The sequence below is a fragment of the Sulfitobacter sp. M39 genome (genome assembly GCF_021735935.1).
In the GTDB taxonomy this organism is placed as follows: Bacteria; Pseudomonadota; Alphaproteobacteria; order Rhodobacterales; family Rhodobacteraceae; genus Sulfitobacter.
On record NZ_WMDZ01000001.1, the window covers coordinates 2947346 to 3002470 of the forward strand.

The 55125-nt window shown below is 57.8% G+C and carries 67 protein-coding genes and 1 tRNA gene (2 of these 68 only partly in view); 15 read left to right on the forward strand and 53 right to left on the reverse strand.

The features are described 5' to 3' along the window. The 4 genes from cydB to GLP43_RS14300 form a co-directional block, all read right to left on the reverse strand. Positions 1-37, reverse strand: partial view of a cytochrome d ubiquinol oxidase subunit II gene (gene cydB, locus GLP43_RS14285; protein ID WP_237279819.1) — the start only. The gene continues 971 nt to the left of window position 1, outside the view; 37 of the gene's 1008 nt are visible here — the first part of the coding sequence; its start codon is at positions 35-37; its stop codon lies off the left edge, out of view. 10 nt (positions 38-47) lie between these two features. Then, complete coding sequence (locus GLP43_RS14290) at positions 48-1463, reverse strand: cytochrome ubiquinol oxidase subunit I (protein ID WP_005849714.1); 1416 nt, start codon at positions 1461-1463, stop codon at positions 48-50. Positions 1464-1574: 111 nt separating this feature from the next. Further along, positions 1575-2918, reverse strand: a complete 1344-nt coding sequence (locus GLP43_RS14295) for a sensor histidine kinase (protein ID WP_237279820.1) — start codon at positions 2916-2918, stop codon at positions 1575-1577. After that, the gene (locus tag GLP43_RS14300; RefSeq protein ID WP_237279821.1) at positions 2915-3586 is read right to left on the reverse strand and encodes a winged helix-turn-helix domain-containing protein; all 672 of its coding nucleotides are present in this window, start codon (positions 3584-3586) and stop codon (positions 2915-2917) included. Before GLP43_RS14300 ends, GLP43_RS14295 begins: the two co-directional genes overlap by 4 nt. Before the next feature lie 157 nt (positions 3587-3743). Between GLP43_RS14300 and GLP43_RS14305 the strand changes: the two genes are divergently transcribed. Further along, positions 3744-4862: a Do family serine endopeptidase gene (locus GLP43_RS14305; RefSeq protein WP_237279822.1), complete on the forward strand. Its 1119-nt coding sequence runs from the start codon at positions 3744-3746 to the stop codon at positions 4860-4862. 152 nt (positions 4863-5014) lie between these two features. On the opposite strand, the gene GLP43_RS14310 is transcribed toward GLP43_RS14305, so the two are convergent. The 7 genes from GLP43_RS14310 to GLP43_RS14340 form a co-directional block, all read right to left on the reverse strand. Continuing rightward, the gene (locus GLP43_RS14310) at positions 5015-6160 is read right to left on the reverse strand and encodes an iron-containing alcohol dehydrogenase (protein WP_237279823.1); all 1146 of its coding nucleotides are present in this window, start codon (positions 6158-6160) and stop codon (positions 5015-5017) included. Between the two features lie 5 nt (positions 6161-6165). Continuing rightward, positions 6166-7542 carry an aldehyde dehydrogenase family protein gene (locus GLP43_RS14315; RefSeq protein ID WP_237279824.1) on the reverse strand — a complete coding sequence of 459 codons (1377 nt, stop codon included), beginning with the start codon at positions 7540-7542 and terminating at the stop codon, positions 6166-6168. Between the two features lie 3 nt (positions 7543-7545). After that, positions 7546-8907, reverse strand: coding sequence for a glutamine synthetase family protein (locus GLP43_RS14320; RefSeq protein WP_237279825.1), 1362 nt, complete (start codon positions 8905-8907; stop codon positions 7546-7548). Between the two features lie 73 nt (positions 8908-8980). Further along, entirely contained in the window at positions 8981-10018 is a 1038-nt protein-coding gene (locus GLP43_RS14325; protein ID WP_005849726.1) for a TRAP transporter substrate-binding protein, read from the reverse strand. 67 nt (positions 10019-10085) lie between these two features. Beyond that, complete coding sequence (locus tag GLP43_RS14330; protein WP_237279826.1) at positions 10086-11411, reverse strand: TRAP transporter large permease; 1326 nt, start codon at positions 11409-11411, stop codon at positions 10086-10088. Further along, positions 11401-11922: a TRAP transporter small permease subunit gene (locus GLP43_RS14335; RefSeq protein ID WP_237279827.1), complete on the reverse strand. Its 522-nt coding sequence runs from the start codon at positions 11920-11922 to the stop codon at positions 11401-11403. Before GLP43_RS14335 ends, GLP43_RS14330 begins: the two co-directional genes overlap by 11 nt. Next, positions 11919-12686, reverse strand: a complete 768-nt coding sequence (locus GLP43_RS14340) for an N-formylglutamate amidohydrolase (RefSeq protein WP_237279828.1) — start codon at positions 12684-12686, stop codon at positions 11919-11921. Before GLP43_RS14340 ends, GLP43_RS14335 begins: the two co-directional genes overlap by 4 nt. A 114-nt stretch (positions 12687-12800) precedes the next feature. Between GLP43_RS14340 and GLP43_RS14345 the strand changes: the two genes are divergently transcribed. The 3 genes from GLP43_RS14345 to GLP43_RS14355 all read left to right on the forward strand — a co-directional run bounded on the left by GLP43_RS14345 (position 12801) and on the right by GLP43_RS14355 (position 16161). Continuing rightward, positions 12801-13661 carry a MurR/RpiR family transcriptional regulator gene (locus GLP43_RS14345; RefSeq protein WP_237279829.1) on the forward strand — a complete coding sequence of 287 codons (861 nt, stop codon included), beginning with the start codon at positions 12801-12803 and terminating at the stop codon, positions 13659-13661. A 127-nt stretch (positions 13662-13788) separates the two neighbouring features. Next, complete coding sequence (locus GLP43_RS14350) at positions 13789-14883, forward strand: carboxynorspermidine decarboxylase (protein WP_237279830.1); 1095 nt, start codon at positions 13789-13791, stop codon at positions 14881-14883. Positions 14884-14913: 30 nt separating this feature from the next. After that, complete coding sequence (locus GLP43_RS14355) at positions 14914-16161, forward strand: saccharopine dehydrogenase family protein (RefSeq protein ID WP_237279831.1); 1248 nt, start codon at positions 14914-14916, stop codon at positions 16159-16161. A gap of 207 nt (positions 16162-16368) precedes the next feature. On the opposite strand, the gene GLP43_RS14360 is transcribed toward GLP43_RS14355, so the two are convergent. From GLP43_RS14360 to GLP43_RS14375, 4 genes are all read right to left on the reverse strand, one after another. Further along, positions 16369-16445 (reverse strand) — tRNA-Arg (locus GLP43_RS14360). 77 nt (positions 16446-16522) lie between these two features. Then, positions 16523-17908 (reverse strand): sensor histidine kinase, encoded by a 1386-nt coding sequence (locus GLP43_RS14365; RefSeq protein ID WP_237279832.1) that lies wholly within the window; start codon positions 17906-17908, stop codon positions 16523-16525. Between the two features lie 11 nt (positions 17909-17919). Beyond that, complete coding sequence (locus GLP43_RS14370; RefSeq protein WP_237279833.1) at positions 17920-19338, reverse strand: dihydrolipoyl dehydrogenase family protein; 1419 nt, start codon at positions 19336-19338, stop codon at positions 17920-17922. Then, positions 19335-20069, reverse strand: coding sequence for a TVP38/TMEM64 family protein (locus GLP43_RS14375; RefSeq protein ID WP_064215823.1), 735 nt, complete (start codon positions 20067-20069; stop codon positions 19335-19337). The genes GLP43_RS14370 and GLP43_RS14375 overlap by 4 nt, the downstream gene beginning before the upstream one ends. A 298-nt stretch (positions 20070-20367) precedes the next feature. On the opposite strand from GLP43_RS14375, the gene rpmH reads away from it, so the two are divergent. The 9 genes from rpmH (at position 20368) to GLP43_RS14425 (ending at position 27773) form a co-directional block, all read left to right on the forward strand. Beyond that, positions 20368-20502, forward strand: a complete 135-nt coding sequence (rpmH, locus tag GLP43_RS14380; protein ID WP_005849748.1) for a 50S ribosomal protein L34 — start codon at positions 20368-20370, stop codon at positions 20500-20502. Positions 20503-20548: 46 nt separating this feature from the next. Next, positions 20549-20959, forward strand: coding sequence for a ribonuclease P protein component (rnpA, locus tag GLP43_RS14385; RefSeq protein ID WP_005849750.1), 411 nt, complete (start codon positions 20549-20551; stop codon positions 20957-20959). Then, positions 20956-21177: a membrane protein insertion efficiency factor YidD gene (yidD, locus tag GLP43_RS14390; RefSeq protein ID WP_152540662.1), complete on the forward strand. Its 222-nt coding sequence runs from the start codon at positions 20956-20958 to the stop codon at positions 21175-21177. Before rnpA ends, yidD begins: the two co-directional genes overlap by 4 nt. A gap of 95 nt (positions 21178-21272) precedes the next feature. After that, positions 21273-22100: a tRNA 2-thiocytidine(32) synthetase TtcA gene (gene ttcA / locus GLP43_RS14395; protein ID WP_237279834.1), complete on the forward strand. Its 828-nt coding sequence runs from the start codon at positions 21273-21275 to the stop codon at positions 22098-22100. 319 nt (positions 22101-22419) lie between these two features. Beyond that, entirely contained in the window at positions 22420-23259 is an 840-nt protein-coding gene (locus GLP43_RS14400) for an EAL domain-containing protein (protein ID WP_237279835.1), read from the forward strand. Between the two features lie 115 nt (positions 23260-23374). After that, positions 23375-25189: a membrane protein insertase YidC gene (gene yidC, locus GLP43_RS14405; protein ID WP_237279836.1), complete on the forward strand. Its 1815-nt coding sequence runs from the start codon at positions 23375-23377 to the stop codon at positions 25187-25189. Positions 25190-25637: 448 nt separating this feature from the next. After that, positions 25638-26288, forward strand: a complete 651-nt coding sequence (yihA, locus tag GLP43_RS14415; RefSeq protein ID WP_237279837.1) for a ribosome biogenesis GTP-binding protein YihA/YsxC — start codon at positions 25638-25640, stop codon at positions 26286-26288. Positions 26289-26317: 29 nt separating this feature from the next. Further along, positions 26318-27181, forward strand: coding sequence for an acetylglutamate kinase (argB, locus tag GLP43_RS14420; RefSeq protein WP_174226614.1), 864 nt, complete (start codon positions 26318-26320; stop codon positions 27179-27181). 94 nt (positions 27182-27275) lie between these two features. Then, positions 27276-27773, forward strand: a complete 498-nt coding sequence (locus GLP43_RS14425) for a SixA phosphatase family protein (RefSeq protein ID WP_237279838.1) — start codon at positions 27276-27278, stop codon at positions 27771-27773. Positions 27774-27804: 31 nt separating this feature from the next. Here GLP43_RS14425 and GLP43_RS14430 read toward each other — a convergent pair whose 3' ends face one another. From GLP43_RS14430 to rpmC, 27 genes are all read right to left on the reverse strand, one after another. After that, positions 27805-28575, reverse strand: a complete 771-nt coding sequence (locus tag GLP43_RS14430) for an amino acid ABC transporter ATP-binding protein (protein ID WP_005849767.1) — start codon at positions 28573-28575, stop codon at positions 27805-27807. A gap of 15 nt (positions 28576-28590) precedes the next feature. Further along, positions 28591-29886: an amino acid ABC transporter permease gene (locus tag GLP43_RS14435; RefSeq protein WP_237279839.1), complete on the reverse strand. Its 1296-nt coding sequence runs from the start codon at positions 29884-29886 to the stop codon at positions 28591-28593. Position 29887: 1 nt separating this feature from the next. Then, positions 29888-31102 carry an amino acid ABC transporter permease gene (locus tag GLP43_RS14440; RefSeq protein ID WP_237279840.1) on the reverse strand — a complete coding sequence of 405 codons (1215 nt, stop codon included), beginning with the start codon at positions 31100-31102 and terminating at the stop codon, positions 29888-29890. A gap of 124 nt (positions 31103-31226) precedes the next feature. Beyond that, positions 31227-32243 carry an amino acid ABC transporter substrate-binding protein gene (locus GLP43_RS14445; RefSeq protein ID WP_237279841.1) on the reverse strand — a complete coding sequence of 339 codons (1017 nt, stop codon included), beginning with the start codon at positions 32241-32243 and terminating at the stop codon, positions 31227-31229. A gap of 185 nt (positions 32244-32428) precedes the next feature. Continuing rightward, on the reverse strand, positions 32429-33142 hold the full coding sequence (locus tag GLP43_RS14450) for an ATP12 family chaperone protein (RefSeq protein WP_237279842.1): 714 nt from the start codon (positions 33140-33142) through the stop codon (positions 32429-32431). Next, complete coding sequence (locus GLP43_RS14455) at positions 33139-34188, reverse strand: RluA family pseudouridine synthase (RefSeq protein WP_237279843.1); 1050 nt, start codon at positions 34186-34188, stop codon at positions 33139-33141. Before GLP43_RS14455 ends, GLP43_RS14450 begins: the two co-directional genes overlap by 4 nt. Beyond that, entirely contained in the window at positions 34185-34565 is a 381-nt protein-coding gene (crcB, locus tag GLP43_RS14460; protein ID WP_237279844.1) for a fluoride efflux transporter CrcB, read from the reverse strand. Before crcB ends, GLP43_RS14455 begins: the two co-directional genes overlap by 4 nt. A 31-nt stretch (positions 34566-34596) precedes the next feature. Beyond that, positions 34597-35904 carry a replication-associated recombination protein A gene (locus tag GLP43_RS14465; RefSeq protein WP_237279845.1) on the reverse strand — a complete coding sequence of 436 codons (1308 nt, stop codon included), beginning with the start codon at positions 35902-35904 and terminating at the stop codon, positions 34597-34599. Between the two features lie 4 nt (positions 35905-35908). Then, positions 35909-37279 carry a trypsin-like peptidase domain-containing protein gene (locus GLP43_RS14470; protein WP_237279846.1) on the reverse strand — a complete coding sequence of 457 codons (1371 nt, stop codon included), beginning with the start codon at positions 37277-37279 and terminating at the stop codon, positions 35909-35911. Positions 37280-37417: 138 nt separating this feature from the next. Then, entirely contained in the window at positions 37418-37837 is a 420-nt protein-coding gene (gene rplQ / locus GLP43_RS14475) for a 50S ribosomal protein L17 (RefSeq protein WP_005849785.1), read from the reverse strand. Positions 37838-37968: 131 nt separating this feature from the next. Beyond that, on the reverse strand, positions 37969-38985 hold the full coding sequence (locus tag GLP43_RS14480; protein WP_005849787.1) for a DNA-directed RNA polymerase subunit alpha: 1017 nt from the start codon (positions 38983-38985) through the stop codon (positions 37969-37971). 116 nt (positions 38986-39101) lie between these two features. Then, the gene (rpsK, locus tag GLP43_RS14485) at positions 39102-39491 is read right to left on the reverse strand and encodes a 30S ribosomal protein S11 (protein WP_005849789.1); all 390 of its coding nucleotides are present in this window, start codon (positions 39489-39491) and stop codon (positions 39102-39104) included. A 15-nt stretch (positions 39492-39506) separates the two neighbouring features. Further along, on the reverse strand, positions 39507-39875 hold the full coding sequence (rpsM, locus tag GLP43_RS14490) for a 30S ribosomal protein S13 (RefSeq protein ID WP_005849790.1): 369 nt from the start codon (positions 39873-39875) through the stop codon (positions 39507-39509). Positions 39876-40186: 311 nt separating this feature from the next. Continuing rightward, entirely contained in the window at positions 40187-40834 is a 648-nt protein-coding gene (locus GLP43_RS14495) for an adenylate kinase (RefSeq protein WP_037944866.1), read from the reverse strand. Further along, positions 40831-42195, reverse strand: a complete 1365-nt coding sequence (secY, locus tag GLP43_RS14500; RefSeq protein WP_037945112.1) for a preprotein translocase subunit SecY — start codon at positions 42193-42195, stop codon at positions 40831-40833. The genes GLP43_RS14495 and secY overlap by 4 nt, the downstream gene beginning before the upstream one ends. Before the next feature lie 120 nt (positions 42196-42315). Then, on the reverse strand, positions 42316-42798 hold the full coding sequence (rplO, locus tag GLP43_RS14505) for a 50S ribosomal protein L15 (protein ID WP_005849796.1): 483 nt from the start codon (positions 42796-42798) through the stop codon (positions 42316-42318). 240 nt (positions 42799-43038) lie between these two features. Further along, positions 43039-43227, reverse strand: a complete 189-nt coding sequence (gene rpmD, locus GLP43_RS14510; RefSeq protein ID WP_005849797.1) for a 50S ribosomal protein L30 — start codon at positions 43225-43227, stop codon at positions 43039-43041. 2 nt (positions 43228-43229) lie between these two features. Beyond that, positions 43230-43811 carry a 30S ribosomal protein S5 gene (gene rpsE / locus GLP43_RS14515; protein ID WP_005849799.1) on the reverse strand — a complete coding sequence of 194 codons (582 nt, stop codon included), beginning with the start codon at positions 43809-43811 and terminating at the stop codon, positions 43230-43232. A gap of 109 nt (positions 43812-43920) precedes the next feature. Continuing rightward, a complete protein-coding gene (rplR, locus tag GLP43_RS14520; RefSeq protein ID WP_237279847.1) occupies positions 43921-44280 on the reverse strand; it encodes a 50S ribosomal protein L18 in 360 nt (119 codons plus the stop codon). An 11-nt stretch (positions 44281-44291) separates the two neighbouring features. Next, complete coding sequence (rplF, locus tag GLP43_RS14525; protein WP_005849804.1) at positions 44292-44825, reverse strand: 50S ribosomal protein L6; 534 nt, start codon at positions 44823-44825, stop codon at positions 44292-44294. A 10-nt stretch (positions 44826-44835) separates the two neighbouring features. After that, positions 44836-45228: a 30S ribosomal protein S8 gene (gene rpsH, locus GLP43_RS14530; RefSeq protein ID WP_237279848.1), complete on the reverse strand. Its 393-nt coding sequence runs from the start codon at positions 45226-45228 to the stop codon at positions 44836-44838. Between the two features lie 12 nt (positions 45229-45240). Beyond that, positions 45241-45546: a 30S ribosomal protein S14 gene (gene rpsN, locus GLP43_RS14535; RefSeq protein ID WP_005849808.1), complete on the reverse strand. Its 306-nt coding sequence runs from the start codon at positions 45544-45546 to the stop codon at positions 45241-45243. A gap of 19 nt (positions 45547-45565) precedes the next feature. Beyond that, positions 45566-46129 carry a 50S ribosomal protein L5 gene (gene rplE, locus GLP43_RS14540; RefSeq protein ID WP_005849810.1) on the reverse strand — a complete coding sequence of 188 codons (564 nt, stop codon included), beginning with the start codon at positions 46127-46129 and terminating at the stop codon, positions 45566-45568. Further along, the gene (rplX, locus tag GLP43_RS14545; RefSeq protein WP_237279849.1) at positions 46122-46433 is read right to left on the reverse strand and encodes a 50S ribosomal protein L24; all 312 of its coding nucleotides are present in this window, start codon (positions 46431-46433) and stop codon (positions 46122-46124) included. Before rplX ends, rplE begins: the two co-directional genes overlap by 8 nt. Continuing rightward, complete coding sequence (gene rplN, locus GLP43_RS14550; protein WP_005849814.1) at positions 46433-46801, reverse strand: 50S ribosomal protein L14; 369 nt, start codon at positions 46799-46801, stop codon at positions 46433-46435. The genes rplX and rplN overlap by 1 nt, the downstream gene beginning before the upstream one ends. A gap of 157 nt (positions 46802-46958) precedes the next feature. Then, entirely contained in the window at positions 46959-47198 is a 240-nt protein-coding gene (gene rpsQ / locus GLP43_RS14555) for a 30S ribosomal protein S17 (RefSeq protein WP_005849816.1), read from the reverse strand. Between the two features lie 15 nt (positions 47199-47213). Further along, complete coding sequence (gene rpmC / locus GLP43_RS14560; RefSeq protein WP_237279850.1) at positions 47214-47420, reverse strand: 50S ribosomal protein L29; 207 nt, start codon at positions 47418-47420, stop codon at positions 47214-47216. Positions 47421-47581: 161 nt separating this feature from the next. Here rpmC and GLP43_RS14565 point away from each other — a divergent pair, with 161 nt between their 5' ends. Next, positions 47582-48202 (forward strand): TIGR02466 family protein, encoded by a 621-nt coding sequence (locus GLP43_RS14565; RefSeq protein WP_009825297.1) that lies wholly within the window; start codon positions 47582-47584, stop codon positions 48200-48202. Here GLP43_RS14565 and GLP43_RS14570 read toward each other — a convergent pair. Further along, entirely contained in the window at positions 48199-48411 is a 213-nt protein-coding gene (locus tag GLP43_RS14570; RefSeq protein ID WP_237279851.1) for a hypothetical protein, read from the reverse strand. The two genes, GLP43_RS14565 and GLP43_RS14570, sit on opposite strands and share 4 nt — an antisense overlap. A 213-nt stretch (positions 48412-48624) precedes the next feature. Between GLP43_RS14570 and GLP43_RS14575 the strand changes: the two genes are divergently transcribed. Further along, positions 48625-49089, forward strand: coding sequence for a DUF1440 domain-containing protein (locus GLP43_RS14575; RefSeq protein WP_237279852.1), 465 nt, complete (start codon positions 48625-48627; stop codon positions 49087-49089). Between the two features lie 95 nt (positions 49090-49184). On the opposite strand, the gene rplP is transcribed toward GLP43_RS14575, so the two are convergent. The 10 genes from rplP to rpsJ all read right to left on the reverse strand — a co-directional run. Further along, a complete protein-coding gene (gene rplP, locus GLP43_RS14580; RefSeq protein WP_005849828.1) occupies positions 49185-49598 on the reverse strand; it encodes a 50S ribosomal protein L16 in 414 nt (137 codons plus the stop codon). Between the two features lie 13 nt (positions 49599-49611). Beyond that, positions 49612-50319: a 30S ribosomal protein S3 gene (gene rpsC / locus GLP43_RS14585; RefSeq protein ID WP_005849830.1), complete on the reverse strand. Its 708-nt coding sequence runs from the start codon at positions 50317-50319 to the stop codon at positions 49612-49614. Then, entirely contained in the window at positions 50319-50699 is a 381-nt protein-coding gene (gene rplV / locus GLP43_RS14590) for a 50S ribosomal protein L22 (protein WP_005849831.1), read from the reverse strand. Before rplV ends, rpsC begins: the two co-directional genes overlap by 1 nt. 3 nt (positions 50700-50702) lie before the next feature. Continuing rightward, entirely contained in the window at positions 50703-50981 is a 279-nt protein-coding gene (gene rpsS, locus GLP43_RS14595; RefSeq protein ID WP_005849833.1) for a 30S ribosomal protein S19, read from the reverse strand. Between the two features lie 3 nt (positions 50982-50984). Next, positions 50985-51827 (reverse strand): 50S ribosomal protein L2, encoded by an 843-nt coding sequence (rplB, locus tag GLP43_RS14600; protein ID WP_005849835.1) that lies wholly within the window; start codon positions 51825-51827, stop codon positions 50985-50987. 272 nt (positions 51828-52099) lie between these two features. Beyond that, entirely contained in the window at positions 52100-52975 is an 876-nt protein-coding gene (locus GLP43_RS14605; protein WP_237279853.1) for a DUF1206 domain-containing protein, read from the reverse strand. A 204-nt stretch (positions 52976-53179) separates the two neighbouring features. Further along, on the reverse strand, positions 53180-53476 hold the full coding sequence (locus tag GLP43_RS14610; protein WP_005849839.1) for a 50S ribosomal protein L23: 297 nt from the start codon (positions 53474-53476) through the stop codon (positions 53180-53182). Further along, positions 53473-54090 (reverse strand): 50S ribosomal protein L4, encoded by a 618-nt coding sequence (gene rplD, locus GLP43_RS14615; RefSeq protein WP_005849841.1) that lies wholly within the window; start codon positions 54088-54090, stop codon positions 53473-53475. The genes GLP43_RS14610 and rplD overlap by 4 nt, the downstream gene beginning before the upstream one ends. Next, complete coding sequence (gene rplC, locus GLP43_RS14620) at positions 54087-54929, reverse strand: 50S ribosomal protein L3 (RefSeq protein WP_237279854.1); 843 nt, start codon at positions 54927-54929, stop codon at positions 54087-54089. Before rplC ends, rplD begins: the two co-directional genes overlap by 4 nt. 18 nt (positions 54930-54947) lie before the next feature. After that, positions 54948-55125 carry the 3' portion of a 30S ribosomal protein S10 gene (gene rpsJ, locus GLP43_RS14625; protein WP_005849850.1) on the reverse strand. It continues 140 nt past the right edge of the window, so the window shows 178 of its 318 coding nt (coding positions 141-318); the start codon falls outside the window, past its right edge; it ends in the stop codon at positions 54948-54950.

The window sequence follows — 55125 nt, forward strand, 5'->3', positions numbered from 1 at the left end:
TGCCGGCCCAGATAAACGAAAGCTCTAATCCAAACATCTGCTGTCTCCTACTCTGACGCTGCTATGTCTTGGGTCTTGTCCTGCGCCACCGGAGTCGTCCCAGCCGCCCGCACGGGCCCGTCGGTGATCTCTCCTTGCGCGCCCACATGGGGACGTTTGCGCATCAGCCCGAGGATATAGAACACCCCCGCCCCGAAGACGAAGAAATAGACCACGATGAAAGAGATCAGCGATGCACCAACCGCAGGCGCGCTGACCGGCGCAAGGCTGTCACTGGTGCGCAGCAGCCCGTAGACGGTAAAGGGCTGACGCCCGACTTCGGTCGTGATCCACCCGGCCAGCACCGCGACAAAGCCCATCGGCCCCATGACAATCGCCGCCCGATGCAGCCAGCGCGAGCTGTGCAGCGTCCCGCGCCAGCGCGCGATCCCGCCCCAAAGGCCAAAACCCAGCATGGCAAAACCAAGCCCCACCATCACACGGAACGAGAAAAAGACGATGGCAACCGGCGGCTCGTCCTCGTCAGGGATCGTGTCCAGCCCGTCCAGCGGCGCGTTCAGGTCATGCTTGAGGATCAGCGACGACAGTTTCGGCACCTCAATGGCGTAATCGACCCGTTTTTCTGCCTGATTGGGAATACCGAACAGGATCAGCGGCGCGCCGTCGGGGTGGCTGTCGAAATGCCCCTCCATCGCCATGACCTTGGCGGGCTGATGCTCTAGCGTGTTGATGCCGTGGAAATCCCCTGCCGCGATCTGCAAGGGGGTGACCAGCAGCAGCATCCACATCGCCATTGAGAACATGCGCCGCGACGCAGGCCCCTGATTGTCCTTCAGCAGATGCCACGCACCCACAGCGCCCACAACCAGCGCCGTCGTCAGATAGGCCGCCAGCACCATATGCAGCAAACGGTAGGGGAAGGACGGGTTGAAGACGATCTTCCACCAATCCAGCGGAATGAACTGCCCCACATCGTTAAAGCCATAGCCCGCCGGGGTCTGCATCCAGCTGTTCACCGACAGGATCCAAGTGGCGGAAAGCAACGTGCCAAAGGCCACCATCGCTGTGGCAAACATGTGCAGCCCCGGCCCGACCCGTTTCAAACCAAACAGCATGATGCCCAGAAAACCGGCCTCGAGGAAGAAGGCTGACAGCACCTCATAGGCCATCAGCGGCCCGACCACCGGCCCCGCCTTGTCAGAGAAGACCGACCAGTTGGTGCCGAATTGATATGACATTACAATGCCCGACACGACGCCCATGCCAAAAGCCACGGCAAAGATCTTTTTCCAGTAGTCGAAGAGCACCCTGTAGGTTTCGTCCTTGGTCCAAAGCCAAAGCGCGTTCACCACCGCCAGAAAGCTGGCCAACCCGATCGAGAACGCCGGAAAAATAATGTGAAACGAAACGGTAAAGGCGAATTGGACCCGTGCCAGAACCTCGGCGGAAAACCCATCAAGCATGTCGTACCTCGTAGTGAATGGCCAAAAACAACGGGTTTCGGCCCTTACACCCTAGATAGCGCTGCCCCCCTGATAAGTCACATGCTCAAATCGCCGCAGAAGACGCGCGTGCTATAGGGTGATGCGCACAAGGAGCCCCGGCGCGCTGTCCAGCAGCGCGATCTGCCCGCCGTGCAGCTTTACCACGCACTCTACAAGGCTGAGCCCCAGACCGTTGCCCGGCGTGTGGCGGCTGGCATCCAATCGGTACAAGCGGCGCAGCACTTTGTCGCGTGCGTATTCCGGGATGCCGGGGCCATTGTCGGCCACCTCGATCACAGGCCGCCCGTCCGCACGCGAAAGCGTCAGGGTGATCTCGCTGCCCTCGGGCGTGTGGCGCATGGCGTTCTCCAGCAGGTTCGACACCATCTGCCCCAACAGGTTCTTATCGCCCGAGACGGTGATTTGCGCGTCGGGCACGACACTGTGCAACCGCTGCTGCTTGGCCGCGGCGGCGGGCTCGTACACTTCGCTGAGGGTCTCGCAAAGCTGGTTCAAGTCGACAGGCGCGAAATGCGTCTTGGGCGACCCTGCCTCGACCGAAGCGATCTGTAGCAGCGATTGAAAGACCGATGCGATGCCCGCGACCTCCTCCTGCGCCTTGGCCAGCAAGATGCCTTCGTCCGTGTCTTCGGGCAGGCTGCGCGCCAGATCGTCCAGATGCACCGCGACGCGCTGGATCGGTGTCTTGAGGTCATGGGCAATGTCCGACGATACCTGCCGCAGCATCTGGGTCTGCGCCTCTTGTGCGCCTGCCATCTGGTTCACCTTGCTGCCGATCCGTTGCAGATCATCCGCCCACCCCGGCGACACGGTCACCCGCGCGGCAAGATCGCCGGTCGTCAGGTCATCAAGCGTGCGACCGATGACATCCACATGCCGCTTGCTGCGCCGCGCCAGATAAAGCCCGCCCGACAAGGCGACCAGCACCGTGGGCAGCAGGCTGATCAGCAGGATATTCAGGAACACCGTGCGCAACCCTTCGATCTGTGCGCGGCTGCGGGCGACGGTCAACTGCCCGCCATACAGCGGCGTTGTCAGCGACAGGTAGACCCCGTCATATTCGGCCCGTCCCTCGGCCAGCGACACGATATGATAGCCTTCGTCATCCCGCGCGATGGCCCCGTTGCCATAGATGCGCCCCGACGGGGTGATGTAGCTGAGCACAACGCGGCTGGGATCGGCGTCGCGCGATTCAGCGTCCACCAGCAGGGCCACGGCGCGGGCGTTGGGGGCCGCGCGAAAGCCCGCGATATCCTGTTCAAGATCCGCACGGATCGCGGTTTCAAACGAATTCTGCGTCACCGCATAGCTGGCCGCCAACCCCATCAGACTGACGGTCGAGAAGAGCAAGACCAGCAGCAGCGCCAACCGCACCGGCATGGACCGCCAAAGCTGCGCCAGACGCGCGGTCATCCGTCGATCCGGTAGCCGGCACCGCGCACGGTCTGGATCAGCTCGCGGTCAAAGGGCTTGTCCACTTTGGCCCGCAAACGGCTGATGTGGGTTTCGACAACGTTGGTCATCGGGTCAAAGCTGATGTCCCAGACCGCTTCAAGCAACATGGTCCGGGTCTGCACCCTGCCCTTGCGGCGCATCAGATGTTCAAGCAGTGCGAATTCACGAGGCAGCAGGTCGATCTCCTGTCCGGCGCGGGTCACCTTGCGGGTGATCAGTTGCATTTCAAGATCGCCTGCACGCAGCACGGTTTCCTGCTCCATCGCCTGCGGACGGCGCGCAAGAGCGGTGACACGGGCAGAAAGCTCGCCAAAGGCAAAGGGCTTGACCAGATAATCGTCGCCGCCTGCATTCAGCCCACTGATACGGTCATCGACGCTGCCCATGGCAGTCAGAAACAACACCGGTGTCAGGTTCCCCGCACCGCGCAAGGTCTTGACCAGGGTCAGCCCGTCGATCTCGGGCAGCATCCGGTCGACGATCAGCACGTCGTAGGCACCCGAGGTCGCCTGTATCAGCCCCTCGCGCCCTTCGGCGACAAGATCAACGGTATGCCCTTCTTCGCGCAAGCCCCGCGCGATATAGGTTCCGGTGGTGGCATCATCTTCGACGACAAGCAGTTTCATATAGAATGGTCCATTGCGGCTTTCATCCTTGGATACCTGATATAGGGCGCGCTGCCACCTGCGAGAGCCAAGTTTACACATTTGTATAGCCCGCAAAAACCCGCTGTTAGAATGGGCTGCCATTTGGGTGTCATCCCTGAAGACGAAGGAACCACGCATGACATCTCTTTTCTCCTCTCCCCGCCGCGCCGCACCCTTTGTGCTCGCAGCGGCCCTTGCCTCTACCTCGGCCATGACGCTTGCCCCAACGGCGGCTCTGGCGGTGCCGGCAGGCGGCTATGCCGATCTGGTCGAACAAATCTCACCCGCTGTTGTTTTCATCGAGGTGACCGGCACGGCAAAGCAAGCCAGCGCGCAGGTGCAACTGCCCGAAGGCATGCCAGAGGAACTGCGCAAACGTTTTGAACAACTGATGCCACAAGGACCGGCTGGCGCACAGCCGATGCACGGGCTTGGATCGGGCTTTATCGTGTCCAAGGACGGATCGATCGTGACGAACAACCACGTGGTTGCGGGTGCCGACACGGTCAAGGTCAAGCTGGCCGATGGCCGCAGCTTTGACGCCAAGGTGGTCGGCAGCGATGTGCTGACAGATATTGCCGTGCTCAAGGTTGAAGCGGATGTGGACCTTCCGGCGGTGAAATTCGGGTCTTCCGATGATATGCGCGTCGGCGACGAGGTGGTCGCTATGGGCAACCCCTTCGGTCTGGGTGGCACGGTCACCACCGGCATCATCTCGGCCAAGTCGCGCAATATCAACGCGGGCCCCTATGATGACTTTATCCAGACCGATGCGGCGATTAACCGTGGCAACTCTGGCGGGCCGCTGTTCAATAACGCGGGCGAAGTGATTGGCGTGAACACGGCGATCCTGTCGCCTGATGGCGGCTCTGTCGGGATCGGTTTTTCCGTACCATCCGATCTGGTGCAGGACATCGTGGCCGACCTGTCCGACGACGGGGAAATCACCCGCGGCTGGCTTGGCGTTCAAATCCGCCCGATGACGGCCGAGGTCGCGCAGGTGCTGGGGCTGGACGCGCCGAAAGGGGCGGTGATCGAAGCCATCGGCGATGACAGCCCCGCCAAGAAAGCGGGTCTTGAGAAAGGCGATATCATCCTGTCGTTCAACGACACAGAGATCAAGGAACTGCGCGATCTGACCCGCGCTGTGGCTGAAACCGACCCGGAAGCGAAAGCCGAGGTCATGGTCCTGCACAAGGGCAAAGAGGTCACGCGGACGGTCACCATCGGCACATTGGCCGACCAAAAAGCGTAAGCGTCTTCCAGCGGGCTTACCTCGTTCCCTGCTGGATTTGCCCGACCGCGTTCCCCAACGCGGCGGGCCCCACCGCCCGTCCCCCCGGTGCGGCAGACCACCTCCGACGCAGACCGTCGGGGGTGGTTTTCTTTTGGGCCTTCTACGGAGGTTTAGATTGTCGCCACGAACAGCTTGCGCAGGTTTTCCGTGGTCAATGTCACAGGGTTGCCACCGCAAGACGGGTCTTCAAGCGCCATCGCGACCAGATCGTCGATCCGGTCTGCGCTCACGCCCATTTCCGACAGTTTGCGCGGGATGCCAAAGCTGTCGTTGAACTCCTGCACGAAGGCGCGGAAGCCGTCATAGCCGCCGTCGATCCCCAGATACCCTGCCGCGCGGTCAAAGCGTTCGCGGATTTCAGGCGCGTTCAGGTCCAGCACTGCGGGCATGCAGACCGCGTTGGTGGTCCCGTGGTGCGTGTTGAACACTGCGCCGATCGGGTGGCTCATGGCGTGGATCGCGCCCAGTCCCTTCTGGAACGCCGTCGCCCCCATCGCCGCCGCCGACATCAGCTGCGCGCGCGCTTCGATGTCTGTCCCATCCGCATAGGCACGCGGCAGATAGTCGATGACCAGCCGCATGCCCTCTAGCGCGATACCCTGCGACATGGGGTGGTAATGCGGGCTGCTGAACGCCTCGACGCAATGGGCAAAGGCATCAAGGCCGGTGCCTGCGGTGATATGCTTGGGCATCCCCACCGTCAGCTCTGGGTCGCAGATCACGATGCTGGGCAGCACTTTGGGGTGGAAGATGATCTTTTTCACATGGGTTTCAGAGTTGGTCAGCACCGACGCACGCCCCACTTCGGACCCGGTGCCGGCGGTTGTGGGCACGGCGATGATCGGCGCGATGGCGTCGGCATCGGCGCGGGTCCACCAATCGCCCACATCTTCGTAATCCCACACAGGCCGCGACTGCCCCGCCATGAAGGCGACCATCTTGCCCAGATCAAGGCCAGAGCCACCGCCAAAGGCGATCACACCATCATGCCCGCCCTCGCGGTAGACCTTGAGCCCCGCCTCGAGGTTCAGTTCGGTCGGGTTCGCGTCCACTTCCGAGAACATCGCGCGGCCAAAGCCTGCGCCGTCCAGCAGGTCCAGCGTGCGGGTCGTGATCTCCATCGAGGCAAGGCCCTTATCCGTCACCAGCAAGGGGTTTTTCATCCCCGTGGCCACGCAGGCCTCTCCGATTTCGGAAATACGGCCCGCACCAAAGCGGATGGCGGTGGGGTAGGACCAGTTGTTTTGCAGTGCCATAAGGATCAAGCCTTTTTCAGGTGGTAAGATTTGGGACGCGTGAGCGCCTGATAGCCAAGCTCGGACAGGCCCGCGCCCTGCCCTGTATCCTTGCAGCCGGTCCAGCACAGGGCCGGATCAAGGTAATCGCAGCGGTTCATGAACACGGTGCCGGTTTCCAGCTGCGCGCCGATGGTATCGGCGGCATCGGCATCCTTGGTAAAGATCGCGGCGGTCAGGCCGAACTGGCAGTCGTTCATCAGCGCAATCGCTTCCGCGTCGTCCTTGACGGGCATGATGCCGACGACGGGGCCAAAGCTTTCGTCGCGCATCACGCGCATGTCGTGGGTGACGTTGGTCAGGATCTGCGGCGTGAGATACGCGCCGCCGTCATCCGCCTTAAAGGTATCGATCAGCGCGGTCGCACCGGCGGCGACGGCCTCAGAAATCTGGGCGCGCACCTCGGCGGCGAAACGGACGTTCGCCATAGGACCGATATCGGTATCCGTCTCAAGCGGGTTGCCAAGCTTAAGCGCATTGACCCAAGCCACAGCCTTTTCGACAAATGCATCATACAGGCTTTCGTGCACATAAATCCGTTCGATCCCGCAGCAGCACTGCCCCGCGTTGAACATCGCCCCATCCATCAGCCCGTCAACGGCGGCGTCGACATCCGCGTCGGCGCGCACATAGCCGGGGTCTTTGCCCCCCAGTTCGGTCGCGACGGGGGTGAAGGTGCCCGCGGCGGCTACCTCCATCGCCTTGCCGCCCCCGACCGAGCCGGTGAAGTTCACGAAGCCGAACTGCCGTTCAGCGATCAGCGCCGAGGTGGTGTCGTGATCAAGAAAGACGTTCTGGAAGACATCGTCGGGGATGCCTGCGGCGTGGAAAGCTTCGGCCAGACGTTCACCCACTTGCAGGGTTTGGGTGGCGTGTTTCAGCACCACGGAATTCCCCGCGATCAGCGCTGGCGCGACCGTGTTGATCGCCGTCATATAGGGGTAGTTCCACGGGGCCACGACCAGCACAACGCCGCGCGCCTCGCGGGTGATCTTGCGGGTGGCCTTGTCGCTGTCTTCGACAATCGTCGGGGCCAGCGCCTTTTCGGCGATATCTGCCATATAGTTGCCGCGCTCGGCAAAGCCGCCAAACTCGCCGCCATAGCGCACGGGACGGCCCATCTGATGTGCCAGTTCCTGCGCCATACGATCGGTCGTTTTGCCCACCTCGGCAATGGCATCGCGCACCAGTTGGACACGTTCGGACAAGGGGCGCGCGGCCCATGCGCCTTGTGCTGCCTTGGCGCGGGCGCAGACATCGCGCGCTGCCTCCAGCGACAGGACAGGGCGTTCAAGGTAAACCGATCCGTCAATCGGTGAGATACATTTCAAAGTGTTTGTCATGGTTTATGCTCGCTCAAATCCGCGGTTGATTTCCCAGTCGGTCACGACCTTGTCGTATTCCTCCTGCTCCCATTCGGCTGCGCGGGTGTAGTGGTCAACCACGTCGTCGCCAAGGGCCTCGCGCAGCATGGCAGAGTTGCGCAAAGTTTGGGTCGCGGCGCGCAGGGTACGGGGGATTTCGGTGACGTTGGCGTCTTCGTAGACATCGCCCATCGTCGGCTCTTGCAGGGGCAGCTTTTCCTCGATCCCCTTCAGCCCTGCCGCCAGCAACACAGCCTGCGCCAGATAGGGGTTCAGGTCAGACCCGCCAATGCGACATTCAACACGAATCCCCTTGGTGCCATCGCCACACAGCCGGAAGCCCGCGGTGCGGTTATCGACAGACCAGACGGTTTTCGTGGGCGCGAAGGTGCCTTTGGCAAAGCGTTTGTAGCTGTTGATATAGGGCGCGAAGAAATAGGTGATATCAGGGGCATAGGCGATCAGACCGGCCATGAAATGCTGCATCATCTGCGACATGCCCAGTTTGGCGTCCTTGTCATAGAATGCGGGCGTGTCGTCTTTCCACAGCGACATATGCACGTGGCTGGACGACCCCACCTTATCCGCCGACCATTTGGGCAGGAAGGACGCAGAGAAACCCTGCTGATATGCGATCTCTTTCACCGCCTGTTTAGAGATCGTGTGATGATCGGCGCAGGCCAGCGCGTCGGCATAGCGGATGTTAAGCTCTTGCTGGCCGACTTCGGCCTCGCCCTTTGTGCATTCGACCGGAATCCCCGCCCCTACCAGATGGTTCCGCAGCGGCTGGAGGAAGCTCTCCTCTTTCGTGGTTTGGAACAGGCAGTAGTCTTCGTTGTGGCCGTTCAGGGGCACGAGGTTGGCGTATTTCTCTTTCTGCAAGCTGCGGTAATCGCCTTCGAACAAAAAGAACTCAAGCTCGGTTGCCATCATCGCGTCAAAGCCAAGCGCATCCAGACGGGCGATCTGCTTTTTCAGCATGGCGCGCGGCGAATGGGAGACAGGTTCGTGGGTGTGGTGATCCAGCACATCGCCAAGCACCAACACGGTTTTATCCAGCCACGGCATATGGCGCATGGTCGACAGATCGGGGCGCAGCACATAGTCGCCATAGCCGGTTTCCCAGCTGGTCGAGGCAAAGCCCTCGGGCGTGGACATCACCAGATCGGTTGCCAGCAGATAATTGCAGCAATGGGTTTCCGCGTGGGAATGATCGATGAAATTCGTAACGTGAAAACGCTTGCCCATCAGGCGGCCCTGCATGTCCACCAGTGCCACCAGCACCGTGTCCACCTCGCCTTTGGCGGCCAGGTCCTTGAGCGTGTCGAAAGTAAGGTTGCCCATCTGCAAACGTCCCTTTTGATGTGAGGGGGCGGCACAGATGCGCCGCCCCGATGGTCATGATGTCAAAGCCGGATCAGCCGAAAGTATAGGGCGGGCCCGCTTTCGAGATGACGTTGTTATAGTCGCGGAAAATCTGCACGATCTTGGCGGCGGTTTCGCCTTCTTCCGCCATCTCGTCCCAGAATTTCACCGCCGCTTCCTCGACCACTTTCCATTCATCCTGCGGTACGGATGTCAGCTCCAGCTTCTCGCCCGATGCACGCAGGCGCGCCTCGCCGCCCCAGTACCATTGGTTGCGGTAGGTGTGGCTTGCCTCGATCGCGGAGTTCACGATCTGCTTGAGGTGATCCGGCAGCTCTGCCCATTTCTCGGCGTTGACGAAGAACGACCCGATCCACGCCCCCGAGATGTTGTTGGTGCAGAAGTAGTTGGTCACATCGGCCCAGCCGACGGTGTAGTCTTCGGTGATGCCCGACCACGCCATACCGTCCAACTCGCCCGTCTGCACCGCGACTTCGGCGTCCTCATAGGGGATGTTGACCGGCACGACGCCGAATTGCGACAGGAAGCGCCCCGCCGTCGGGAAGGTATAAAGCTTGAGCCCGTCCATGTCGGCCAGCGATTTGATCGGCTTGACGGTGTTGAAGTTACATGGGTCTTGCCCCGCCGCAGACAGCCAATGCACGCCAACCTTGGCGTATTCCTCGCGCCAGATGTCGGCCAGCCCGTATTGGTTGAACAGCACTGGCACGTCGAGCGCGTGTTTCGTCGCCAGCGGGAAATACCCGCCGAAAGACCGTACAGGCGTGGGCGACGCCATAGAGTCATCATCCGAGTGCACGCCGTCGATGGTACCGCGCTGCAGCGCTTGAAAAAGCTCGCCCGTGGGGACGATCTGGTCGGCATAGAACAGCTCGATTTCCAGCTCACCTTGGGCAGCGGCGTTGATCGCGTCGATGGCGGGTTTCGTCACCTCTTCGCCCAGTGCAGACCCCGCATAGGTCTGGAAACGCCAGCGGATCGGCTCTTGGGCGTGCAGGATCGATGGTGCGGCAAGGGTTGCCGGACCGGCAACGGCGGCACCTTTCAGGAACTTACGTCTTGTTGTCATGTCTCATACTCCTTGTTGGGGTTGGGATGAAAAGGGCCAGTTGCTCTGACCGCTTGGTTGTTAATGCTTATTTTCCATAGACATAGTCCGGCAGCCAAAGCGCGATCTGCGGGAAGATCATGACGACTGCGAGCGCCAGCACCATGACCCCGACAAAGGGGATGATCGACCGGTAGATATCGCGGATCGTGATCTCTGGCGGGGCCATGGCGCGCATCAGGAACAGGTTATAACCAAAGGGCGGCGTCATATAAGCGATCTGGCAGGTAATCGTATAAAGCACACCATACCACACCAGATCGAACCCGAGCGCACCCACCAGCGGCACGTACAGCGGGGCCACGATGACCAACATCGCCGTGTCGTCCAGAAACGTCCCCATGACCAGAAACGACAGCTGCATCAGGATCAGGATCACCCAAGGGTTCAGACCCCATTGTTCGGTAAACAGGTTTTCAATCGCCTTGACCGCCCCAAGCCCGTCGAACACCGCACCAAAGGCCAGCGCGGCGAGGATGATCCACATGAACATACAGGTGATCGCAAGGGTCTGGCGCACAGAGTTTTCAAAAACGGTGCGCGTCATCCGCCCTTTCAGCACAGCCGCTACAAAGGCGGCGATAGCCCCAATGGCCGAGCTTTCGACAAGCGAGGTCCAGCCGTTCACAAAGGGCACCATCATCACGGCAAAGATCACAACCGGCAGCAGGCCCGCGCGCAGCAAGCGCAGCTTTTCGGGCCAGCCCACGTCGCGCTCTTCGGCGGACAGGGTCGGGCCCAGATCGGGATTCATGCGGCAGCGGATGGCGATATAGATGATGAACATCGTGGCCATCATCAGCCCCGGGATCGCGCCCGCCAGCCACAATTGCCCCACAGGTTGCCGCGCGATCATCGCATAGAGCACTAACACGACCGAAGGCGGCACAAGGATGCCAAGGCTGGACCCCGCCTGAATGACCCCCGTCACCATCAGCTTGTCATAGTTGCGTTTCAAGAGCTCGGGCAGCGCAATCGTGGCCCCAATCGCCATGCCCGCTACCGACAGTCCGTTCATAGCAGAGATCAGCACCATCAGCCCGATCGTCCCGATGGCCAGACCGCCGCGCAAACCGCCCATCCACACGTGAAACATTTTATACAGATCGTCGGCAATTTTACTTTCCGACAGCACGTACCCCATGAAGATGAACATCGGCAGGGTCAGCAGCGGGTACCAACGCATCAGCTTGATCGCGGCAGAGAACCCGATGTCATAGCCGCCGCGATCCCCCCAAAGAAACAGCGCCGCAATCACCGCGACAAAGCCGATGGCCCCGAACACGCGCTGTCCGGTCAGCAGCATCAGCATCATGGTCGAAAACATCAGGATGGCGATCAACTCATAGGGCATCGCGGGTCTCCTCTGCCGATTTGAGGAAAAGGATGTCCTTGAACAGTTCAGAGACAGCTTGAAGCAGCATCAGGGTGATGCCGATGCACATGGTCACTTTGACCGGCCACATATAGGGGCGCCACGCGGTCGGGCTGCGCTCCCCCCCGTACTTGAACGAATACATCGTGGATTCGATGCCGCCCCATAGCAGGATCACCAGATAGATCAGCAGGAAAAAGACGGTGATACAGTCCGTCCAGGCCTTCTTGCGCCGAGTCAATTCGGCATAGAACAGGTCCATCCGCACGTTCGCGCCCATCTGCAAAGCATAGGGCCCGCCAAGGATATAATAGCCCACCATCACGAACTGCGCCATTTCAAGCGTCCAGATCTGGGGCGAGGCGAATGTCTTGTTATAGGACGACCACAGCAGGATCCCCATGAGCACGAAAATCCCGTACATCATGATCCGGCCAAGGCCATAATTAAAACCGTCGACCACCCGGATATATCTGCGCATCGCGTTCATTCTGCGGCCTCGCTGTCGGCGATGGGAAAGGCTTGGGTCAGGCTTTCGGCCAGATGCCGCGCCATGGCCTGCGCTTTTTCGGGTGTATCGATCAGATCATTGCGAATCTCGATCATCACGGCGGGCAGCGCTTGCGCCTCGCCATGTTTTTCAAGCGTATAGGTCACACCGTCCGTCGCGGCATATGGTTCGTTTAGCGCCGAAACATAGCGCCCCCGCGCCTGTTCAACCGCCAGCAATGCCTGCGCGGCGGCGGGCTGCGCGTGGTAGAGAAAGCCGAGTTCAACCGCGCGGGTCGCCCCGTTATAGATAGGCGTAAAGCTGTGGATCGTGACCAGCACCGGTGCGGCTTGGGCGGGCTGCCAGCTTTCGCGAACACAGGCGACAGCATCATGAAATGGCGTATGCACCTGATCAAAACGCTGCTGCCGTCCGGCATCGTCCAAAGCGGCATTTCCGGGGATGTCATAGATCTCGCTGCGCGCCGGAATACAGTCCGGGGCCGCAAGCGGGCGGTTGCAATCATAGACCAGACGGGAGATGTCACCGGCCACCAAAGGCGCGTCCAGAGCATCTGACAGTACGTGCGCCACATCCAGCGCGCCGATGTCCCACGCGGCGTGCGAACAGCTTGCCGCAGGGGACAACCCCAACCCGTCCAACGCATCGGGTATCCGGCGCGAGGCGTGTTCACACACCAACAGCCAGCCCCCCTGCCCCTGCGGGTTCACGATGTTTACGGCATTCCAGTCGGTATTGGTCACGGTGCCCCTATCGTCTTGTTGCCTCACAATCACTACAGAATTTTCTAGCCTGTCAAGATTTTTTCTGTAATCTTTGCTTCACAGTAATCTGCGCTGTACCGAAAGGAACATGAGTTGCACAAAAAAGCACTGGTCCGCGATCTGCTGAAAGAAAAGCAGACCGAGCTAACGGCGGCAGAGCGTAAACTGTCGGCTGTTCTGCTGGACGACCAGCTGCTCACGGGGTTGCAATCTATCACACGGCTGGCCGAGCTGGCCGAGGTGTCATCGCCCACCATCGTAAGGCTAGCGCGCAAGCTGGGGTTCGATGGCTTCTCGGATATGCAGGACGCCATCCGCGACGAAATCGGCGCACGGATGAAAAAGCCGCTGGCCAAGCTCGACACCCCCGGTGACAGCAGCGATCACGTGGTATCGCGCTTTATTCAGGCGGTATCGGGCAATGTGAACCGCACGCTTGAACGGCTTGATCTGGCTGAATTCGACGAGGTTGCGGCGCTGCTTTCCGATCCGTCGCACAGGCTCTATCTGCTGGGCGGGCGGATCACGCGATCCAACGCGCATTACTTTTTCAACCACCTGCAGATCATCCGGCCGCAGGTCACCCTGCTCGATTCCTCCCCCAGTGCATGGCCGCAATCCTTGTTGGATATGGACGCGGGCGCGGTGCTGATCGTGTTTGACATCCGCCGCTACGAAAAAGAGCTGGAAAAGCTCGCCGATCTTGCGGTCAAGCAAGGCGCGACCATCGTGCTGTTCACCGATGCTTGGGGGTCGCCCATCGAAAAACACGCCCGCCACTGTTTCCGCGCCATGGTAGAGGTGCCGTCGAGCTGGGATTCAACGCTGGCTATTAACTTTCTGATCGAAGCACTGGTCGCTGACGTGCAATCGCGCAGCTCCGACCAGAGTGCCGAGAGGATCGCGGCGCTGGAACAGATGATCGGCGAGTCGCGCATTTTCCGCAGCAACTAAGCGCCAGTCGCCCCCCGCACGCCGCCACGGCGTCATGCATTCGTGACACATCAGAGTTTGCGTTGAACGGCAACATCCCCTAATCGGAACGCGCACCGCGTCTGCGTCGTTTTGTGAAGGATCTGCCATGAAGACCCCATATTATCTGATCGACAAATCCCGCCTTCAGGCCAACATGGAAAAGATCGCCTGGCTGCGCGAGGCATCCGGCGCGAAATCCTTGCTGGCGTTGAAATGCTTTGCCACGTGGTCGGTTTTTGACTTCATGGCGCAGTATATGGATGGGTCCACGTCCTCCTCGCTCTATGAGGTCAAACTGGGGTACGAGAAATTCGGCGGCGAAACCCACGCCTATTCAGTGGCCTACGACGATGACGAGATCGCCGAGGTGTTGGCCAACAGCGACAAAATTATCTTCAATTCCATCGGGCAGCTGGACCGTTTCGATGCGGCATCAGCAGGGCATACGCGCGGGCTGCGGGTGAACCCCGGTGTATCGACATCGGAATTCGATCTGGCCGATCCCGCCCGCCCCTTCAGCCGTTTGGGCGAACATGATCCGGCGCAGATCGCCGCCGTGGCCGACCGCATCACCGGGCTGATGTTCCACAACAACTGCGAGAATGACGATTTTGACCGTTTCGCTGACATGCTGACGTTGATCGAGGACCGCTTTGGCGACACGATCCACCGGATGGACTGGATCAGCCTTGGCGGTGGCATCCATTTCACCGGCGAAGGCTACCCGCTGGACCGTCTGGCCGCGCGGTTGAAAACCCTGTCGGATACCTATGGCGTGCAGGTCTACCTCGAACCGGGCGAAGCCGCGATTACCGGTGCCGCCACGCTAGAGACGACCGTGCTCGACACACTGCACAACGGCAAGAACCTTGCCATCGTCGACAGCTCCATCGAGGCGCATATGCTTGATCTGCTGATCTACCGCGAGCCCGCCAAAATGGCCCCAAACACCGGCGACCACGACTGGATGATCTGCGGTAAATCCTGCCTTGCGGGCGACATCTTTGGCGAGTTCAAGTTCGACGCCCCGCTTAAACCCGGCGACCGCATTTCGTTTCAGGACGCTGCGGGCTATACTATGGTCAAGAAGAACTGGTTCAACGGCGTCAAGATGCCCGGCATCGCCATTCGTGAACTTGATGGAACGATCACATCGGTCCGGTCATTCGACTACGAGGATTTCAAATCCGCCCTCTCCTAACCCTTCCCTTACAAGAGGTGTACTGAATACATGAAACGTAACGTTCTTATCATCGGCGCCGGTGGCGTGGCTCAGGTCGTGGCGCATAAATGCGCGCAAAATAATGACGTGTTGGGCGATCTGCATATCGCCAGCCGCACCGTGTCAAAATGCGAAGCGATCATTGAAAGCGTGCATGCCAAAGGCGCGATGAAACAGGACGGCGTATTCAAGGCCCATGCGGTCGACGGGATGGACAGCGACGCGGTAGAGGCGCTGATCAACGACCTAGGTGTGCAGATCGTGATCAATGTCGGCTCTCCCTTCGTGAACATGACCGTGCTCGAAGCCTGCATCCGCACCGGAGTCGCCTATATCGACACGGCCATTCACGAAGACCCGACCAAAATCTGCGAAACACCCCCGTGGTACGGCAACTACGAATGGAAACGCCGCGAGGATTGCGCCAAGGCCAACACCACCGCCATTCTGGGGGCAGGCTTTGATCCCGGTATGGTTAACGCCTTCGCCCGTTTCGCCGTGGACGAATTCATGGACGAGGTGAAGTCAATCGACATCGTCGATATCAACGCGGGCAATCACGGCAAGTATTTCTCGACCAACTTCGACCCCGAGATCAACTTCCGCGAATTCACCGGCACGGTCTACAGCTGGCAGGAAGGCGCGTGGCAAGAGAACAAGATGTTCGAGGTCGGCCGCGAATGGGATCTGCCCGTGGTCGGCAAACAGAAAGCCTATATGTCCGGCCATGACGAGGTGCACTCGCTCGCCGCGAACTATCCGGAGGCCGACGTGCGCTTCTGGATGGGCTTTGGTGATCACTACATCAATGTCTTCACCGTGCTGCAGAACCTTGGCCTGCTGTCTGAACAGCCCGTTGTGACCGCCGAAGGGCTCGAGGTCGTGCCGCTGAAGGTGGTCAAAGCCGTGCTACCCGACCCATCGACCCTTGCCCCGAACTATACTGGCAAGACCTGCATTGGCGATCTGGTCAAAGGCACCAAGGACGGCAAGGATGTAGAGGTGTTTGTCTACAACGTCGCCGACCACAAGGACGCCTATAACGAGGTCGGCAGCCAGGGCATTTCCTATACCGCTGGCGTGCCCCCCGTGGCGATGGCGATGCTGATTGCCGATGGCACCTATGACACCGGCACGATGGTGAACGTCGAAGAGCTGGACCCAAAGCCGCTGTTCGCCCTGCTCGACACCATCGGTCTGCCGACCCGTGTCAAACTGGCGGATCAGGACACCGGCTGGGACGAGGCCATCGCCTAAGCCTGCCGCCTGAGGCACCCACACCAACAACCCGCGCGCCCTTGCACCCGCGCGGGTTACCTCGCCCCGAGGGGCTACACCCCCATAAAATCAAACGATTAAACACAAACAGCCCAGCGCGCGATCATGCGTGCAGGGTGATCAATTACATTATGAAAAATGCGGACGATTGTGCCGCCAAGTTCAAAATCTAACGATGTTTGAAAGTGGCGGACCGAGGAGGATTCGAACCCCCGACCCCCTGATTCGTAGTCAGGTACTCTATCCAGCTGAGCTATCGGTCCGTTAAGGCGGGGTTTAGTTCTGGGCGCGGGGAGTTGCAACCCCTTCTTTTGCCTAACGTGAATTTTCTTCAAACAAATTAGAAAGACCCGTCGCCCTTGGGCAGTGACACGATGAAAACTGTGCCCGACGCGCTTGTCTCTGACAGTTTGAGCGTCCCACCGTGACCGCGCACCAGCTCTGCCGCGATGGCAAGGCCCAGACCGGAGCCCCCCTTGCGCGCACCGCCCTTGAACGCAGTAAACAGATGCTCCTGCGCCTTGGGGGGAAGGCCGGGGCCGTTGTCGCTGACGCGGACCACCCAGTCGCCGGCCTGTTCACTGGCAGCAACGATGATTTCGCCGGATTTACCCGTCGCAATGATGGCCTGTCGGGCGTTGCGCACAAGATTCGCCAAGACCCTGAACAAATGCTCCGGATCGGCGCGCACGTGCAAATCTTGCGGTACGTCGCAGGTGAACGTCAGGTCCGCCCCGTTGATCGCCAGCCGCTCGCTATCAACGACGTCATCGACGATGCGCAAAAGTGGCGTGACCGTCAGCGTCGGGCTTGGCTCTTCCGCGCGGCCAAACGCGAGTGTGGATTCGCACAGGTGCACGGCGCGGGTGATTGAGCTGACCAGCTTGGGAGCCATGCGTTTGACCGTCGGATCCTCGGACATTTCGATCCGGTCGGTAAACAGCTGTGCCGATGTCAGTATGTTGCGCAGATCGTGGCTGATCTTGCTCACCGCCTGCCCCAGTTGCGCCAGACGCTCTTTCTGGCGCAGGGCTTGGGTCAGTTCGGTTTCAAGCTTCATCAAAGCTTCCTCGGCCTCGCGCACCTCTGTCACACCAGCAGAAGGCGAAATGATTCGTCGCGCATCCTCGGGGGCAAGAGCGTAGTTCTGCATATGCCCGACCACGCCCTTGATCGGTTTCAGCAAAAACGCCCGCATGGTCAGAAACAGCAAAAACGCTGTGATCATCGAGATGGCGGCAGAGAGCACCAGAATGCGAATACCATAGTCAACCATGGCCGTTCGAAGGGAGCCCCCCTCCATCGTGATTTCGATCAGCAAGCCCGCATCCTGCACCGGGGCACCGATCACGCGGATCACCCCCGGCTCTGTTTCGGCCAGCTGATGGAACGCATCGCGAATCAACACCCATGCGGAGGCATCGCGCAGATCGTATGTCTCTTTGATGGTCTGCGACATCGGGGACGACAGTGCCAATTGCCGTATACGGTCCCGCCGCAGAACCACATTAAATACCTGCGCCGTGCGCAACAGCTCTGCCTCAAGCTCGGGGTCGATCATATCGCTAGCGAGCAGGGTCAGCGACGCGATTTGCGCCCTCTCTAGCCGGTTCATCATGTATTCTTCGCGAAACCGGGCGATAGAGGGCACAAAGATCAACACTTCTGCCAGCATCACAAAGATGGTGGTCAGAATAAGAAGCCTGCCGGAGAGGGATTTGAGCATCGGCGCGCGCTTTATGGGATGAACCGCTGCACCAGTCGAACGACAGTCTTGACCAAATCGCTTTCGAACAGACGCGGGCTGAAATACGCCCCCGCCGCACGTTTGTTGATTTCGCCGATGGTAGGATAAGGTGCAACCATAGACGCAATCTGGCTCATTTTCATGTTATTTGCCAGCGCCAAAGCCCACAGGTTGATCAACTCTCCTGCTTGGTAACCGACGATGCTTGCGCCCACGGGGCGCCCCTTGACCACCATGACCTTGATCAAACCTTTGGTTTTACGCTCCGCGATGGCGCGATCATTGTGGTTATAGTGAAAGCGCACGACCTCCAGCTTGTCACCGTGTTTCTCTTTGGCTTGCGCCTCGGTTAGGCCGACTTGCGACAGTTCTGGGTCGGTGTAGGTGGCCCACGGGATATGCGCCGTCTTCGCCTTGGCAGGCAGCGCGAACATCAGCGACCGGATCACGACGCCGCCATGATAGCCCGCAACGTGGGTAAATTGCATCCCGCCTGCAACGTCGCCAATGGCATAGACCTTGCGGTTGGTGGTGCGCAGGGAATCGTCAACCTTGATCCCGTTCTTGATCGGTTCGATCCCCGCCTTTTCCAGATCCAGACGATCCGTGTTTGCCTTGCGGCCGACGGCCACCAGAAGATGAGAGCCTTTGAATAGGCGCCCGTCTTTTGCCTCGACCTCTATCGCGCCGACATCCCCACGGATTTCAGCGGCTTGCGCACCCTCTGCAATCTCGATGCCTTCGTCCTTGAGCGTTTGCAAAACGATGGTGGCAAGTTCGGGGTCGTCCTTTGAAAGCGCTTTATCCCCCTCGATCACGGTAACTTTGCACCCCATGCGTATATGGGCCTGCGCCATTTCCATCCCGATCGGCCCGCCACCGATGATCAGCAAATGCTCGGGCTTCTCGCGCAGATTGAACAACGTCTCGTTCGTCTCGTACGGCGTTGTATCCAGACCTGTAATCGGGGGCACCAGCGGCGATGATCCCGTCGCGATGACGATGCGCCGCGCCTTGATCACCGCATCCCCGGCCTGCACTTCGTCTTCAGAGATGAAGCGCCCGTACTCCCGGATCACGTTAACCCCGAAACCTTCGAAGCGTTCCTGGCTGTCGACGGGCGCGATCTGCGCAATCACATCCGCCACATGATCTTTTGCGGCGGCGTAATCCACCTCGCCCGCCGCATTGGCCACGCCATATTCCGCGCTGTGCCGCTGCCCATAGGCCGCCTTGCCCGTAGCAATCAGCGCCTTCGACGGCACGCAGCCAAAGTTCAGGCAGTCACCGCCCATCTTGTGCCCTTCAAGCAGCACGACGTCAGCACCCATCTGCGACGCCCCCGCCGCGACGGATAGCCCGCCGGAGCCTGCGCCAATGATCAACAGGTCGGTTTTGATGCGGTTCATTTCAAAAGTTCCTTTTTGCCGGTGACAGCTTTCAACACGACGGGCAGCACCGACAAAGCGCAAAGCCCCAAAATGGGAAGCAGAATGTGAGGTTCAAAGATAATGCCGAAGTCTGGCGTTTCACCCCGTGCAAAGACGGAGCCCAGCCCAGCACCGATTGAGGTGAACACAAGCGACCCGGGAATAATCCCTAGGAAGGTAGAGATCACAAAACGATAGAGAGGCACACCCAGAAAGGCAGGAATAAGATTCGCCACAAAGAAGGGCACCACGGGCACCAATCGTATGAAGAAAAGCATCGACCACTGGTTTTCGTCGATGCCCGCTTTGACCTTCCGCACAAGCCCCTCCGACGCGTCCATGCGCGCCTTTAACGTCTCTCCGAGGCCCATACGCGCGGCAAGAAAGATCACAACCGCCCCCAGTGTCGCGCCGGTGACGTTTGCCAGAACGCCGAACACTGTCCCGAATAGAAAACCGCCAGTGATTGTTGCCACGCTCGCCCCTGGAAGGGAAAACCCCACAATCATGATATAAATGCCCAGAAAAACGAGGATCGTCAGCGCATAGTGCTGGTCACGAAAAGCGATCAGCGCCTCGCGGTTGTCGCGCAGCGTCTCGAAGGTAAGGTAATCGCGCAGGGCGAAATAGCCGATCACCGCGACCGCCAAGATGACCACAAAGGGCAAGTAGCGAAACCACGAAGGTTTTTCAGAGGCTTGTGCGGACATATTGTCGGGTCACTTTCAAAACTTTATAAGTTGCTCTTTATTAGATGGGTCAAATATCGCCAGTCAGATAGGGTGCTCACGTGTGGTTGATGTGACGGCGGCTTTTATGACGATGTCACCGCAATTCCCAAGAAAACTGTAACAATGCGCAGATAAGCTGGCTTAATTTGTTGCAAAGGCCGAAATAACGGTACCAAGGGTTTGACTTGCCCGTGCTGCAGCTTTAGGAGCAGGGCTTGAAATGACAGTGACGCACCGAATCTGGTCGCGTGCTAAAGTATAAAGTGGAGTCGGAGCGATGAAACGCACCTATCAACCTTCAAACCTTGTGCGCAAACGGCGCCATGGTTTCCGCGCACGCATGGCAACCAAAGCGGGTCGCAAGATCATCAACGCGCGCCGTGCACAAGGCCGGAAGGAACTGAGCGCGTAATACGCGACCTCGGTTTCAAAAAGATATGACACCGTCGGAGGCACCTATGGATGGCAGCATCGCCACACCAGAGGAAACGCTTCCGGCGGTTTCTTTACGTGTGCAAACGCTCAAAAATCGCCCCGACTTTCAACGGGCATCCCGTGCCCCTCGGGTCGCCATGCCCGGTTTCATCCTGCAGATGCGTAAACGCGCAGCGGGCGAAGCCGATGGCATACGGGTTGGGTTCACCTGCTCTAAAAAAGTGGGCAACGCCGTCGCGCGCAATCGGGCCAAACGACGTCTACGCGAAGTCGCACGCCTGACGCTCCCTCACGAGGGACGCGACGGTATGGATTATGTCCTCGTAGGTCGCAGCGATGCCACGGCATCCCTCCCCTTTGACAAACTGCAGTCGGATTTCACCAAGGCCTTGGGGATCCTGCACGGTAAGCAACGCTCTGGTTCAAAAAAGTGACCCCTTTGGCGCGCGTTTTGGCACTGCCTGTGAAAGGGTATCGCCTCGTCTTCAGCCCCTGGGTTGGCCACAACTGCCGATACCACCCGACATGCAGCGCATATGCACTGGAAGCACTTGCTAAACATGGCGGCATCAAGGGCGGCTGGCTCACCCTGCGGCGCATCGCTCGCTGCCACCCTTGGGGCGATAGCGGCATCGACAACGTACCTGACTAGCCCTTCCGCTTCCCTCCTTTCTCTACATCACCAATCGCCACCATACACATGCACTGGCGCTTGATCGGCAAACCCAGTTGCACTAAGCCAAGCCCATGCTTGATCAACCCGAAGATATTCACCCGCTCTTCAACGGTGCCCCCCAAAGCACCGAGTTTCGCAAACTGCGCAAACGTCTTGTGCGACAAACGCGCGAGGCGATTGAGCAATACGGGATGATCGAACCCGGCGGCAAATGGCTGGTTTGCATGTCCGGGGGCAAAGATAGCTACACCCTGCTGGCCATCTTGCACGAGCTCCAATGGCGCGGTCTTCTGCCCGTCGAACTGGTCGCCTGCAACCTCGATCAAGGTCAGCCCAATTTCCCCGCCACGGTCTTGCCCGCGTTTCTTGAAAAGATGGGTGTCAAACACCGCATCGAATACCAAGATACCTATTCCATCGTCATGGATAAAATACCCGCGGGCCGCACATTCTGTGCTCTGTGCAGTAGGCTTCGTCGGGGGCACCTCTATCGCATCGCACGCGAAGAAGGCTGTACCGCTGTTGTCCTAGGCCACCACCGTGATGATATCCTAGAGACGTTTTTCATGAACCTGTTTCATGGCGGGCGCCTGGCAACCATGCCGCCAAAACTTGTTAACGAAGAAGGTGATCTACTCCTATACCGCCCCCTCGCCCATGTTGCGGAGGTCGATTGCGAAAAATTCTCTACTGCCATGAATTATCCGATCATTCCGTGTGATTTGTGCGGCTCGCAAGAGGGATTGCAGCGCCAGCAGGTGAAAGCAATTTTGGACGGCTGGGAGGCAAATAGCCCCGGACGCCGTCAGGTGATGTTCCGAGCGCTGATGAACGCACGCCCTTCGCATCTTTTGGATCCGAACCTGTTTGATTTTGGGGCTCTGGCACGAACGAAGTAAACCCTAGAGATAACTAGAGTTTGGCTTAAATTATTCAGATCAAAAGCAGAACATTAACTTTTTGCTTACGGGTGGGCGGCTATCGCTATGGCGGTAACACCGACATTCGAGGCCTCTATTGCAACACGATCTAAAACGCAGTTCACATACATTGTTTCGGCGCGCCACGAGCCGCCGTTTTTCAGCTGCGAGCCTCGCATTCGCACTAGCATTCGTGCTGTCCCTTCTGTGGTTTGGATGGCGGGGGTTTGTCTTTGTTGGCGTCGTAGTGCCGCCCCTTATTTATTTATCGTTGCACAGGTGGTGCACCGCAATCCCGATGCGCCCCAAAGCGCCCGACGCGAATGCGCCAGTTACTACGCCCCCAATCACGAGTTCTGACCCCATAACGCCGCCGCCACCTCAGTATGCACGAACGCTGTTCCAACCTCAGATATCGACCCACTCCGGCGCAATCAGTGGCATTTCAGTAGTCCCTCGCTTTCATATCGACACGCAATTCAGTTCAGGCATGTCGGACTTGGAAAAAGGCAGTGCCTCTCATTGCAAAGTTGATATTCTCACCGACACGCTGCGCGCCTTAAGAATTTTTTACAAAAGCAGTCCGACTCCAGTTGTGATCAACTACAAGCTTTCTACGGCGGAACTTGAGGATCCACGATTTGCTGCCAAGCTCGAATGGGAGCTTGAACGCTTTGACCTACATCCAAGCAGCTTGCGCTTAGTCTTGCCATCACAGCACTGCAAACACCCCCCGCAGCAAACAACGGTCTCAGTCTCGAACGATCTGAAGGCTATGGGTTGTTCCCTTGCCATTAATGGGTTTGCCAGCGGACCACATTGCGTTGAGATAGTTGAAAAATGCGGTGTTGAGCTTGCGATAATCGAACCGACGCTAACAATGGGAGTGGACAGAAACACGAACCGTCGTCGTATTTTCTCAACAGTTATCGCGATGGCTCAGGATCTGGATATCGAAACCCTGGCCTGCAATGTGAGAACCGCCGGAGAACATACCTTGCTGTCTCAACTTGGGTGCGACCATGTCCAAGGCGACGGAATCGTGTCGCCTATGCCGCTCGATGAAACCGCAGCGTGGGTGCGTATACACCTTGAAAAACTGGCGCATCTTCACAGTGTCGGTAGCGGCATTTATTGACGCTACCCCTCAACGGATCATCATAGCTCAAAGGGGAAAAGGCGAATCTGCTTGACCTTTGGTGCCTTACTCTGTTGAACCCACGCTGATATTACAGGCATCAGGTGACGGTCAAATGGACGATCAAAACAAGAATCTCATTTTCGCGACGGTTCTAAGTTTCATAGTCATCCTAGGGTGGTTTGTGTTGTTTCCGCCTCCGGAAACCGAAACGGTATCAGACACGCCCCCAACAGAGCAGCTCACCGACGCTGCGCCAAGCGAAGCGGTTGTACCTTCCAGCGCAGGCGCAGGCGCGAATGTCACCGACACCCCCGTCCCAACAGATGATGCTCTTGACGATGCACCGCGCATTCCCGTTGAAACCGCGCGTCTTTCCGGATCAATTTCCCTTCTCGGTGGTCGGGTAGATGATCTTCACCTGAAAGACTACAACACGACCATAGAAGAAGACGCGCCGATCGTAAGTCTTCTGTCTCCCGCTGGCACCGCCGATGCATATTACGCCCTATACGGCTGGGCCCCCGGCGCAGGAATTTCCGCAGAGCAAGTGCCTGGTCCTAACACACTGTGGACCTTAAGCGCGGGCGAGACCCTTTCTGTTGGTGCGCCTGTAACCCTCACCTGGGACAACGGGGCGGGGCAAATTTTCTCGCGCACGATCTCGGTCGATGAAAATTATATGTTCAAGATTGACCAAGCCGTTGAAAATACGTCGGAATCCTCTGTCTCTCTTGCACCCTACGGTCTGATCGCACGCCACGGCATTCCAAGTGATGCGCAGAACTTCTTTATTCTGCACGAAGGCTTGGTCGCGATGAACAATGGCGAACTCCAAGAGACGGATTGGGATGATATTCCAGAGCTTGATGCAACCAACGGTGTGCCATCGCAGCGGATCGAAGGCGTAACAAACGGTTGGATTGGTTTCACGGGCCACTACTTCATGACAAATTTGATTCCGGATCCTAATCAGCCAACGCGACTGACCGTTAAATACCTTCCGCGGACCGAAATCTTCCAAACTGAATCGGTTATGCCGACCCAAACGGTTGCCGCCGGCCAGTCTGCATCAGTATCGACACAGCTTTTTGCTGGCGCGAAAGAATGGGAAATCCTGCGCGCATATGAGGCGCAAGGCGTGTACAAGTTTATCGACTCCATCGACTGGGGTTGGTTCTTCTTCTTGACCAAGCCGATCTTTTGGGTACTGCACCATCTAAACCTGCTGATCGGCAATATGGGCGTCGCGATCATCGGCCTGACGTTGCTGATCAAGGCTCTGCTCTTCCCACTGGCGTATAAATCCTACGTTTCGATGGCGAAGATGAAAGAGCTTCAGCCACAGATGGAGAAGCTGAAAAAGGATGCAGGCGACGACCGCCAAAAGCTTCAGCAGGGTATGATGGAGCTATATAAGCGCGAGAAAGTGAACCCCGCCGCCGGCTGTCTGCCCATTTTGATGCAGATCCCGATTTTCTTCTCGCTTTACAAGGTGATCTTCGTCACGCTTGAGCTTCGCCATGCGCCTTTCTTCGGTCCATTTCAGGATCTGAGCGCGCCAGACCCAACATCGATTTTTAACTTCTACGGACTACTTCCATGGGGTTCGCCAGAGGCAGGTTCCGTACTCGCGCTGGTATTCATCGGCATTCTGCCGCTGTTGCTCGGCATTTCTATGTTCCTACAGCAAAAGCTAAACCCGGCACCGACCGACCCGACGCAGCAGATGATCTTTGCCTGGATGCCATGGGTCTTCATGTTCATGCTCGGCGGGTTTGCTTCCGGCCTTGTTGTATACTGGATCGCAAACAACACGATCACCTTTACGCAGCAGTACCTGATCATGCGCAGCCAGGGTTATAAGCCTGATATCCTAGGGAATATTAAAGGCAGCATGACCTTCGGTAGGAAGGGTGATCCGAAATAATGTTAATGGTGACCCAGCTCTATCGCCACCCGCTTAAAAGCCATGGTCGCGAAGAGCTGGATCATACAGCGCCCTCCGCGGGGCAGTCGATGCCGTGGAACCAGACCTGGGCGGTGGCGCATGGCGCGGCGCGTCTAGATGGGACTGAATGGGCCAATTGTGCAAATTTCAGCAACCGGTCAAAAGCACCATTTGGTTTGATACCTCAACACCATGGAGCGAGCTTGATTGGGTCGGGAACGACGTGTCAGTTGGCTAAACTGTCCTACGCGTACGGGAACGCACCAAGCGGCGCCAAGCTACCACCGCGAATCCACACGATGGCAAGCGTGACATTGATATGTTGCCCGTATTGAACACTTGGGGTCACCAAGATTTCCGCGTATACGCTGAGGTCATTCAAACGGGGCCCGTCGCAGTTAGCGATAAGGTAAAGGTACTTTAACTCATGCAAGTCCAATTTAGCATCGCCGAAGAGCCTGATGCCTATGCAACTGAAAAAGGCCGCATGCTATTTGCAGGCGAAACGCTGTTTGTGAAAGGCGTTGTCGCGATGGACGGCCTGCCACCCGCCGACCGGATGGAGGTTTGTTTTGCAGGGCGATCAAATGTCGGTAAATCGACTTTGATCAATGCCTTAACAGGCACAAAAGCGCTGGCGAGAGCGTCCAACACGCCGGGGCGTACTCAAGAGATCAACTATTTTACCGCGGCCGACGATCACTACCTCGTCGATTTGCCCGGGTATGGCTATGCAAACGCCCCTCTCCCCGTCGTCGAAAAATGGCAACGGTTGCTGAAACAGTACCTTTCAGGTCGCCAAACGCTCCGCCGGGCGTTTGTGCTGATCGACGCGCGGCATGGTGTGAAGAAAGTCGACGACGAAATCATGTCCTTGCTGGATAGCTCAGCCGTGACTTTTCAATGTGTCCTCACGAAAGCCGACAAGGTTAAAGAAGTTGAGCGTCAGAAGGTTCTGGATCAGGTTCGCGGTGCGCTGGCCAAGCACCCAGCCGCCTACCCCGAAATCGTGGTTACGTCTTCTGAAAAGGGCTGGGGGATCCCTACGCTCCGTGCCATTATCGCGACGTTGGAGTGATAGCACTTCAGCGTTTACCGAGGCAGAGAATGAGAAAACAAGACATGAATCGCGACTGGATCGCCACCGCACGCACCCTGAGCCAAGCGCTCCCCTACTTGCAGCGTTACGCTGACGCGACCGTTGTTATCAAGCTGGGCGGTCACGCCATGGGCAGCGACGACGCGATGGAAGAGTTCGCGCGCGACGTAGCACTTATGCGCCAAGTCGGCGTGAACCCCGTCATCATTCACGGCGGCGGCCCGATGATCAATGACATGCTTGGCCGCCTGAACATCAAGTCCGAATTCGTAAACGGCAAACGAGTGACCGACGCTGCCACGATGGAAATCGTTGAAATGGTTCTGTCCGGTCTTGTGAACGCCCGCATCGTGCAAGCGATCACGGCACAGGGTGGGCGTTGCGTCGGTGTATCTGGCAAAGACAGCGGCCTTATCATCTGCGACCAAGAAGACCCAGAACTGGGGTTGGTTGGCGCACCGACCGAGGTAAACCCCCGTTTGCTGCGAGACCTCGCCGACAAAGGGATTATCCCCGTAATTGCGCCCCTTGGCATGGGCCGCAACGGCGAAACATTTAACATCAACGGGGATACTGCGGCGGGCGCGATTGCAGCTGCGCTGAAGGCAGACCGATTGCTGCTGCTTACTGACGTCGCAGGCGTGAAGAATGCTGAAGGCGATGTGCTGACGGAGCTAACAGCGAGCCAGATACGCGAGATGGTGGCCGACGGGACGATTGCCGGCGGTATGATACCCAAAACGCAAACTGCGCTTGATGCGATCGACGGGGGCGTGCGCGCAGCGGTGATTCTGGACGGAAGAGCCCCTAACGCCTGCTTGTTGGAGCTTTTCACCGAACATGGTGCAGGGAGCATTATCCGCGGCCAGTAACAACGACGTCTTTGATTATTGCATATTGCCCCCTCCCCTGTTTCCGGCTGTTTGAGCTTCTTGTTTATGCGGCCGATACATTAAGGAAACGTTGATGAGACGCCTTATTTTGATGCGCCATGCAAAAGCAGGTTGGCCGGCGGGGGTCGCGACGGACTTTGACCGGCCTTTGGATGACAAAGGTCGGCAAGACGCACATGCAATCGGGCGATGGCTCGACGCCGAAGACTACAGACCTGAACTTGTGCTATGCTCTGCATCTCGGCGAACCTCGGAAACGCTCGAACTTTTGGAAATTCCCTCCGCTGTTAAACGAATCTTCACAGACCGCCTTTATCTAGCAGATACAGAACGACTGATGGCGGCCATACAGGGCGCTGAAGGGTCCACAGTATTACTTCTGGCGCACAACCCCGGCGTGGCGGAGATGGCGCACCTCCTGCCCCGAGTGGGTGCCACTGCGCATCTCGCAGCGGGAAGCCCACCGGGTGCGACAATGGTGATGTCATTCGATGTGGACGACTGGCGGGATGTGCGCTGGCACAGCGGCGACGTACAGGCGTACATGACGCCACGGATGCTTGCCCCATAGAAAAGGGCGGGGAAATCCCCGCCCTTGAAACTTAGTGGCCCAGAATCTGGCTGAGGAAGAGCTTGGTCCTCGGGCTTTGGGGGTTGTTGAAGAACTCTTCAGGTTCGTTCTGTTCGACGATCTGACCTTCATCCATAAAGATGACGCGGTTGGCCACCTGACGGGCAAAGCCCATCTCGTGCGTCACGCAGAGCATCGTCATGCCCTCCTCGGCCAGTTCGACCATCGTGTCCAGAACCTCTTTGATCATCTCCGGGTCCAGGGCTGAGGTTGGTTCATCAAACAGCATGATACGCGGACGCATACACAGGCTACGCGCGATCGCCACGCGTTGTTGCTGACCACCGGAAAGTTGACCTGGGTACTTGTCCGCCTGATCCGGGATCTTAACCTTCTCAAGGAAATGCATCGCGATTTCTTCGGCTTCCTTCTTAGGTGTTTTTCGCACCCAGATCGGCGCAAGTGTGCAGTTTTCGAGGATCGTCAAATGTGGGAAAAGGTTGAAGTGTTGGAAACACATCCCGACTTCGGACCGGATCTTGTCAATGTTCTTGACGTCCGAAGACAGCACAGTACCGTCAACTTCGATCCGGCCTTTCTGATGCTCTTCCAGGGCGTTGATACAACGGATCAACGTCGACTTCCCCGAGCCCGACGGCCCAGCGATAACGATGCGTTCACCACGGTAAACGGTCAGGTCAATATCCCGCAGCACGTGAAACGTGCCATACCATTTGTTCATGTTCTCGATGCTGATCGCGACCTCGTTCGAGACTTTCAGCGCTTGTGCTTGTTCAGCCATGATTACAGCCTTTCCTTAATGGTGGTCGGTCTGGAGTTGACGTTCCAGCCATTGTGAATATTGCGAGATGCCGTAGCAGACGACGAAGAAGAGCAAGGCGGCAAAGCCCCAAAGTTCCCAGTAGACGCCGTTCCAGTCCGTCGACGCTAGGATCGGCCCGCGGATCATCCCAACCAGGTCGAACATCGAAATAATCGACACCAGCGTGGTATCCTTGAACAGCCCGACGGCCACGTTAACGATCCCTGGGATCGAGATTTTCAAGGCTTGGGGCAAAATAATCAGGCGCATGGCCTGCGCATAATCTAGGCCCAAGCTGTCTGCAGCCTCGTATTGACCACGTGGCAAGGCTGCCAACCCGCCCCGGATCACCTCGGCGATATAGGCCGAAGCGAACATCGTGATCATGATGATAACACGCAGGATCAGATCGAAGTTTGTGCCCGGTGGCAGGAAGTAAGCCAGGACCACGTTGGCAACAAAAAGCAACGTAATCAGAGGCACCCCTCGGATAAACTCAATGAAAACAACGCAGATCAGTTTGATGATCGGCAAGCTCGATTGACGACCCAGCGCAAGCAGAATGCCCATCGGCAGGGACAAAGACACGCAGATCACGCCCAAGATCATGTTGAGCATAAAGCCCCCCATGTTTCGCGAGGCGACCGGTTCCAGCGCGAGTACGCCGGATAGGCTTGGCGTAATGAAGCCGCAGATAAACCACGTCACGATGCCTGCGATGAGACCCGCAAAAAGTCCGCCTGCAAAGCTTGTCTTAACGATTCTGCTGTAGACCACATAGCCGACCACTACGGCCAGCAACGCCGACAATGGCACCAAAAGGGAACCGCCCCAGACCAACCAAAAGGCGATGAAAGGATAGATGACGGTAAAAAGGATGAGCCCACGTGGCAGATTGCTAAACAGCACCGGTGACACAGCGACGAACAGGAGCACGAATGCCAATGTCGGGCGCCAGTAGCCGTCCTGCGGATAGGCGATTCCAAACAACAGTTGGTTCCAGCGTTCTGTCAGCACCGAGAAACAGCCGGCTTGGACGCCGTCCAATACTTCGCGACACTCGCGAATGTTGGATGTCGTCCAAACCCCGCCCAGCAACCAAGGAAGGAAGCCGGAAAGGATCAGGTAGATAACGTAAAGCGCTGCGAGCGTGAGAATGGTGTAAGGGATCGACGAAAACAGGCTTTCGCGGACCCATTTTACGGGCCCCTGCGCGGTTGGCGGGGGCGCGTGCTGTGGCAACATGGTGTCCCGCACATAAGGGACGGAGGCGGCGTGTGTATCTGACATCTTACCGCTCCTTCAAGCTGACAGAGTTGTTGTAAACGTTCATGATCGCAGAGATCGACAGCGATATCGTGAGATAGAACAGCATCAGCAAAAGCACGCATTCGATCGCGCGGCCGGTCTGGTTCAGGGTGATCCCCCCCAGTGTCGCAGTGATATCGGCATACCCGACGGCAATCGCGAGAGACGAGTTCTTGGTGATGTTGAGGTACTGCGAAATCAGCGGCGGGATGATCACGCGCAACGCCTGCGGCAGAACCACAAGGTTCATAACCCGCTTCGGGCGCAAGCCAAGCGACGATGCGGCTTCGGTTTGCCCCTTTGAGATCGCCTGAATACCTGCGCGTACGTTTTCGGCGATGAAGGCACCGGTGTATACGGACAAAGCCAACCACAATGCGATCAGCGGCGCGCCAATTTGCAGACCACCACGGAAGTTAAAGCCCTTAAGCTCGGGGTAATCCAAAGCAATGGGGCTACCCATAACGAAGAACATCAAAATCGCTGGCACTAGCAGGATCGCGGCAGTGGGCCATCCCATAGGCAGCAACTTGCCCGTACGGAACAGAAGGCTAACTGCATACCGGCGATAGATAATCGCGGCGATAATCGACAGCACAAAGGTCGCGACCACGATCATTGACCCCGGGCCCCAAACCGGTGCCGGAATATAGATGCCGCGGTTGGTGAAGGCGAAGGCGTCAAACAGCATGCTCGACGTGGCGTTGTCACCGCGGAACTTGTTGGGCGCGGGTAATACGGCCGTCATCAAGGTGTAGATCATCAGGATCCAAATCAGAACTGGAATATTCCGGAAAATCTCGACGTAGACCGACATCAGTTTAGACACGAGCCAGTTTTTGGAAAGACGCGCCACACCGGCGATCACACCCAGAATTGTGGCAGTGACACAGGCCAGAAACGCAACAAGCAGTGTGTTGATGATACCGACCATTGCGGCACGCAGGTTCGATGACTGGCTGTTATAATCGATTAAGGATTGGTTGATATCATACCCGGCAGGTACGTTCAAAAATCCGTAAGAAATGTTCAACCCAGCTTCGGCCAGGTTTCGCACAAGGTTGATGCCAAGAAAGGCCATCAACGCAATCAGCAAAATCAGCGCAATAAACTGGAAAGTGTAGGATCTATAGCGGGTGTCGTTTAGCAACATCGACAGCCGGAACGAGCCCTGTTGAGGGTCGGACATTGTCGTCATTAGATTTTCCCTGTGTGCCGGACCTGTTTTTCACGCACCATTCGGTGTCGCGGGCCGGGTTTTATTTTTGCGTCGTATAGGCGCAAAGGGCGCGGAATTGCTCCGCGCCCCTCGACGGATGTGTTTAGCGGAAAGGAGGCGCGTACATCAGGCCGCCGTCTGTCCACTGAGCGTTCAGGCCACGGGCCAGACCGATTGGTGTTTCTTCGCCAATATTTTTGGCAAAGATTTCACCGTAGTTACCCTGGGATGCGATGGCTTTCTTCGCGAAGTCAGCTTCCAGACCCAGCATTTCACCCAAAGTACCTTCGGTGCCAAGCAGACGGGCAACTTCTGGGTTTGTGGTGTTTGTTGTCATCTCTTCGACGTTTGCCGATGTGACACCCAGCTCTTCAGCTGCGATCAGAGCGTAGAGAACCCAGCGGGTTACATCGCCCCAGTCGTTGTCGCCGTGGCGAACAAGCGGGCCCAGAGGCTCTTTGGAGATGATTTCGGGCAGGATGATGTGCTCACCTGGGTTTTCAAAGGTCGCACGTGTCGCGGCCAGACCAGACGCATCGGTGGTATAGGTGTCGCACGCACCGGCCAGATACTGCTGTTGGCCTTCGGCGTTTGTTTCAACAGGCACGGGCTCGTAGCTGATGTTGTTGTTGCGGAAGAAGTCCGCGAGGTTCAGCTCGGTTGTGGTGCCGGTTTGGATGCAGACAGTCGCGCCATCCAGATCCTTGGCAGAGGAAACGCCAAGCTCTTTCGGGACCATGAAGCCCTGACCGTCATAGTAGTTCACGCCGATGAAGTCGAACTTCAGGTCGACGTCACGGCTAAACGTCCATGTGGTGTTACGTGCAAGGAAATCGATCTCGCCAGATGCCAGCGCGGTAAAGCGTGTTTTACCGGTTGTGGGAACGAATTCGACGGCGTTCGGGTCGCCCAGTACGGCGGCGGCGACAGCACGGCATACCGCGACGTCAAAGCCTTCCCATTCGCCATTGGCGTTAGGGGCAGCGAAGCCGGCCAGACCGGTGGTGACGCCGCAGTTCAGCGAGCCGCGCGCTTTGACATCGTCAAGCGTGGACGCAGCAGCTGCGCCAGCCGCAAGGCCGGCTACTGTTAGCGCACCAAAAAATACGGATTTGTTCATTTTAACCTCTTCCTGATTTTCCGCCACGTTTTAGGGCGGTTCACCCGGGACCTTTTCGGACCGGAGATGTTTTGGCGGGGTTATCCCCGTCAGTGGAAGGGAGTTTGGGCGAATTTACGCCGGAACGTCAAGTCAGTGTGCTTAAAAAATGCCCTCAATCCTATGTATTGGGGTCACCGTGAAACCTATTCGGGCAAGCTCAGGTCAAACATCAACTTAGCGTGTAAGAAACTAGTCTTTTTCACTGCGGCTAAGGCGTCTGCCTCGTCATCATTGCCCCACTGTTCGGCCTGCCAAATCTCGTCCAGACGCGAGATTTCCCAAATCGATTCCGCTTCCTTGGCGTCAAGCGCAGCCGCAAAGCCCAAGACTAATGAGCCGGACAGGCTCACAAGGTCGTGAAAGGCCGCAAGTTCAAAGTTGCTTAACGCATGGGTGCGCCCCGACAGACGTGCGACATCCGCTGCCGACTGGGGCTCGTGCATGATCCCCACGCGAGTCTGCAAGCTCACGCCCAAAGCCTTGTGGGCCCACTCCAGCATGGGGTCCCATTGTTCGGCCTGCCGCGCGACCAGCTCGGCCGGGCTATCCGCGCGATAGCACAGCAGATCGCAGTCGCCGTAGGCCGCCAACATATCCGCGACCTCGGCATGTTGCAGCGCAACTTTGTCGATTGCTGCATTGGCGGTTTTGGTGGCGGGCATGGTATCAGGGTTGATCACCCCGTCTTGTGCCTGCCATTCAGCGGCGATTTTCTGCGCCATAGCGCGGGTTGGCACCACCAGCGCACGTTTGGCCGGCGTCTTGATCCCGCGCCCGTCAAGCTCGACAGTATAGCCACCCTCCGCCTCGACAACGGTCGCCTCTTTCCAGAAACGTTTCGCTTTCCAATCGCTCACCCCCAATCCTCCTCGAACGGGTCAGCGGGCACGTCAGAGGGTACCCACTGGAACGTGTCCCAGGTGCGCGCCATATGGTCCGGCAGCGGGGCTGTGAGATTCAGCCGCGCCTTGGTGACAGGATGCTCCAACGTCAGGGATCGCGCATGCAGGTGCAGCTTCTTAGAGATGTCGCCCCCCAGTTGCGCGCCCCATCCATCGCCCATGTTTTCCTGACCTGAACCGCCATATTTTCCATCGCCGACAATGGGATGTCCGATTTCAGCCATATGCGCACGCAGCTGGTGCGTCCGGCCGGTCACAGGGATCAGCGCCATCCAGCAGGTCCGTTTACCGGCTTGTGCGAGGGTCGCATAATCGGTGGTCGCGCGCTTGGCGCCGTCGGTGGTCTCCATGTCTTTCGGGTGGACGCAATACATCTTTTCGCCCTCACCACGGGCCCCGTGGCCGAAGGCTTTGACCAGCCCGAATTTGATCGTCCCGTTGCGCGGATGCGGTACACCCGCGACCGCAGCCCAGTAAATCTTGCGGGTTTCGCGATGGCGGAACGACGCGGTCAGCGCGGCGGCAATTGACCGTGTCCGCGCCATGATCAGCACGCCAGAGGTGTCTTTGTCCAGCCGGTGCACAAGGCGCGGCTTTTCATCAAGCTCAAACATCAGGGCATCGGCAAGCGCGTCGACGTGGCGGTCCGATTGACCAGACCCGCCCTGCACCGGCAGCCCCGGGGGTTTGTTCAGCGCTATAATGTGATCGTCCCGATAGATGACACAGGACCGGATAAACTTGGTATCCGCCTCTGATATCCGCGTGCGCTTGGGCGGCGGCGGTGCCTTTTCATCGGGCAGCGGCGGGATACGCACGGTCTGCCCGACCTCAAGCCGAGTAGAGGCTTTGACCCGCCCCCCATCAACACGGATGTCCCCTTTGCGGCACATCTTTTCAATCAGCCCTTGGCCAATCAGCGGAAACGTCCGTTTGAACCAACGGTCCAACCGTTGATCCCCGTCGCCTTCTTCTACGACCAGATGTTGAACCCGGCTCATGCAAATACCCCTCTGGCCACCAAAAGGCCCAGCATTAATCCTAGCACCGATAGCCCGACGGACAGTGCCACATATATCCCTGCCGTCCCGATCTGGCCGCGCTCCATCAACGTGACGGTCTCGAGCGAAAAGGACGAGAACGTTGTAAAGCCGCCAAGCACGCCGGTCATCACAAACGGGCTGATCTGCGTCAGCCCTTTTTGTGCGGCACACACCACAAAGAGGCCCATCAAGAACGACCCGATGATGTTGACCGTCAGCACCGCGACTGGAAAATCCGACAGCCCGACCAGCCGCGTCACGGCGACACCAAACAGATACCGCAAGGAGGCACCGATCGCGCCGCCCATAGCGACAAGGGACAGGGTTGAAATCATCTGCGGTCTCTCACGGTTCACGCCCCGAATGTCAAGTTTTCCGCGTTGCCCGCAGCTTTTCGAAATAATCGACGCGTTTTCTCAGGTCACGTTCAAAACCTCGTTCGACAGGTTGATAGAATTGCGGCCGCTCCATCCCGTCGGGAAAGTAGTTCTGGCCGGAAAACCCGTCTTCGGCATCATGGTCATAGGCATAGCCCGCGCCGTAGCCCTGCTCTTTCATCATCTTGGTGGGCGCGTTCATGATGTGCTTGGGTGGCGGAGAGGACCCGGTCTGCTTAGCCGCACGCCGCGCTGCCTTATAGGCCACGTAAGCAGCGTTCGATTTCGGGGCCAACGCGAGATAGGTCAACGCCTGCGCAATCGCCAGCTCTCCTTCTGGCGAGCCGAGCCGCTCGTATGTCTCCCACGATTGCAGGCAAACCGACTGCGCCTGCGGATCGGCAAGCCCGATATCCTCGACCGCCATGCGCGTGATCCGGCGCATCAAATACCGCGGGTCTTCGCCCCCTTCCAGCATCCGCGCCAACCAGTACAGCGCCGCATCAGGGTCAGAGCCGCGCACGGATTTATGCAGCGCCGAGATGAGGTTATAATGCGCGTCCCCCCCTTTGTCGTATTGCGCCGCGCGCCGCATCAACCGCGCCGACAGGGCTTTGCCGTCCAGCTTGCCCTCGACCTTCCAGGCGGCGACCTGCTCTATTAGGTTAAGCAACGCACGCCCGTCGCCATCAGCCATCTCAAGCAGGTTTTCGCGCGCAGGCCCGTCCAATGGCAAGCCACGACCCAGTTCCTTTTCGGCCCTTTGGGCCAGCCGTTCCAGATCAGCCAGCGGCAAGCGTTCCAATACCAGAACCTGCGATCGGCTCAGCACAGCGGCGTTCAGCTCGAACGATGGATTCTCGGTCGTCGCCCCGACCAGCAGGATCGTTCCATCCTCCATATGAGGCAGGAAGCCGTCCTGCTGCGCCTTGTTAAAGCGGTGGATCTCGTCGACGAACAGCAGTGTGCCCTGCCCGTTCTGTCGCCGGATTTTCGCCGCATCAAAGACCTTGCGCAGCTCAGGCACACCGCTGAAAATCGCGCTGATCTGCACGAAATGCAGGTCCGTCTCATCTGCCAGCAGTCGCGCGATGGTCGTTTTGCCAACGCCAGGCGGCCCCCAGAAAATCAGCGACCCGAGCGACCCCGACTGCAGCATAACCGTCAGCGGCGCGTCCGGCCCCAGCACCTGTGACTGGCCGATGACCTCGCCCAAACTCCGCGGGCGCAGCCGGTCCGCCAAAGGGCGATGCCCGCTTTCCACAGCCGGTGCGTCCGATCCAAATAGGTCCGCCATCGCGCTAGACCCGGAATTGCAGCGACAGACGCTGCACGCCACGCTGCACCATCATCGACACCTGACGGCTGCCCGCCATCTGGTCGCTGACATCCGACGGTGTTTGCACCTCGGCCCCATTCACGGCCAGGATCACATCCCCCTGCCGCAACCCCACACGCGCACCATATGGCCCGGTATCCATCACCGCCACACCCGCTACCTCAAGCGGGAGGTTCAATTCAGCCATCACAGCAGGATTGATCCGCGCCAACGCCAACCCCGGTAGCAAGCTGCTGTCATCCAGCGTCAGAGCGGCACGCGATGGCTCCTCCGGCGCGGCGATCAAGGCGACCTCAACCTCTGCCACCTTGCCATCGCGCAGCCGCGTGATCCGTGCCTGCACTCCCATCCCGACCACGCTCATGCGGTAGATAATCTCGGCGGGTGTATGTACCTCTTGCCCATCGACCGCCGTGATCACATCGCCGACAGCCACACCCGCCTTCAGAAACGGGCTGGCAGGGTGCATCCCAGACACGATGATCCCACCAGGCCGGTCCAACCCCAGCGGGCCCGCCATATCCGCGTCCACCGGCTGCCCGCTCATCCCCGCCCAAGGTCGGGTAAATTCAACGGCCCCGTCGCGCGCCTGCGCCATGAACGCCGCGATCAAATTGGCAGGTATCGCAAAGCCGATCCCGTTTGACCCGCCCGAGCGTGTCAAGATCGAGGTGTTGATCCCGATCAACCGCCCCTCTACATCGATCAACGCACCACCAGAGTTGCCCGGGTTGATCGGTGCATCCGTCTGGATGAAGTATCCCTGCCCGCCACCGTTCATCCCGCCAGACCGCGCAAGCCCTGACACGATCCCGCTGCTCACCGTTTGACCGACCCCAAAGGGGTTGCCGATGGCTAGCGTCAACTCGCCGACTTCGACGGTATCGCTATCGCGCAACGACAAAGGGGTAAGCCCGTCCACGTCATCAATTTTCAGGATAGCCAGATCGCTCTCTACATCGCTCAGCAGCACACGGGCGGAAAACTCACGACGGTCCGACAGAACGATCCGAATGTCCGTCGACATCCCGACCACATGATAATTCGACACGACAATCCCGTCCTCCGACAGGATCACGCCGGACCCAAGCGAGTTCCGAACCCGCGGGCGGCCGGCATCTGGCCGTCGGAAGAAACGTTCAAAGAAGGGATCAGCCTGCAGCGGCGTGCGGCTTTGCTCGACGATGGTGCGGGCGTAGATGTTCACCACGGCGGGCGCGGCCTCGCGGACCAGCGGCGCAAAGCTCAACTGGATCTGCGCGGCAGAGCTTGGCACAGTTTGCGCAGCGACGGGGAAAGACAGAACGGTCAGCAGGATCAGAAGTATTCTCATGCCCCCAGATATGCGCAGCCATAGGCCCTTGCGCAACACCCGAGTTCCAAATGGATTTAAATCCTCGCCGAAGGCATAAAAGCAAAAAGCCCCTGCGTTGGCAGGGGCTTTCAGAATTCTTAACAAAAGCAGGTCGCTTTAGTCTTCGGCAACCTCATAGGCCGCTACGCGCGCCTTGTCGTTTGCACCCTTCGCGTCGCGGTCGCGATCTACGAATTCGATGATGGCCATAGGTGCCATGTCGCCATAACGGAAGCCCGCTTTCAGGACGCGGACATAGCCGCCCTGACGGTCTTTGTAGCGTGGGCCCAGGATGTCGAACAGTTTCGCAACATACTGGTCTTGCTTCAGCTTGCTTGCAGCCTGGCGACGCGCGTGCAGGTCGCCGCGCTTTGCCAATGTGATCATCTTTTCGATGATTGGCTTCAGTTCTTTAGCTTTTGGCAATGTTGTTTTGATTTGCTCATGTTCGATGAGTGAGCCTGCCATGTTCGAGAACAACGCCTTGCGGTGCTCATGTGTACGGTTCAGGCGGCGGTAACCACGTGCGTGACGCATTTTCTAGTCTCCAATTTAATGCCCTCTACGGGCGGTTTTGCTTTGTCTGGTTGGCGTGCGTAGCGCCAACTCTCCTTGGGGCCGATGCCCGGTCGTATTGTCGGGCGGGGAAACCCCACCCGACAAATCTCTTAGAACGAATCCTCGAACTTTTTCGCGAGGTCTTCGATGTTGTCTGGTGGCCAGTCCTCGACGTCCATACCAAGGTGCAGGCCCATGCCCGACAGCACTTCCTTGATCTCGTTCAAGGACTTGCGGCCAAAGTTCGGCGTGCGCAGCATTTCGGCCTCGGTCTTCTGGATCAGATCGCCGATGTAGACGATGTTGTCGTTCTTCAGGCAGTTTGCCGAACGGACGGACAGTTCCAGCTCGTCCACTTTCTTCAGCAGCAGCGGGTTGAACTCCAGACCGTCGTCGTCGTCCTGACGCGATGCGGATTCGGGCTCGTCGAAGTTGACGAAGATGCCCAGCTGATCCTGCAGAATACGCGCAGCAAAGGCCACGGCATCGTCAGGAGAGATGGAGCCGTCTGTTTCGACCTTCATCGTCAGCTTGTCATAATCCAGCACCTGACCTTCGCGGGTCGGCTGCACGTCATAGGACACTTTCTTGACCGGCGAATAGATCGCGTCGATCGGGATAAGACCGATAGGCGCATCTTCTGGCTTGTTCTTGTCTGCCGCCACATAGCCCTTGCCGGTGTTGACCGTCAGTTCCATGTAAACGTCAGCGTTGTCATCCAGGTGGCAGATCACGTGATCGCGGTTCAGAATTTCGATACCAGCGCTTTCGGAGATGTCACCAGCAGTGACAACACCCGGCCCCTTGGCAGAGATCGACAGGCGCTTGGGCCCTTCGACTTCCATGCGCAGGGACACGCCTTTGAGGTTCAGAACGATGTCGGTGACATCTTCGCGAACACCCGCAACGCTCGAAAATTCATGCAAAACATTATCAATTTGTACAGATGTGATGGCGGCACCTTGCAGCGACGACATCAGAACGCGGCGCAGTGCGTTGCCCATTGTCAAACCAAAGCCACGCTCGAGCGGCTCGGCGATGACAGTAGCCTGACGTGCAGGGTCATTGCCCGGCTTGACGTCCAACTGCTGTGGCTTGATCAATTCAGCCCAATTTTTGTGGATCATACGTCCCTCCATTCCTGTTCTGCGCCCCATGTCCAAATGGCGAAGAACTCCCGAGGTTTCAACAAAGCAGTAAGAGGCCGTGCGCAAAGGCGCGGCCCCTTTTGTAACTTATACTCTTAGACGCGGCGGCGTTTCGGAGGGCGGCAGCCGTTGTGCGCCATTGGGGTCACGTCACGGATCGATGTGATGTTGAACCCGGCAGCTGCCAGCGCGCGCAGGGCGCTTTCACGGCCGGAGCCGGGGCCTTGCACTTCGACTTCCAGCGTTTTCACGCCGTGGTCTTGGGCTTTTTTACCTGCATCTTCAGCAGCCATTTGAGCCGCGTAAGGTGTCGATTTACGCGACCCTTTGAAGCCCATGGTGCCTGCGGAGGACCAGGAAATTGCGTTACCCTGAACGTCAGAGATCAGGATCTTTGTGTTGTTGAAGCTGGAGTTAACATGCGCCACGCCTGCGGCGATGTTCTTGGAAACCTTACGCTTCGTCTTTGTCTTTTCGCGTGCCATTGATCAGACCCTCCCTTACTTCTTCTTACCGGCAATGGCCTTTGCAGGGCCTTTGCGCGTACGAGCGTTGGTGTGGGTACGCTGACCACGAACCGGCAGGTTACGACGGTGGCGCAGGCCACGGTAGCAACCAAGGTCCATCAGGCGCTTGATGTTCATCTGCGTGTCGCGACGCAGGTCACCTTCAACGGTGTAGTTTTCGTCGATATATTCACGGATCTTCAGGATTTCAGCATCCGAAAGTTCGTTGATACGACGCGTGGAATCGATGCCAACAGCTTCGCAGATTGCAGCTGCGGAGGAGTTACCGATACCGGTGATATATGTGAGGGCGATTGGAACCCGCTTTGCAGTCGGGATGTTTACGCCGGCAATACGTGCCACGTGTGTGCTTCCTTTTCGTTGCGGGTCCGTCATGCCAGACCCTTTTTTCACAACGTGAAGCCCGAGGCGAATGTGCCGTCGGGCTCCAGCTGATCAGGTGTTCATGCGCAGGGCGTGATCGGTGCCCGTTGCAATTCGATTCTCTTACGAGATACGGCTGGTTATGAGGAATTGACCGGCGCGTCAACCCATAGCGGCTGCGCGCTGGATGCATAACCCTTTCGATCCGAAAGCAGGCCGCCCTACCCCGTACAATAGCAAAACGGCGCGCCTCGAAAAGCGCGCCGTTCCCTACCTGTGGTAAGGTTGGATTAAGCGTCCAGAACCTTGGCGATGCTGTCCTGCACCTCTTTAATGTCCGCCAAACCATCAACGCGCGTGAGCATGTTGTGGGCGTAGTAATAGCCCAACAGCGGCGAGGTCTTCTTGTAGTATTCCATCAAACGATTGCGGAGGCTTTCCTCGTTATCGTCTGCGCGGCGTTTGAAGTCGGACGCACCGCATTTCTCGCACTTACCGTCGGCTGGCTGAGGCTTGGTCACGTCGTGATAGACTTCGCCACAGTTGCCGCAGGTGGACCGACCGGAGATACGGGTGACCAGCGCCTCGTCATCCACGCCCAGCTGGATCACGTGATCCAATGGCTTGCCTGTCGCCTCAAGCAGCTCACCAAGCGCAGTGGCCTGCGCCAGTGTGCGCGGGAAACCGTCAAAGATAAAACCGCCGTGATCGGTGGTGTCTTCCAGCTTTTCACGGATCAGGCCGATCACGATCTCGTCGGTCACCAGATCACCGCGCGCCATGACATCGGCAACCATGTTGCCCATCTCTGTCCCGCTGTCTTTGGCTTCACGCAGCATGTCACCAGTGGAAAGCTGCACCATATTGCGTGTCTCAACCAGATGACGCGCTTGTGTACCTTTACCCGCTCCGGGTGGTCCTAAGAGAATAATGTTCATCGACGTACCGGGCTCCGTTTTTTCCGTGGTTTGCCAGACTTACCGCGCAACTGGGAACGTTCAAGCAGACCTTCATACTGATGTGCAAGCAGATGGCTTTGGACCTGCTGGATCGTGTCCATGGTCACGGACACAACAATCAGCACCGACGTACCGCCAAAGTAGAACGGGATCGCAAACTGTCCGCGCAGAATTTCGGGCAGAATACAAACAGCCGCGAGGTAAAGCGACCCGAGCACCAGAATGCGGTTCACCACATATTCTAGATACTCAGCGGTTTTCTTACCGGGGCGGATGCCGGGGACGAAACCGTTCTGGTTCTTTAGGTTGTCCGCAACCTCGTCAGGTTTGAAGCTGACGTTGAACGTGTAGAAATACGCAAAGAAGACAATCATCGCGACGAAGAACAGCAGGTACAGCGGCTGGCCGGGGCCGAAGTTGGCCAGCAGTACCGACATCACCGGACCCGTAGAATTGCCCGAGAACGTGCTGATCGTGACCGGCAGCAGCAACAAAGAGCTGGCAAAGATCGCGGGAATAACACCGGCGGGGTTGACCTTGACCGGCAGGTGCGAAGAGCCGCCATCGTACATCTTTTGCCCAACCTGACGGCGCGGGTACTGGATGTGGATCTTGCGCAAGGCACGCTCCATGAACACAACGAACATGATCGTCGCGATGACCATGACCAAAACGCCGACGATAATCGCAGGGCTGATCGCACCGGAACGACCCGAAGAGAAGAACTGCGCGATCGCGGCAGGAACCTCGGCGATGATGCCAACAAAGATGATAAGCGAAATGCCGTTACCGATACCGCGTGCAGTGATCTGCTCACCCAGCCACATCAGGAACATCGTGCCGCCGACCAGTGTGATCATACAAGCGATGCGGAAATACATGCCCGGATCAGCGGCGATATCGCCAGCCTCTAGGGATACAGCCAGGCCATAGGCCTGCAGCGTCGCCAAAGCCACCGTGCCGAAGCGAGTGTATTGGTTAATCTTCTTGCGCCCCTGCTCGCCCTCTTTCTTGAGCTGCTCAAGCGCGGGCACCATCGAGGTCATCAGCTGAACGATGATCGATGCAGAGATGTAGGGCATGATACCCAAGGCAAAGATCCCCATACGGCCAAGTGCGCCGCCGGTGAACATGGAAACCATGCCGCCGATGCCTTGACCCGCGCTTTCCATAAACTGGCGCAGGGCGGTGCCGTCGATCCCGGGAACCGGAATGAACGTGCCAAGGCGATAAACGATCAACAACCCCAGAGTGAATAGAATCCGGTTGCGCAGGTCTGTCGCCTTGCCCAACGCGGACCAACTGGTGTTGGCGGCCATGCTTTCGACGGCTGATACCATGATATAGGGCTCTTTCTTTGCAAAAACGCCGCCCAAGCCGTTTTCCGGCGGGCGGCATTTGGGAAAACTCGATTGACTATGTAAGCGGGACGCGTCCCGCTCACAAGGCAAAAGGTCGGGTTACGCGTCTGCGTTTGCCGCGGCAGGTGCTGTGACGGTCAGTTTGCCGCCCGCTTTTTCAACGGCTTCAACCGCGGATTTGGATGCACCGGAAACCTGCAGTTCAACCTTGGCGTTGAAATCGCCTTTGGCCAGAACGCGGATACCATCCAACTTGCGACGGACCAGACCGGAGGAAATCAGGGCATCCTCGGTGATCGCAGCGGAGGCGTCGATCTTTTTGGCGTCGATGAATTTCTGGATCAGGCCCAGGTTTACAACGGCATAGGACTTCCGGTTTGGCTTGGTGAAGCCGCGCTTTGGAAGACGTTGGTACAAGGGCATTTGACCGCCTTCGTAACCGTTGATCGATACACCCGAACGGGATTTCTGACCTTTGATACCACGGCCACCCATTTTACCGGTGCCGGAACCAGGACCACGGCCGACGCGCTTGCGTTTCTTGGTGGCGCCTTCGTTGTCAGACAGTTCATGAAGTTTCATGTCGCTTCTCCTTTTGCCGGATGTGGCCCCCAGCGACGGGAGCGGCCAAACGCGGCGTTGCATGATTCTTGTGGCGGATCGATTGCCACTGGGGGCGTATAAACGGGAGGCCCGAAGGTTTCAAGCCCTGCCCCGACTCCCAGGCACCCGAGACAAATGAAAACGCCCCGCAGTTTCCCACGGGGCGTCGATACCGAGCAACGAGACCATTATAAAGCCTCTAGCTTTCTAGGAAAGCGATCAGCCTTTTTCTTCGATGATCTCAACCATGTGAGAGATCTTGCGGATCATGCCGCGCACGGAAGGTGTGTCTTCCAGTTCACGCACACGGTGCATTTTGTTCAGACCCAGACCAATCAACGTAGCGCGCTGGTCGGCGGGGCGGCGGATTGGCGAGCCAACCTGCTTGATTACGATCGTCTTAGCCATGCTTATGCCTCCTCAGCGACTTGTGCGGACGATTCAACATTGTCCTCACGCTTGGGCAGAATGTCTGCAACTTTCTTGCCGCGACGCTGAGCAACAGCACGTGGCGAAGATTCTTTTTTCAGGCCGTCCATGGTGGCGCGGATCATGTTGTAAGGGTTCTGGGTCCCGATGGACTTCGATACAACGTCCTTAACACCAAGCATTTCGAATACGGCACGCATTGGACCACCGGCGATGATCCCGGTACCTTCTGGTGCTGTGCGCATTACAACGCGACCGGCGCCGTGACGGCCTTCCATGTCGTGGTGCAGTGTGCGGCCTTCGCGCAGCTGAACGCGGATCATTTGGCGCTTTGCTTGCTCGGTGGCTTTGCGAATGGCTTCTGGAACCTCTTTCGCTTTACCTTTGCCGAAGCCTACGCGGCCCTTTTGGTCGCCAACAACGACAAGTGCAGCAAAGCCAAAGCGCTTACCACCCTTAACGGTTTTGGAAACGCGGTTGATCGCCACTAGGCGGTCGGCGAATTCGGGTGTCTCGTCGCGTTGGTTGCGGCGGTTGCCACCCCGGTTGTCATCTCTTGCCATGCGGCATCATCCTTTTGGTGCTGCGCTTGCGCGCGTCATAGAGTCAATCCAAGTGGGCAAAGCCCCCGGATCATCGAGGCGGCGCGAGACCCGCGCCGCCTACGTTCGCTTAGATTTTCAGACCGCCTTCACGGGCTGCATCGGCCAAAGCTTTGATCTTGCCGTGGAACAGGAAACCGCCACGGTCAAAATATGCTTCGCTTACACCGGCCTTCTGGGCACGCTCGGCGATTGCCGAACCAACCTTGGTCGCTGCTTCGATGTTGTTCTTGCCAACAACGCCCAAGTCTTTTTCCATCGAGGACGCGGAAGCCAATGTGACCCCGTTTACGTCGTCGATCAGCTGGGCGCTGATGTTTTTGTTCGAGCGGTGAACGGAAAGGCGAAGACGCCCTGCGTTGACCCGGCGAAGTTTGTTCCGAACGCGCAGGCGGCGTTTCAGAAACAGTTGTCTTTTGCTGTTTGCCATCTGTGCGATCCTTACTTCTTCTTGCCTTCTTTGCGGAAGACGAACTCACCCTTATAGCGGATGCCTTTGCCCTTGTAGGGCTCGGGCTTGCGCCACGCGCGGATGTTCGCAGCGACCTGACCAACAAGCTGTTCGTCAATGCCTTCTACCACAATCTCGGTCTGTTTCGGGGCTGTGACTGTCACACCTTCGGGTGCCACATAGTCAACATCGTGGGACAGGCCCAGGTTCAGTTTCAGCGTGTTGCCGTTCATGGCAGCACGATAACCAACACCCTGGATCTCAAGCTCTTTTTTGAAGCCTTCGGTGACGCCGGCAACCAGGTTGCTTACCATTGTGCGGCTCATGCCCCACTGCTGGCGTGCGCGCTTGGATTTGCCGCGTGGTGTGATGGTGACCACGTTGTCCTCGACAGCCAATGTAACGTCGTCAGTTGCCTTGAAGGAACGTGTTCCCTTGGGGCCTTTGACTTCGATGGTCTGGCCGCTCACGGATGCTGTAACACCGCTTGGCAGGTCGACCGGTTTTTTACCAATACGAGACATTTTGTTCTCCTTAGAATACGGTGCAGAGCACTTCGCCGCCAACGTTCTGGCTGCGTGCATTCTGATCCGACATCACACCCTTGGGGGTGGAGACAATCGACACACCAAGGCCCTGACGGACAACGGGAATGTCATTGACGCCCATGTAGACGCGGCGACCGGGCTTGGAAACCCGCTTCAGCTCACGAATAACAGGTTCGCCCTCGTAGTACTTGAGGCTGATTTCAATCGCGGGGTGGCCATTGGCGCCCGTTGTTGCTTCATAGCCACGGATGTAGCCTTCGTCTGCAAGCACGTCCAGTACCCATGCACGCAGCTTGGAAGCAGGTGTCATGACAGTGGATTTGCCGCGCAGCGAAGAGTTACGGATGCGTGTCAGCATATCTGCGATAGGATCGTTCATCTGATGCGCTCCTTACCAGCTCGACTTGACCATGCCGGGGATTTGGCCCGAAGAGCCAAGGTCCCGCAGCGCGATCCGCGAAATTTTCAGTTTACGGTAGTAAGCGTGTGGACGGCCTGTCAGCTGGCAGCGGTTGTGCAGACGCACAGCGCTGGAGTTGCGAGGCAGTTTCGCCAGCTTCAGGGAGGCGCGGAAACGCTCTTCCATCGGCTTGGATTCGTCGCTTACGATCTCTTTCAAGGCAGCGCGCTTGGCAGCGTACTTCTTGACCAGTGCTTCGCGCTTCTTTTCGCGCTCGATCATGGATTTCTTAGCCATATCTAAATCCTCCCCGCGCTTACGATGTGAAGGGCATGTTGAACGCTTTCAACAGTGCCTTCGCTTCAGCGTCGGTTTTCGCCGTGGTGGCGATCACGATGTCCATTCCCCAAGTCTCATCAACTTTATCAAAGTCGATTTCGGGGAACACGATGTGCTCTTTCAAGCCCATGGCGTAGTTGCCACGGCCGTCAAAGCTGTTGCCGTTGATGCCGCGGAAGTCGCGGATACGAGGCATAGCGATCGTGATCAGACGATCCAGGAATTCGTACATACGTTCGCCACGCAGGGTCACTTTCGCACCCAAAGGCATGTCTTCACGTACGCGGAAACCAGCGATGGATTTCTTGGCAACAGTTGTCAGCGCTTTTTGGCCGGCGATTGTTGTCAGGTCTTCCTGTGCGGATTTTGCTTTCTTGCTGTCACGGACAGCTTCAGCACCACAGCCGATGTTCAGAACGATTTTATCCAGACGCGGGATCTGCATTTCGTTCTTGTAACCGAACTCTTCCTTCAGAGCAGCGCGGATTTTGTCCGCGTATTCGCCCTTCAGGCGGGGTGTGTATGTTGCGTTATCAAGCATCGATCACGTCCCCCGTGGTTTTTGCAAAGCGCACTTTCTTGTCGCCTTCGACTTTAAAGCCAACGCGGGTTGCTTTGCCGTTGGCATCAACCAGCGCCAGGTTGCTCAGATCGATGGGCATCGCTTTGGGAATACGGCCGCCTTGCGACGTCTGGGACTGACGCGTGGCGCGGATTGCCATGTTGATACCATCTACGATTGCTTTGTTGGCCTTTGGGTCAACGGACGAGATGGAACCCGTCTTGCCCTTGTCCTTGCCAGCAAGCACGATGACTTTGTCACCTTTGCGAAGTTTAGCAGCCATTACAGCACCTCCGGCGCAAGCGAGATAATCTTCATGAAGTTTTTGGCGCGCAGCTCACGAACAACTGGCCCGAAGATACGTGTACCTACAGGTTCATTCGAGTTGTTCAGGATGACGGCGGCGTTACGATCGAAACGGATGGCTGTGCCATCTTCACGACGAACTTCCTTGGCAGTGCGAACGACAACGGCTTTACGCACGTCACCTTTTTTCACACGACCGCGAGGGATGGCTTCCTTGACCGACACGACAATGATGTCGCCGACGGATGCGTATTTACGCTTGGAACCACCCAATACCTTGATGCACTGAACACGGCGCGCGCCGCTGTTGTCAGCAACATCCAGGTTGGTCTGCATCTGGATCATTTGGTTTCTCCCGACCTTCTGGGGGGCGATGCGTGCCCTAACCCCAGGGTTTCGATTATATTGGTCCACCCGAAATGGGCATCTCGCCCGAGCCTTTGGGCCTTGCCGCCCTCAGAGTCAAGGGAAACAAGGACCTCAGGCCCGAGCGAGCAGTACCTTAAGCCTCAGCGGCTTGCAGCACTTCCCAACGTTTGGTTTTCGACTTTGGTGCACATTCGATGATGCGAACAGCGTCGCCCACTTTGAATGTGTTGTTCTCATCGTGCGCCCGGTATTTTTTGGACTTACGGATGGTTTTCTTCAGAACCGGGTGCGTAAAGCGACGCTCTACGGAAACGGTTACTGTCTGTGCATTGGCATCGCTTGTCACGGTGCCTGTCAGGATACGTTTGGGCATACTCTCAGGCTCCTATTATTCAGCAGATGCCGCAGTTGCGGCTTTCTGGTTCAGAACGGTTTTGACACGTGCGACGTCACGCTTAACGGTCTTCAGACGTGCGGAATTTTCCAGCTGGCCCGTAGCTTGCTGAAAACGCAGGTTGAAGGATTCTTTTTTCAGGTTAACAAGCTCATCGCGGAGTTGATCCGGCGTCTTGTCGTGCAGTTCTTTGGCGTTCATCGCCTCTTCCTTTCGACATCACCAGTAGGCCCCTTATGGGTGACCATGATTCTGGTGGAGTTCATGTGAAAGGTTCCTCTACAGGCCCTACCCCTGTTTGGCAAGCAAGCTTTCTATAAAACCGTATCGCCACCCAGAACAGGCTGATATAGAACGGCCCTATGTCACAGATAGAATCCCTTTTCGTCACCCGTCTTTACCGCGCCGCCCTGTCCGAGCACGGTCAACCCGTTGATCCGGCCGAGCTGGAGGCCGCGTGCCTGTCCATCGCCGAGGATGACGAGGCCGGGCAGGAATGGTGCGAGGAACATGATTTCCCGGGCTACACCAGCTATGCCTCGCTCACCGATCTGCCGTGGCGGTTCCCGATCTTCAAGACGGTGAAGAAAGCGCTGGATAAACATGTCAAAGCTTTTGCAAAGGAACTGGCGTTTGATCTGGACGGGCGCAAGCTCAAGCTTGAAGACCTCTGGATTAACATCCTACCCGAAGGCGGTATCCATACGGCACATATCCATCCCCATTCGGTGATCTCCGGCACGACCTATGTGGCGATGCCCGAAGGCACGAGCGCGCTTAAGCTCGAGGATCCGCGGCTGCCGATGATGATGGCTGCCCCCGGTCGCAAGAAAGACGCACCACGGGAGCTTCGCCAGTTCGTCTATGCGGAGCCCGTCGTCGGTGACGTGCTGCTTTGGGAAAGCTGGCTGCGGCACGAAGTCCCGATGAACATGTCCGAAGACGATCGAATCTCGGTCTCGTTCAACTACGCCTGGGGTTAACCACGTTTGAGCGGCGCTGCCTTGCGCGCCGCCTCTTGCTCTTTGATCGCGGCCTTTTCCTCTTTGGTCAGCTTATTGCCCCACTGATTATTGCTAAGCCCCAGATCATCCGGCATCGGCTTGGTCTTACCCTTTTTGATCGTACCCCCCTTATCAAGAAACGCTTTGATCAGGTCTTCGTCGGTGGTAGGCTTGGGCACATGTTTCATGTCAGCTCCTATAGGCGGGTTAATCCGAGCCTATGCGCCACGCCTTGCGCTGGCTAGACCCTGCCCCCGCTTATTCATCATGCATTAATGTTTCAAAAATCGCGGGCTGGATCACGTCACCGCGGGTTCAGCAGCTTGTGACTAGGATTGCATGTGTCCCGGTGCCATCTCGACACCGTTACCGTAAACGATGCGCACATAAGGAAGCCCCACGTGGATACCCCAAACCAAAGCCCCCTGCCCGCCCTTGCCCTTGCCGGTCTGGTCGGCGAACTCACATTCGAGGCCTACGCATGGCTCGCCTCTCCCGCCCTGTTCGGCGTCAAGCTAGAGCCCGCGAACCTGGTCATCGGGCTAAGCAAAAAGCTTTTAGGCCTCGACCTGACTTACGGCGCGGCCTTCGCCGTCCACTTCCTGATTGGCGCGTTAGGATTTGCAGCGGTGGTCTATCTGACCAAGCGGATGACACAGCTCGGCTATTTCGGCGCGGGTGCCCTGGCCGGCGTCATCTTGTGGTTTGTCGCCCAAGGTATTTTGGCACCGCTGATGGGGCGTAGCTTCATGATGGGTTTTGGTGCCTATACGCAGTCATCCTTCGTGGGGCACGTCGGTATGACGATTGTCATTGCGATGGTCTGGCAGAAGCTGGCGCGCCGCCCCGCCAAGCTGTTTACCTAAACCCCGCACCCACCCCGACAAAAACAAAAGCCCCCGCTGAGAACTCAGCGGGGGCTTTTCTATTCATTCCTCCGACATGTGTCGAAGCGAAGGTCTTACCAATCTTCGCGTACAACGACGCGGGTTTTGATAGGCAGCTTCATCGCGGCAAGACGCAGAGCTTCTTGTGCAACGTCCTCGGCGACACCGTCGATTTCGAACATAACACGGCCTGGCTTGACCTTGCAGACCCAACGATCCACGGAACCCTTACCTTTACCCATACGAACTTCGATGGGCTTTGCGGTGACAGGTACATCCGGGAAAATACGGATCCAGACACGGCCTTGACGCTTCATGTGACGCGTCATGGCACGACGAGCAGCTTCGATCTGACGTGCAGTTACACGCTCGGGCTCGAGAGCCTTCAGACCGTAGGTACCAAAGTTCAGGTCAGACCCGCCCTTTGCCACACCTTTGATACGGCCTTTGTGCTGCTTGCGGAATTTAGTACGCTTTGGTTGTAGCATCTTTCATTCCCCCTTAGCGACGACCGCCGGCACCGCGTGGTGCTGGGCCGTCTTGCATTTCTTGTGCCTTGCGGTCACGCGCAGCCGGGTCATGTTCCATGATCTCGCCTTTGAAGATCCAGGTTTTGATCCCGATGATGCCGTAAGCGGTCGACGCTTCAACATGCGCGTAATCGATGTCGGCACGCAGAGTGTGGAGCGGCACGCGGCCTTCACGGTACCATTCGGTACGCGCGATTTCTGCACCACCCAGACGGCCAGCAACGTTCACACGGATACCCAGGGCACCCATACGCATGGCGTTCTGTACCGCACGCTTCATGGCGCGACGGAAAGAGACCCGGCGTTCCAGCTGCTGTGCGATGGATTCACCAACAAGGGCTGCGTCCAGCTCTGGCTTGCGCACTTCAACGATGTTGAGGTGCAGGTCAGATTTGGTGATCTTGGCGATTTTCTGACGCAGACCTTCGATGTCTGCACCTTTCTTGCCGATGATCACACCGGGGCGCGCTGTGTGGATCGTGACGCGGCACTTCTTGTGTGGGCGTTCGATGATCACACGGGCGATACCGGCCTGTGCACATTCTTTCTTGATGAAGTCACGGATGGCGAGGTCTTCGAGCAGAAGATCACCATAGTCCTTCGTATCGGCGTACCAGCGGCTGTCCCAGGTGCGGTTGACCTGAAGACGCATACCGATCGGATTTACTTTGTTACCCATCAGGCTTGCTCCTCAACTTGACGCACGACAATCGTGATTTCCGAAAACGGCTTGATGATCTTGCCGAAACGGCCACGCGCACGTGGACGACCACGCTTCATGATCAGGTTCTTGCCGACATATGCTTCGGCAACGACCAGTTCATCCACGTCAAGGTTGTGGTTGTTTTCGCCGTTCGCGATGGCGGACTGAAGGCATTTCTTCACGTCCTGTGCGATCCGCTTTTTCGAGAAGGTCAGGTCCGTCAGGGCCTTGTCTACCTTCTTGCCACGGATCATCGCGGCGACGAGGTTCAGTTTCTGCGGGCTTGTGCGAAGCATGCGCAGTTTTGCACGGGCTTCGTTGTCAGCCACGCGGCGGGGATTTTTATCCTTGCTCATGGCTTATTTCCGCTTCGCTTTTTTGTCAGCTGCGTGACCATAATAGGTGCGAGTTGGCGAATACTCACCAAACTTCTGACCGATCATTTCTTCGCTGACGTTTACTGGGATGTGCTTGTGACCGTTGTACACGCCGAACGTCAGGCCAACAAACTGTGGCAGGATCGTGGAACGGCGCGACCAGATTTTGATCACTTCGCTGCGACCGCTTTCGCGGGAGGCTTCGGCCTTCTTGAGGACATAAGAGTCAACAAAAGGACCTTTCCATACTGAACGAGACATCTATTAACGCCCCTTCTTCTTGGCGTGGCGCGAGCGTAGGATAAGCTTGCTGGACGCTTTGTTCTTGTTGCGGGTTTTTGCACCCTTTGTGGGCTTGCCCCAAGGCGTAACAGGGTGACGACCACCCGATGTACGGCCTTCACCACCACCGTGAGGGTGGTCGATCGGGTTCATAACAACACCACGTACCGAAGGGCGGATACCCTTGTGACGCATGCGGCCCGCTTTACCGTAGTTCTGGTTGGAGTTGTCAGGGTTGGACACGGCACCAACGGTGGCCATGCATTCCTGACGCACCAGACGCAGTTCGCCCGAGGACAAACGGATCTGAGCGTATCCACCATCACGGCCTACGAACTGTGCGTAGGTACCGGCGGCGCGTGCGATCTGGCCGCCTTTGCCTGGCTTCATTTCGATGTTGTGAACGATTGTACCGATTGGCATGCCCGAAAATGGCATAGCGTTCCCAGGCTTGATGTCGGCCTTGGCCGAGGAAATCACCTTGTCGCCAACAGCGATACGCTGTGGGGCCAGGATGTAAGCCTGTTCGCCGTCTTCGTACTGGATCAGTGCGATGAATGCGGTCCGGTTAGGGTCATATTCGATACGTGCGACAACCGCGGACATGTCCAGCTTGTTGCGCTTGAAATCGACGATACGGTAAAGGCGCTTTGCCCCACCGCCTGTGCGACGCATTGTGATCCGTCCGGTGTTGTTCCGACCGCCAGATTTGGTCAAACCCTGTGTAAGGGATTTGACCGGGCGGCCTTTCCAAAGCTCCGAACGGTCGATCAGTACCAGCCCACGCTGGCCTGGCGTCGTCGGTTTGTACGACTTGAGTGCCATGTTCTCTGTCTTCCGTTTTGCTTGTCCCCGGCCCCGTCGTGATGGCACCGAGATGGTTGTAGGGCCCCGAAGGTCCCCAATTTGAAATGCCAGACAAAGAACCCCTTTGCCCGACGTTGCGCGTGGCTAGAACTCACCAATGCGCAAAACGACACAGCCCCGGACGAATCCGGGGCACTGCCGATGGGGTCGTTTAGGGGAGGATCAGCCGAGGGTCAAGGGAGCGTTCGGGAATAGTCGGGAAAACCCAACGTAGACCTACGCGGCACCCTTCAGGACGCCATCGCCTTGACCTTGCGCGCGACGCTTTCAACCGACGGGTCGGCAGCCTTCGGTACAATACGGTAGACCGCATTCACAAAGCAGAACAGCGAAAACATCAGCAATCCGGCACAGAGCAGCCCGACCAGCACGCGCCCGTAGGCCTGCTGGTGCAACCACTCAAACGCCGCGTCAATGCCACCTGCGCTCGACGCATTCGCACTTATCGCGGCATAGGCAATTAGACCACCGATGATCAGCACCACGACGCCCTGCGCAGCCACGCCGATACGCAATAGCGGGTTCCAATGCATGGTAAAGTGGTTCGCTTCCAGATGCTCGCGATACGACTGCGACGCTGCCTTGTAGAAATAGTAGAACCCCGTGCCCATCGTCGCCAGACCGATCCCGCCCACGACCCACACGCCCGCTGTCGTTTGCAGAAACTGGTTCAGCAGCTCCTTGCTGCTTGAACCGGAGGACGCCACCCCCAGCACCGTCACAGCCAGCGCACCGATGGCGCCGTGGATCAGGCCGGTGACCAGCATGCCAAACCGCGCAACGATGCCCTTGGCCCCGCTGCCATATGCCTCAAGGTCCCAAAAGCTATCAACTGCGCGCCAGATCGCATAGGCGAACATGCCCGTGGCGATCGCGAAGATCACTGCAAACCCCGTAGCGCCGTCTAGTGACTGCAGCGTCGATTTGGTGCCTTCGGCCTGACCACCAGATACAACGGACCAGAGCGACAGCCCGGCCACGACAAGGTAAACCAAGCCACGCCCAGCATAGCCCGTCCGCATGATCGGTACGGCCCAGGCGAAGTCGTCTGGATCGACGTCGGACAGGATCTGGGATCGGGCGGACTGGGCGGAGTTGATCGACATAGTGATGCTATCCCTTCGGGCAAAGCCGGCCCCCATTCAGCGGGGCCATTCCTTTGACGTGATGTGCAGGGTCAACGCACCGTAGGTCGGCAAGTTCCCGCTCGACATGCGCAGCGGGTATCATGCAGGCACCACCGCCTCGAAAACGGAAAAGGCCCCCCGCCTTGCAGCGAGGGGCCCTTTAACTTTTACGTCCAGGCTGACTTACAGACCGGTGGATACGTCGATCGAGTTACCTTCTTCGAGCGTAACGTAAGCCTTTTTCACGTCTTTCCGGCGACCCATCTGGCCACGGAAACGCTTTGCCTTGCCTTTGGTGATGGTCGTGTTCACGGCCTTCACCTTAACACCAAAGAGAGCTTCAACAGCTTCTTTGATCATTGGCTTGTTGCTGTCGATCGCAACTTCGAAAACGACTGCATTGTGCTCGGAAGCCATTGTCGCTTTTTCAGTGATGATCGGCTTACGGATCACATCGTAATGTTCGTGCTTGGCGCTCATTTCAAACGGGCCTCCAGTGCTTCGATCCCCGCTTTGGTGATCACGAGAGTGTCACGCTTGAGGATGTCATAGACGTTTGCACCCATCGTCGGCAGGATATCCAGACCTTCGATGTTGCGCGCGGCTTGCAAGAAGTTCTCATTTACCGAGGCACCGTCGATGATCAACGCGCGCTTCCAGCCCAGGTTCTTAACCTGTTTGGCCAAAGCAGCTGTTTTCCCATCGGATGTGACATCGTCGATGATGACCAGGTTGCCGGTTTTTGCCTTGGAAGACAAAGCGTGGCGCAGACCCAGTTTGCGGAACTTCTTGGTCAGGTCGTGACCGTGGCTACGAGGGGTTGGACCCTTGTAGATACCACCCGAACGGAAGATCGGTGCAGAACGTGCGCCGTGACGTGCGCCGCCGGTGCCTTTCTGGCGATAGATCTTCTTGGTCGAATAGCTGACCTCGGACCGTGTCTTGACCTTGTGCGTACCCTGCTGCGCGTTGTTACGCTGCCAGCGGACAACACGGTGCAGAATGTCGGCGCGTGGCTCAAGACCGAACAGGGCCTCGTCCAGGTCTACCGAACCGGCTGCGCCGCCGTCGAGTTTGATGACATCAAGTTTCATTCGTCACCTTCCTTCTTGTCCGACTCAATGGATGCTTCGGCTTCGGCAAGTGCGGCAGCTTCGGTCGCTGCTTGCTCTTCTGCCAAGCGTGCTGCTTCTGCTTCGGCCTCTGCAGCGGCGGCTGCTGCGGCTTCTTCAGCGGCTTTCGCGGCTTCGTCAGCGGCGGATTTCAAAGCGGCCGGCAGGATCGCGTCTTCGGGGAACGGCTTTTTCACCGCGTCCTTAACAGTCACCCAACCACCTTTGGAGCCTGGCACGGCGCCTTTGACCATGATCAGACCGCGTGCGCTGTCGGTTTTGACAACTTCGAGGTTCTGCGTGGTAACACGGGCAGCACCCATGTGACCGGCCATTTTCTTGCCTTTGAAAACCTTGCCTGGATCCTGACACTGACCTGTCGAACCATGCGAACGGTGAGAGATCGAAACACCGTGTGTCGCACGCAGACCGCCAAAGTTGTGGCGTTTCATCGCACCGGCAAAACCTTTACCGATGGAGGTGCCTGCAACGTCAACATACTGACCAGCAAAGTAGTGATCGGCGATGATTTCTTCGCCAACGTTCAACATGGCTTCTGGGTCGATACGGAATTCCGCGACCTTACGCTTTGGTTCAACCTTTGCAGCTGCAAAGTGACCGCGCATGGCTTGCGATGTCCGCTTAACCTTGGCTGTACCTGCGCCGAGCTGAACAGCTGTGTAGCCGTCCCGTTCGATGGTACGCTGAGCAACAACCTGAAGTTTGTCGAGCTGAAGAACGGTCACAGGAATCTGCTTGCCGTCTTCCATGAACAAACGGGTCATGCCCATCTTTTTTGCAATAACGCCTGAGCGCAACATATTATTACCCTCCTACGCTTATGACTGCAGCTTGATCTCGACGTCCACACCAGCGGCCAGGTCGAGCTTCATCAGCGCGTCCACGGTCTGGGGGGTCGGATCAACGATATCCAGCAGACGCTTGTGCGTGCGGATTTCGAACTGGTCACGGGATTTCTTGTCAACGTGTGGGCCACGCAGAACTGTGAATTTCTCG

Coding starts and splice junctions, on each gene's coding strand:
- GLP43_RS14435 (WP_237279839.1), bottom strand. CDS start 29,886: ATGTCAGATACACACGCCGCCTCCGTCCCTTATGTGCGGGACACCATG.
- GLP43_RS14365 (WP_237279832.1), bottom strand. CDS start 17,908: ATGCTCAAATCCCTCTCCGGCAGGCTTCTTATTCTGACCACCATCTTT.
- rpmC (WP_237279850.1), bottom strand. CDS start 47,420: ATGAACGCCAAAGAACTGCACGACAAGACGCCGGATCAACTCCGCGAT.
- rpsE (WP_005849799.1), bottom strand. CDS start 43,811: ATGGCAAGAGATGACAACCGGGGTGGCAACCGCCGCAACCAACGCGAC.
- rplO (WP_005849796.1), bottom strand. CDS start 42,798: ATGAAACTTCATGAACTGTCTGACAACGAAGGCGCCACCAAGAAACGC.
- rplX (WP_237279849.1), bottom strand. CDS start 46,433: ATGGCTGCTAAACTTCGCAAAGGTGACAAAGTCATCGTGCTTGCTGGC.
- rplF (WP_005849804.1), bottom strand. CDS start 44,825: ATGTCTCGTATTGGTAAAAAACCGGTCGACCTGCCAAGCGGTGTTACA.
- GLP43_RS14370 (WP_237279833.1), bottom strand. CDS start 19,338: ATGAACCGCATCAAAACCGACCTGTTGATCATTGGCGCAGGCTCCGGC.
- GLP43_RS14470 (WP_237279846.1), bottom strand. CDS start 37,279: ATGAGAATACTTCTGATCCTGCTGACCGTTCTGTCTTTCCCCGTCGCT.
- GLP43_RS14310 (WP_237279823.1), bottom strand. CDS start 6,160: ATGGCACTGCAAAACAACTGGTCCTACCCCACCGCCATCCGCTTTGGT.
- rplD (WP_005849841.1), bottom strand. CDS start 54,090: ATGAAACTTGATGTCATCAAACTCGACGGCGGCGCAGCCGGTTCGGTA.
- rpsC (WP_005849830.1), bottom strand. CDS start 50,319: ATGGGTAACAAAGTAAATCCGATCGGTATGCGTCTTCAGGTCAACCGC.
- GLP43_RS14465 (WP_237279845.1), bottom strand. CDS start 35,904: ATGGCGGACCTATTTGGATCGGACGCACCGGCTGTGGAAAGCGGGCAT.
- GLP43_RS14425 (WP_237279838.1), top strand. CDS start 27,276: ATGAGACGCCTTATTTTGATGCGCCATGCAAAAGCAGGTTGGCCGGCG.
- GLP43_RS14330 (WP_237279826.1), bottom strand. CDS start 11,411: ATGCCCTATGAGTTGATCGCCATCCTGATGTTTTCGACCATGATGCTG.
- rplE (WP_005849810.1), bottom strand. CDS start 46,129: ATGCTTGATAACGCAACATACACACCCCGCCTGAAGGGCGAATACGCG.
- rpsS (WP_005849833.1), bottom strand. CDS start 50,981: ATGTCTCGTTCAGTATGGAAAGGTCCTTTTGTTGACTCTTATGTCCTC.
- rplP (WP_005849828.1), bottom strand. CDS start 49,598: ATGCTACAACCAAAGCGTACTAAATTCCGCAAGCAGCACAAAGGCCGT.
- rplV (WP_005849831.1), bottom strand. CDS start 50,699: ATGAGCAAGGATAAAAATCCCCGCCGCGTGGCTGACAACGAAGCCCGT.
- crcB (WP_237279844.1), bottom strand. CDS start 34,565: ATGATTTCAACCCTGTCCCTTGTCGCTATGGGCGGCGCGATCGGTGCC.
- GLP43_RS14315 (WP_237279824.1), bottom strand. CDS start 7,542: ATGACAAACACTTTGAAATGTATCTCACCGATTGACGGATCGGTTTAC.
- GLP43_RS14440 (WP_237279840.1), bottom strand. CDS start 31,102: ATGACGACAATGTCCGACCCTCAACAGGGCTCGTTCCGGCTGTCGATG.
- GLP43_RS14320 (WP_237279825.1), bottom strand. CDS start 8,907: ATGGGCAACCTTACTTTCGACACGCTCAAGGACCTGGCCGCCAAAGGC.
- rplR (WP_237279847.1), bottom strand. CDS start 44,280: ATGGCAAACAGCAAAAGACAACTGTTTCTGAAACGCCGCCTGCGCGTT.
- rpsN (WP_005849808.1), bottom strand. CDS start 45,546: ATGGCTAAGAAATCCATGATCGAGCGCGAAAAGAAGCGCGAAGCACTG.
- yidC (WP_237279836.1), top strand. CDS start 23,375: ATGGACGATCAAAACAAGAATCTCATTTTCGCGACGGTTCTAAGTTTC.
- GLP43_RS14455 (WP_237279843.1), bottom strand. CDS start 34,188: ATGAGCCGGGTTCAACATCTGGTCGTAGAAGAAGGCGACGGGGATCAA.
- GLP43_RS14445 (WP_237279841.1), bottom strand. CDS start 32,243: ATGAACAAATCCGTATTTTTTGGTGCGCTAACAGTAGCCGGCCTTGCG.
- GLP43_RS14355 (WP_237279831.1), top strand. CDS start 14,914: ATGAAACGTAACGTTCTTATCATCGGCGCCGGTGGCGTGGCTCAGGTC.
- GLP43_RS14610 (WP_005849839.1), bottom strand. CDS start 53,476: ATGAGCGCCAAGCACGAACATTACGATGTGATCCGTAAGCCGATCATC.
- GLP43_RS14375 (WP_064215823.1), bottom strand. CDS start 20,069: ATGTCCGCACAAGCCTCTGAAAAACCTTCGTGGTTTCGCTACTTGCCC.
- GLP43_RS14400 (WP_237279835.1), top strand. CDS start 22,420: ATGCGCCCCAAAGCGCCCGACGCGAATGCGCCAGTTACTACGCCCCCA.
- rplC (WP_237279854.1), bottom strand. CDS start 54,929: ATGTTGCGCTCAGGCGTTATTGCAAAAAAGATGGGCATGACCCGTTTG.
- GLP43_RS14335 (WP_237279827.1), bottom strand. CDS start 11,922: ATGAACGCGATGCGCAGATATATCCGGGTGGTCGACGGTTTTAATTAT.
- GLP43_RS14300 (WP_237279821.1), bottom strand. CDS start 3,586: ATGAAACTGCTTGTCGTCGAAGATGATGCCACCACCGGAACCTATATC.
- secY (WP_037945112.1), bottom strand. CDS start 42,195: ATGGTATCAGCCGTCGAAAGCATGGCCGCCAACACCAGTTGGTCCGCG.
- rpsH (WP_237279848.1), bottom strand. CDS start 45,228: ATGAACGATCCTATCGCAGATATGCTGACACGCATCCGTAACTCTTCG.
- rplB (WP_005849835.1), bottom strand. CDS start 51,827: ATGGCACTCAAGTCGTACAAACCGACGACGCCAGGCCAGCGTGGGCTG.
- rnpA (WP_005849750.1), top strand. CDS start 20,549: ATGGATGGCAGCATCGCCACACCAGAGGAAACGCTTCCGGCGGTTTCT.
- yihA (WP_237279837.1), top strand. CDS start 25,638: ATGCAAGTCCAATTTAGCATCGCCGAAGAGCCTGATGCCTATGCAACT.
- GLP43_RS14480 (WP_005849787.1), bottom strand. CDS start 38,985: ATGATCCACAAAAATTGGGCTGAATTGATCAAGCCACAGCAGTTGGAC.
- GLP43_RS14605 (WP_237279853.1), bottom strand. CDS start 52,975: ATGTCGATCAACTCCGCCCAGTCCGCCCGATCCCAGATCCTGTCCGAC.
- GLP43_RS14295 (WP_237279820.1), bottom strand. CDS start 2,918: ATGACCGCGCGTCTGGCGCAGCTTTGGCGGTCCATGCCGGTGCGGTTG.
- rpsQ (WP_005849816.1), bottom strand. CDS start 47,198: ATGCCCAAACGTATCCTGACAGGCACCGTGACAAGCGATGCCAATGCA.
- GLP43_RS14305 (WP_237279822.1), top strand. CDS start 3,744: ATGACATCTCTTTTCTCCTCTCCCCGCCGCGCCGCACCCTTTGTGCTC.
- GLP43_RS14570 (WP_237279851.1), bottom strand. CDS start 48,411: ATGAAACATGTGCCCAAGCCTACCACCGACGAAGACCTGATCAAAGCG.
- rpsK (WP_005849789.1), bottom strand. CDS start 39,491: ATGGCACGCGAAAAGACAAAGACGAAGCGTAAGGTTTCCAAGAACATC.
- GLP43_RS14565 (WP_009825297.1), top strand. CDS start 47,582: ATGTCACAGATAGAATCCCTTTTCGTCACCCGTCTTTACCGCGCCGCC.
- GLP43_RS14495 (WP_037944866.1), bottom strand. CDS start 40,834: ATGAACATTATTCTCTTAGGACCACCCGGAGCGGGTAAAGGTACACAA.
- GLP43_RS14350 (WP_237279830.1), top strand. CDS start 13,789: ATGAAGACCCCATATTATCTGATCGACAAATCCCGCCTTCAGGCCAAC.
- rplN (WP_005849814.1), bottom strand. CDS start 46,801: ATGATCCAGATGCAGACCAACCTGGATGTTGCTGACAACAGCGGCGCG.
- GLP43_RS14325 (WP_005849726.1), bottom strand. CDS start 10,018: ATGACAACAAGACGTAAGTTCCTGAAAGGTGCCGCCGTTGCCGGTCCG.
- rpmD (WP_005849797.1), bottom strand. CDS start 43,227: ATGGCTAAGACGATCGTAATCAAGCAGGTTGGCTCGCCAATCCGCCGC.
- GLP43_RS14290 (WP_005849714.1), bottom strand. CDS start 1,463: ATGCTTGATGGGTTTTCCGCCGAGGTTCTGGCACGGGTCCAATTCGCC.
- rpmH (WP_005849748.1), top strand. CDS start 20,368: ATGAAACGCACCTATCAACCTTCAAACCTTGTGCGCAAACGGCGCCAT.
- ttcA (WP_237279834.1), top strand. CDS start 21,273: ATGCTTGATCAACCCGAAGATATTCACCCGCTCTTCAACGGTGCCCCC.
- argB (WP_174226614.1), top strand. CDS start 26,318: ATGAGAAAACAAGACATGAATCGCGACTGGATCGCCACCGCACGCACC.
- GLP43_RS14430 (WP_005849767.1), bottom strand. CDS start 28,575: ATGGCTGAACAAGCACAAGCGCTGAAAGTCTCGAACGAGGTCGCGATC.
- rplQ (WP_005849785.1), bottom strand. CDS start 37,837: ATGCGTCACGCACGTGGTTACCGCCGCCTGAACCGTACACATGAGCAC.